This is a genomic window from Colwellia sp. Bg11-12 (assembly GCF_014076955.1).
Taxonomy (GTDB): domain Bacteria; phylum Pseudomonadota; class Gammaproteobacteria; order Enterobacterales; family Alteromonadaceae; genus Colwellia_A.
This window is the reverse complement of the sequence record NZ_JACGUZ010000071.1, coordinates 1-57,671: the sequence shown is the minus strand read 5'-3', so window position 1 is coordinate 57,671 and position 57,671 is coordinate 1. Positions and strand designations below refer to the sequence as shown.

55 protein-coding genes and 1 rRNA gene (1 of these 56 running past the window's edge) are annotated in these 57,671 nt (G+C 37.3%); 24 read left to right on the top strand and 32 right to left on the bottom strand.

Features of this window, described 5'->3' with window-relative positions; all coding sequences use genetic code 11:
- The 8 genes from H4J39_RS09120 to H4J39_RS09085 all read right to left on the bottom strand — a co-directional run.
- Positions 1 to 743 carry the 5' portion of a restriction endonuclease gene (locus H4J39_RS09120; RefSeq protein WP_182227589.1) on the bottom strand. Its footprint begins 184 nt before the window's first position, so the window shows 743 of its 927 coding nt (coding positions 1–743); it begins with the start codon at positions 741 to 743; the stop codon falls past the left edge of the window.
- Between the two features lie 126 nt (positions 744 to 869).
- Entirely contained in the window at positions 870 to 1,163 is a 294-nt protein-coding gene (locus tag H4J39_RS09115) for a hypothetical protein (RefSeq protein WP_182227587.1), read from the bottom strand.
- Positions 1,163 to 1,540, bottom strand: a complete 378-nt coding sequence (locus tag H4J39_RS09110) for a hypothetical protein (protein WP_182227585.1) — start codon at positions 1,538 to 1,540, stop codon at positions 1,163 to 1,165. The genes H4J39_RS09115 and H4J39_RS09110 overlap by 1 nt, the downstream gene beginning before the upstream one ends.
- A 995-nt stretch (positions 1,541 to 2,535) precedes the next feature.
- Complete coding sequence (locus H4J39_RS09105) at positions 2,536 to 3,171, bottom strand: PEP-CTERM sorting domain-containing protein (RefSeq protein WP_182227583.1); 636 nt, start codon at positions 3,169 to 3,171, stop codon at positions 2,536 to 2,538.
- Positions 3,172 to 3,788: 617 nt separating this feature from the next.
- On the bottom strand, positions 3,789 to 3,932 hold the full coding sequence (locus H4J39_RS09100) for a hypothetical protein (RefSeq protein ID WP_182227581.1): 144 nt from the start codon (positions 3,930 to 3,932) through the stop codon (positions 3,789 to 3,791).
- Between the two features lie 3 nt (positions 3,933 to 3,935).
- Complete coding sequence (locus H4J39_RS09095) at positions 3,936 to 4,907, bottom strand: hypothetical protein (RefSeq protein WP_182227579.1); 972 nt, start codon at positions 4,905 to 4,907, stop codon at positions 3,936 to 3,938.
- A 13-nt stretch (positions 4,908 to 4,920) separates the two neighbouring features.
- Positions 4,921 to 5,211 (bottom strand): hypothetical protein, encoded by a 291-nt coding sequence (locus H4J39_RS09090; RefSeq protein ID WP_182227577.1) that lies wholly within the window; start codon positions 5,209 to 5,211, stop codon positions 4,921 to 4,923.
- 219 nt (positions 5,212 to 5,430) lie between these two features.
- Entirely contained in the window at positions 5,431 to 8,124 is a 2,694-nt protein-coding gene (locus tag H4J39_RS09085; protein WP_182227575.1) for a CHASE domain-containing protein, read from the bottom strand.
- A 534-nt stretch (positions 8,125 to 8,658) separates the two neighbouring features.
- Here H4J39_RS09085 and H4J39_RS09080 point away from each other — a divergent pair.
- Positions 8,659 to 9,441 carry an ABC transporter substrate-binding protein gene (locus H4J39_RS09080; protein WP_182227573.1) on the top strand — a complete coding sequence of 261 codons (783 nt, stop codon included), beginning with the start codon at positions 8,659 to 8,661 and terminating at the stop codon, positions 9,439 to 9,441.
- Between the two features lie 61 nt (positions 9,442 to 9,502).
- Here H4J39_RS09080 and H4J39_RS09075 read toward each other — a convergent pair whose 3' ends face one another.
- On the bottom strand, positions 9,503 to 10,318 hold the full coding sequence (locus tag H4J39_RS09075) for an ABC transporter substrate-binding protein (protein WP_182227571.1): 816 nt from the start codon (positions 10,316 to 10,318) through the stop codon (positions 9,503 to 9,505).
- 352 nt (positions 10,319 to 10,670) lie between these two features.
- On the opposite strand from H4J39_RS09075, the gene zur reads away from it, so the two are divergent.
- The 4 genes from zur to H4J39_RS09055 all read left to right on the top strand — a co-directional run bounded on the left by zur (position 10,671) and on the right by H4J39_RS09055 (position 14,689).
- A complete protein-coding gene (gene zur, locus H4J39_RS09070) occupies positions 10,671 to 11,105 on the top strand; it encodes a zinc uptake transcriptional repressor Zur (RefSeq protein ID WP_182227569.1) in 435 nt (144 codons plus the stop codon).
- 165 nt (positions 11,106 to 11,270) lie between these two features.
- A complete protein-coding gene (locus H4J39_RS09065; protein WP_182227567.1) occupies positions 11,271 to 13,625 on the top strand; it encodes a M1 family metallopeptidase in 2,355 nt (784 codons plus the stop codon).
- Entirely contained in the window at positions 13,625 to 14,149 is a 525-nt protein-coding gene (locus H4J39_RS09060) for a DUF6702 family protein (protein ID WP_182227565.1), read from the top strand. The genes H4J39_RS09065 and H4J39_RS09060 overlap by 1 nt, the downstream gene beginning before the upstream one ends.
- Before the next feature lie 75 nt (positions 14,150 to 14,224).
- Positions 14,225 to 14,689: a chemotaxis protein CheX gene (locus H4J39_RS09055; RefSeq protein WP_182227563.1), complete on the top strand. Its 465-nt coding sequence runs from the start codon at positions 14,225 to 14,227 to the stop codon at positions 14,687 to 14,689.
- Between the two features lie 299 nt (positions 14,690 to 14,988).
- Here H4J39_RS09055 and alr read toward each other — a convergent pair whose 3' ends face one another.
- The 6 genes from alr to rpmE all read right to left on the bottom strand — a co-directional run bounded on the left by alr (position 14,989) and on the right by rpmE (position 20,206).
- Complete coding sequence (gene alr, locus H4J39_RS09050) at positions 14,989 to 16,155, bottom strand: alanine racemase (protein ID WP_182227561.1); 1,167 nt, start codon at positions 16,153 to 16,155, stop codon at positions 14,989 to 14,991.
- The gene (dnaB, locus tag H4J39_RS09045; protein WP_182177561.1) at positions 16,155 to 17,573 is read right to left on the bottom strand and encodes a replicative DNA helicase; all 1,419 of its coding nucleotides are present in this window, start codon (positions 17,571 to 17,573) and stop codon (positions 16,155 to 16,157) included. Before dnaB ends, alr begins: the two co-directional genes overlap by 1 nt.
- Before the next feature lie 138 nt (positions 17,574 to 17,711).
- Positions 17,712 to 18,659, bottom strand: coding sequence for a DUF4097 family beta strand repeat-containing protein (locus H4J39_RS09040; RefSeq protein WP_182227559.1), 948 nt, complete (start codon positions 18,657 to 18,659; stop codon positions 17,712 to 17,714).
- A gap of 24 nt (positions 18,660 to 18,683) precedes the next feature.
- Positions 18,684 to 19,220, bottom strand: coding sequence for a hypothetical protein (locus H4J39_RS09035; protein ID WP_182227557.1), 537 nt, complete (start codon positions 19,218 to 19,220; stop codon positions 18,684 to 18,686).
- Positions 19,217 to 19,783 carry a sigma-70 family RNA polymerase sigma factor gene (locus H4J39_RS09030; protein ID WP_182228410.1) on the bottom strand — a complete coding sequence of 189 codons (567 nt, stop codon included), beginning with the start codon at positions 19,781 to 19,783 and terminating at the stop codon, positions 19,217 to 19,219. The genes H4J39_RS09035 and H4J39_RS09030 overlap by 4 nt, the downstream gene beginning before the upstream one ends.
- 210 nt (positions 19,784 to 19,993) lie before the next feature.
- Positions 19,994 to 20,206: a 50S ribosomal protein L31 gene (rpmE, locus tag H4J39_RS09025; RefSeq protein ID WP_070374999.1), complete on the bottom strand. Its 213-nt coding sequence runs from the start codon at positions 20,204 to 20,206 to the stop codon at positions 19,994 to 19,996.
- Positions 20,207 to 20,461: 255 nt separating this feature from the next.
- On the opposite strand from rpmE, the gene priA reads away from it, so the two are divergent.
- The 5 genes from priA to H4J39_RS09000 all read left to right on the top strand — a co-directional run bounded on the left by priA (position 20,462) and on the right by H4J39_RS09000 (position 25,976).
- Positions 20,462 to 22,678, top strand: a complete 2,217-nt coding sequence (gene priA, locus H4J39_RS09020) for a primosomal protein N' (protein ID WP_182227555.1) — start codon at positions 20,462 to 20,464, stop codon at positions 22,676 to 22,678.
- Positions 22,679 to 22,836: 158 nt separating this feature from the next.
- Positions 22,837 to 23,391 carry an SPOR domain-containing protein gene (locus H4J39_RS09015; protein WP_182227553.1) on the top strand — a complete coding sequence of 185 codons (555 nt, stop codon included), beginning with the start codon at positions 22,837 to 22,839 and terminating at the stop codon, positions 23,389 to 23,391.
- A gap of 133 nt (positions 23,392 to 23,524) precedes the next feature.
- Positions 23,525 to 24,043: an ATP-dependent protease subunit HslV gene (gene hslV / locus H4J39_RS09010; RefSeq protein WP_182177571.1), complete on the top strand. Its 519-nt coding sequence runs from the start codon at positions 23,525 to 23,527 to the stop codon at positions 24,041 to 24,043.
- A 55-nt stretch (positions 24,044 to 24,098) separates the two neighbouring features.
- The gene (hslU, locus tag H4J39_RS09005; RefSeq protein WP_182227551.1) at positions 24,099 to 25,427 is read left to right on the top strand and encodes an ATP-dependent protease ATPase subunit HslU; all 1,329 of its coding nucleotides are present in this window, start codon (positions 24,099 to 24,101) and stop codon (positions 25,425 to 25,427) included.
- A gap of 183 nt (positions 25,428 to 25,610) precedes the next feature.
- Positions 25,611 to 25,976 carry a gamma-butyrobetaine hydroxylase-like domain-containing protein gene (locus H4J39_RS09000; protein WP_182227549.1) on the top strand — a complete coding sequence of 122 codons (366 nt, stop codon included), beginning with the start codon at positions 25,611 to 25,613 and terminating at the stop codon, positions 25,974 to 25,976.
- A gap of 135 nt (positions 25,977 to 26,111) precedes the next feature.
- Here the strand turns inward: H4J39_RS09000 and H4J39_RS08995 are convergent, their stop codons facing one another.
- Entirely contained in the window at positions 26,112 to 27,971 is a 1,860-nt protein-coding gene (locus tag H4J39_RS08995) for a methyl-accepting chemotaxis protein (protein ID WP_182227547.1), read from the bottom strand.
- A 102-nt stretch (positions 27,972 to 28,073) separates the two neighbouring features.
- Positions 28,074 to 30,077 (bottom strand): bifunctional diguanylate cyclase/phosphodiesterase, encoded by a 2,004-nt coding sequence (locus H4J39_RS08990; protein ID WP_182227545.1) that lies wholly within the window; start codon positions 30,075 to 30,077, stop codon positions 28,074 to 28,076.
- Positions 30,078 to 30,262: 185 nt separating this feature from the next.
- On the opposite strand from H4J39_RS08990, the gene rraA reads away from it, so the two are divergent.
- Positions 30,263 to 30,748 (top strand): ribonuclease E activity regulator RraA, encoded by a 486-nt coding sequence (gene rraA, locus H4J39_RS08985; RefSeq protein ID WP_182227543.1) that lies wholly within the window; start codon positions 30,263 to 30,265, stop codon positions 30,746 to 30,748.
- A 53-nt stretch (positions 30,749 to 30,801) separates the two neighbouring features.
- Here the strand turns inward: rraA and H4J39_RS08980 are convergent, their stop codons facing one another.
- A complete protein-coding gene (locus H4J39_RS08980) occupies positions 30,802 to 32,901 on the bottom strand; it encodes a GGDEF domain-containing phosphodiesterase (RefSeq protein WP_182227541.1) in 2,100 nt (699 codons plus the stop codon).
- A gap of 204 nt (positions 32,902 to 33,105) precedes the next feature.
- Positions 33,106 to 34,341 (bottom strand): imidazolonepropionase, encoded by a 1,236-nt coding sequence (hutI, locus tag H4J39_RS08975; protein WP_182227539.1) that lies wholly within the window; start codon positions 34,339 to 34,341, stop codon positions 33,106 to 33,108.
- Positions 34,342 to 34,577: 236 nt separating this feature from the next.
- Here hutI and hutC point away from each other — a divergent pair, with 236 nt between their 5' ends.
- The 6 genes from hutC to H4J39_RS08945 all read left to right on the top strand — a co-directional run bounded on the left by hutC (position 34,578) and on the right by H4J39_RS08945 (position 41,340).
- Positions 34,578 to 35,300, top strand: coding sequence for a histidine utilization repressor (gene hutC, locus H4J39_RS08970; RefSeq protein WP_182227537.1), 723 nt, complete (start codon positions 34,578 to 34,580; stop codon positions 35,298 to 35,300).
- 64 nt (positions 35,301 to 35,364) lie between these two features.
- Positions 35,365 to 37,047 (top strand): urocanate hydratase, encoded by a 1,683-nt coding sequence (gene hutU / locus H4J39_RS08965; RefSeq protein ID WP_182228408.1) that lies wholly within the window; start codon positions 35,365 to 35,367, stop codon positions 37,045 to 37,047.
- 89 nt (positions 37,048 to 37,136) lie between these two features.
- Entirely contained in the window at positions 37,137 to 38,681 is a 1,545-nt protein-coding gene (gene hutH / locus H4J39_RS08960; protein ID WP_220462168.1) for a histidine ammonia-lyase, read from the top strand.
- Positions 38,682 to 38,976: 295 nt separating this feature from the next.
- Positions 38,977 to 39,429 carry an NfeD family protein gene (locus tag H4J39_RS08955; RefSeq protein ID WP_182227535.1) on the top strand — a complete coding sequence of 151 codons (453 nt, stop codon included), beginning with the start codon at positions 38,977 to 38,979 and terminating at the stop codon, positions 39,427 to 39,429.
- A 46-nt stretch (positions 39,430 to 39,475) separates the two neighbouring features.
- Complete coding sequence (locus H4J39_RS08950; RefSeq protein ID WP_182177595.1) at positions 39,476 to 40,393, top strand: slipin family protein; 918 nt, start codon at positions 39,476 to 39,478, stop codon at positions 40,391 to 40,393.
- Positions 40,393 to 41,340 carry an SPFH domain-containing protein gene (locus tag H4J39_RS08945; protein WP_182227533.1) on the top strand — a complete coding sequence of 316 codons (948 nt, stop codon included), beginning with the start codon at positions 40,393 to 40,395 and terminating at the stop codon, positions 41,338 to 41,340. The genes H4J39_RS08950 and H4J39_RS08945 overlap by 1 nt, the downstream gene beginning before the upstream one ends.
- A gap of 103 nt (positions 41,341 to 41,443) precedes the next feature.
- Here H4J39_RS08945 and H4J39_RS08940 read toward each other — a convergent pair whose 3' ends face one another.
- Genes H4J39_RS08940 through H4J39_RS08925 form a run of 4 tightly spaced genes read right to left on the bottom strand, consistent with a single transcriptional unit; the run spans position 41,444 to position 43,997 of the window.
- Entirely contained in the window at positions 41,444 to 41,746 is a 303-nt protein-coding gene (locus H4J39_RS08940) for a hypothetical protein (protein WP_182227531.1), read from the bottom strand.
- Entirely contained in the window at positions 41,736 to 42,578 is an 843-nt protein-coding gene (locus H4J39_RS08935) for an NAD(P)H-binding protein (protein ID WP_182227529.1), read from the bottom strand. The genes H4J39_RS08940 and H4J39_RS08935 overlap by 11 nt, the downstream gene beginning before the upstream one ends.
- Positions 42,579 to 42,586: 8 nt before the next feature.
- A complete protein-coding gene (locus tag H4J39_RS08930) occupies positions 42,587 to 43,087 on the bottom strand; it encodes a nuclear transport factor 2 family protein (protein ID WP_182227527.1) in 501 nt (166 codons plus the stop codon).
- A 19-nt stretch (positions 43,088 to 43,106) separates the two neighbouring features.
- Entirely contained in the window at positions 43,107 to 43,997 is an 891-nt protein-coding gene (locus H4J39_RS08925) for a bifunctional GNAT family N-acetyltransferase/hotdog fold thioesterase (protein WP_182227525.1), read from the bottom strand.
- A gap of 49 nt (positions 43,998 to 44,046) precedes the next feature.
- On the opposite strand from H4J39_RS08925, the gene H4J39_RS08920 reads away from it, so the two are divergent.
- On the top strand, positions 44,047 to 44,799 hold the full coding sequence (locus tag H4J39_RS08920) for a spermidine synthase (protein ID WP_182227523.1): 753 nt from the start codon (positions 44,047 to 44,049) through the stop codon (positions 44,797 to 44,799).
- Positions 44,800 to 44,810: 11 nt separating this feature from the next.
- On the opposite strand, the gene dtd is transcribed toward H4J39_RS08920, so the two are convergent.
- The 3 genes from dtd to H4J39_RS08905 form a co-directional block, all read right to left on the bottom strand.
- A complete protein-coding gene (gene dtd, locus H4J39_RS08915; protein WP_182227521.1) occupies positions 44,811 to 45,248 on the bottom strand; it encodes a D-aminoacyl-tRNA deacylase in 438 nt (145 codons plus the stop codon).
- Entirely contained in the window at positions 45,245 to 46,213 is a 969-nt protein-coding gene (gene pip / locus H4J39_RS08910) for a prolyl aminopeptidase (protein ID WP_182227519.1), read from the bottom strand. Before pip ends, dtd begins: the two co-directional genes overlap by 4 nt.
- Positions 46,214 to 46,353: 140 nt before the next feature.
- Entirely contained in the window at positions 46,354 to 47,211 is an 858-nt protein-coding gene (locus tag H4J39_RS08905; RefSeq protein ID WP_182227517.1) for a virulence factor BrkB family protein, read from the bottom strand.
- Between the two features lie 100 nt (positions 47,212 to 47,311).
- Between H4J39_RS08905 and H4J39_RS08900 the strand changes: the two genes are divergently transcribed.
- Both H4J39_RS08900 and H4J39_RS08895 read left to right on the top strand, forming a co-directional pair.
- Positions 47,312 to 47,545 carry a hypothetical protein gene (locus H4J39_RS08900; RefSeq protein WP_182227515.1) on the top strand — a complete coding sequence of 78 codons (234 nt, stop codon included), beginning with the start codon at positions 47,312 to 47,314 and terminating at the stop codon, positions 47,543 to 47,545.
- An 8-nt stretch (positions 47,546 to 47,553) separates the two neighbouring features.
- Entirely contained in the window at positions 47,554 to 48,195 is a 642-nt protein-coding gene (locus tag H4J39_RS08895; RefSeq protein WP_220462167.1) for a DUF2959 domain-containing protein, read from the top strand.
- A 123-nt stretch (positions 48,196 to 48,318) separates the two neighbouring features.
- Here H4J39_RS08895 and H4J39_RS08890 read toward each other — a convergent pair whose 3' ends face one another.
- From H4J39_RS08890 to typA, 3 genes are all read right to left on the bottom strand, one after another.
- Positions 48,319 to 48,516: a hypothetical protein gene (locus H4J39_RS08890; protein ID WP_182227511.1), complete on the bottom strand. Its 198-nt coding sequence runs from the start codon at positions 48,514 to 48,516 to the stop codon at positions 48,319 to 48,321.
- 51 nt (positions 48,517 to 48,567) lie between these two features.
- Positions 48,568 to 48,750: a hypothetical protein gene (locus H4J39_RS08885; protein ID WP_182227509.1), complete on the bottom strand. Its 183-nt coding sequence runs from the start codon at positions 48,748 to 48,750 to the stop codon at positions 48,568 to 48,570.
- A gap of 311 nt (positions 48,751 to 49,061) precedes the next feature.
- A complete protein-coding gene (gene typA, locus H4J39_RS08880) occupies positions 49,062 to 50,876 on the bottom strand; it encodes a translational GTPase TypA (RefSeq protein ID WP_182227507.1) in 1,815 nt (604 codons plus the stop codon).
- 342 nt (positions 50,877 to 51,218) lie between these two features.
- On the opposite strand from typA, the gene glnA reads away from it, so the two are divergent.
- The 4 genes from glnA to glnG all read left to right on the top strand — a co-directional run bounded on the left by glnA (position 51,219) and on the right by glnG (position 55,827).
- A complete protein-coding gene (gene glnA / locus H4J39_RS08875; protein ID WP_182227505.1) occupies positions 51,219 to 52,625 on the top strand; it encodes a glutamate--ammonia ligase in 1,407 nt (468 codons plus the stop codon).
- A gap of 113 nt (positions 52,626 to 52,738) precedes the next feature.
- Positions 52,739 to 53,260, top strand: a complete 522-nt coding sequence (locus tag H4J39_RS08870; RefSeq protein WP_259368801.1) for a DUF4124 domain-containing protein — start codon at positions 52,739 to 52,741, stop codon at positions 53,258 to 53,260.
- A 76-nt stretch (positions 53,261 to 53,336) separates the two neighbouring features.
- Complete coding sequence (glnL, locus tag H4J39_RS08865; protein ID WP_182227503.1) at positions 53,337 to 54,431, top strand: nitrogen regulation protein NR(II); 1,095 nt, start codon at positions 53,337 to 53,339, stop codon at positions 54,429 to 54,431.
- Positions 54,421 to 55,827, top strand: coding sequence for a nitrogen regulation protein NR(I) (gene glnG / locus H4J39_RS08860; protein ID WP_182227501.1), 1,407 nt, complete (start codon positions 54,421 to 54,423; stop codon positions 55,825 to 55,827). Before glnL ends, glnG begins: the two co-directional genes overlap by 11 nt.
- Positions 55,828 to 55,846: 19 nt before the next feature.
- On the opposite strand, the gene H4J39_RS08855 is transcribed toward glnG, so the two are convergent.
- From H4J39_RS08855 to rrf, 3 genes are all read right to left on the bottom strand, one after another.
- A complete protein-coding gene (locus H4J39_RS08855) occupies positions 55,847 to 56,230 on the bottom strand; it encodes a MerC domain-containing protein (RefSeq protein ID WP_182227499.1) in 384 nt (127 codons plus the stop codon).
- 80 nt (positions 56,231 to 56,310) lie between these two features.
- A complete protein-coding gene (gene epmA / locus H4J39_RS08850) occupies positions 56,311 to 57,285 on the bottom strand; it encodes an elongation factor P--(R)-beta-lysine ligase (protein ID WP_182227497.1) in 975 nt (324 codons plus the stop codon).
- Between the two features lie 73 nt (positions 57,286 to 57,358).
- Positions 57,359 to 57,473 (bottom strand): 5S ribosomal RNA (rrf, locus tag H4J39_RS08845).
- Positions 57,474 to 57,671: the final 198 nt, after the last annotated feature.

Genomic DNA, 57,671 nt, shown 5'->3' with positions numbered 1-57,671 from the left:
AAGTTACGTGCTGAGCCAAGTCCGAGTAACTTGTGGTATTTTTTAGCTTCCACAATTACATCTTTACCTTGATGATTAACGATAAAGTCATATTCATTTGAATCTGACTTGTGGGGCACATTTAACTCTGATAGCGCATCACCAACCATTTTTTCATACTCATAAGCTGAAGCAGACATTGAACCGCCATGATGATTGATTATAATATCCCCAGATATAATATCTGCTTCTGTTTCTTTATCACTTTTCAATTTACCAGTGAGACTAGATGCCCCTATACCTGCGATAATCACCCCAAATGCAGAAAATAACCAAGGCATAATAAGTACCCAATCAAAGCCTTTTTTAACTGGTTTGCTAAGAGGCTTATAACTAGAGCTCAATTTATTTATTGAGGCTAAAAGCGATTCTCTTTTCTCAAGAGGAATGAATTTATTCCCCATGAATCGCTCTTGAACTTGGAGAAGAAGTTCTTCTGATGTATATCGGTAGGATATCCCTTGTTTCAGCTCTTTCCCGCGTATGAACATTTCTACATCTTCAATTGAAATTGATTTTTCATAGAAAATTAATTCTTGCACATCATCCATTAGACTTTCATGAATGACATTAACTTTCCCTGTAGTGATGTCTTTGACATAATCTGGGACGTACATCAAAGAGAAATAGAATGTTCCTCCAACCCCTAAGGCACCAAACAAATTCCATGCATTTTTAAACATCCATTTGAAAAAAGAATTCAAAAATTTACTCCTAACTTCGTTGTGCTTCTAACGCCCTGTTAAAGGGCTAAATATAGTTGGCTAAAATTAGCGAGGAACGAGCAAAAGCCAAATGTTTTTTGTCCGTTTAAGGAACTTGTTAGAAAATCACGGCCACCTACCTGATGATTTAGGTTTATTGATAAAATCCCAAACAGTATTATTTGCTAATCCGTCAGCGTAACTAGCATCAGTAACCAAGACAGTTAAATTTTGGGGGAAGCGAGTTGATAGAGCTATACTCACATCTTTAATTGTGTGCTCTGTAGCAACTAAAATCGCGTTCGGCATTACAGCATGCCAATTTTTTATAATAGGTTGTGTGTTGAGAAAATCTAATATCACCTGCCTTTCTATAACAGGGTATTTTGCTGAGGTAAACGAAATTAAATATACTTTCATTATTTTTCCTCCTTGGTATTAGGGAGGTTATTCCTTGGATTTACAATATTATCTAAAGAAGCTAAAGGAATCTCTATTGTTCCTGTTTTTTGTTGAATAATTTGAAGGGATTCATGTCTTATTTGATAATCTTCCGATTGTAATTTTTCTGCTTTAAACACAGCAAAATATGAAAAACCGATGCAAGTTACCAAAATAGGCGTTAGACCAGAAAAAACTAAGATTTCAAAAATAGGGCTGGAATCTCTCAAAAAATACGCACAAGCAAAGCATAAAGGTGTAGCGATCCCTGTCAACCATAGCATTGGGTTCAATGCACTTTTTACATGTAGTGATTTTGCAGCACTATTGGAAGATTGTCCCAGTTGTTCAAGCACGAATAACTCTCCTTGTGATTTCTAACAGCTCAATAGACGGGATAAAATCCTTTTTAATACAATTCATAAACCGCCTGATTTTTTAAATACAAGTAAAGTTAACTAAATAACATAAGTATATCAAGTATTTATTGGTTTATTGTAAGACTTTTAGGGAAAACGTGTTTTAAAATGGTTTTCTTCGATGAAATTTTGCAGAGCTGAGGTTACAAGGGAGCGCATGTTCAAATAATAATAGGAAGAGAAGTATCCCAAAAGGGCTATAATGGAGTATATAAACTTGAAGGTGTCCCTTTAGTGCTCCTATGCTCCTTATAGGTCATTAAAAATTAGAGAATCAGTCCAATCGAGCATGGGTGCAATGGAAAGTCGGTGATCGATGGGATTAGCTGAGTTTAGCGGTTTTACTGGGATTGACACAAAAACACCTTATAAATGAACGTATAAATTACAGTGAATGACCTCTAATTACCTTGTGTCTTGAAATACCACACTCCACATACCTGAATAATTAAGGTTAATCGTGACAGCTTTAAAAATTCAAAAACGTACAAAGGCAAACGGTGGTTTTATTATCACTTTAAAATCATGAAAAAAAACAACACGATTATACACTGAGAATCTAAAACATTCCGTAAAAAAGAAGGTAGCCATATGATTACCCTTTTATTGGGTGGATCATTGAGGATTACAAAGAAACAGCCTAAGCATTTTGACTTTACTTTTCGCTATAACTGAAGAAATATAAGCGTTGAATTTTAACGAGTAAACAATAGTTTAGGCGTCAAGGAGCAAGTAGATTGTTCGAACAAGGCTACTACATTAAAGAAGTAGCCTAAGTAACAGATCATAGAAATCTTAATATTCTATGGTAAGTTTATACGCAGTTATTTCCGCATAAGTTACATGAAAGCTTTAGTTAAACGCCTTACCAGAAACATAAAAACACTGACTATTATAGGCAGTGTTTTTATGAATTAGTATTAAAAATTAGATTAAGATTTATTCTTAAAACGACGTGATGCTAAGCCCATAATCCCTAATGCAAGAATTGCAAATGTTGATGGTTCAGGAACAGCAATATTTTGTTTTCTCATATTGACAATATTGATTTTACTTTCAACATTTACATGGTTTATCCCATCACGCATATGATATAAAAAATACCCATTATTAGGGCCTAGATCATTCAAGGAAAAATATGTACTATCCGAACTCATCTTATAATATGTAGTGCCTGCGCTGTCAGTATGAGCACGACTGTAATTACTGATAGTTACGTCTGACCCACTAAAATTCAGTGGAATATTTGCCTCAAACACGTCATATATGGAAGAAACATCAAATAGTGCATCTGAAAACATAGTGTAAGTATTACAAAAATAACCAGAAGGGCAACGGGCATCCCAAGTTTGCTCTATATTTCCAGTTGCATCACTATACTGATGCATAACTAAAGAATCACTATCATATACAACAGACCATGAAACAGTTTGACCGGCAGTAAAAGCGGTTGTGTCTGAGGAAGATATATCAGCTATCCAATTTTCGGTTATTAATCCCGCTTTCGTATACGTCGAAAAAAGCAGAGTGATAACAACAATTGCAGTATTTAAATATTTATTATTCATTTAAGTTCCTTTATTTATCCCTTTCCGCATTTTTTAGTTCGAAGTAAGGGAAATGATTAATTTTGCGTAACATTGCACAAAACGCACCAACCACAAAAAACATTTAAATTTCAATAAAATAGTAAACAAATTAAATTGACAGAAGTTATATGTGTAAAATAAATGGACATAAAAAGTAAGTAATCAATTGAATTATATAAGAATCATTAATTAACTATGGTTTCGTAATAAAAAGACTATGAAAGTAATGAACTTCATTAGAAACTATTTAGGGAACTTCAATAAGGTAGAAGTTAATTATCACAAACGAGAACTTTATCCCTAATAAGTAACTGACATAAATTATTGTTTATGGCTTAATAAGTATCGTTAATATATTTATAAATCTGACATTGTATTAAATAAAATTTAAATTATTTCTTAAGGGACAAAAAAGCATTTTTAGATAGATGACATATTTGAAATTAGTCGAGGATAATAACTTTACCCTCGTATCACTATCCAGAGGGATAAAAAAGTCACCAATAGGTGACTTAAATTAAAACGCTAAAATGAAGTAAAATAACATTATCCTGTTTTAGATCTACTTGAGTAATAGCTAGTATTTAACGCCTGACTTATTCTTTTTGCTTATAAATAATCCTACATTTACCTGCTTTATACTTAATAGGTTCACAGGAAACCACAACCCAAAACCCTGATTTTTCTAGATGTTCTTTCATCTCTTCTGCTCTCTCACACGGAACGACTTTGTCTGGCATACATTAACTCCCGGCTAAATTACACACTAAATTTTCATGGGTTTTCAACAATAAACTGTGATCATTGGTCGGATCTATACCACCGGCAATAGCTTCAGAATATAATTTCATTAACTTCAGTAAATCACCTGCCGATTTAGACGCAGAAAACTGCTTTAAAGAACTCACTAACATATCGTCTAAATCAGAAAATAGATTTGCAGCTATGCCATTATCAATAACACTTTTCCATTGTTCTTCGCTCAAGTTAAATGCGCATCGAATTATACCTGAATGATTTTCAACCTGTTTTGAAAAGTTTTTATCATAAGATCCTAAAGCACTTTCCGCGCTATTTTTAAAAGCATCTTTGATATATGGCTGAACGGCGAGTAATTTAGCGGCTTCACCTGTTGCAAAATATTGCCCATTTTCAAATTCATTTTCATCAATATCGGTTGTAATGGTTGTATCAATACTGGCAAGCACCGATGAGTATTTATCACTATTACCATCGGTGCCTTTGTGAATAGGAATATAAGAGGCTTCTTTTCTTTTATAGCCTAAGGTGAAGTTAGGAATTGAGTTTGAAAGGCCAAATTTAAAGCCAAGGGAAGTACTTGTACCAAAAATTAACGCTTTGCGACCTCCTACGAGTTCATCGTCAGAGCTTTGTTGATAACCAATAGCATCAGGGTTAATAACTAAAGTTGCTGCTTCACCGGTTGCATAAAGCTGCTTTATGGTTGGGCTTGTTATTTCACCACTTGTTTTCATGGAAGCAACAACTGGTGGTACCGCTCCATTTTCATAATTTGGTCCAAAGAACCCTTCAACACGGTCATATGCAAAAGACACGGTTCCTGGAGTACTGTCGACATCAATCACTGCTATCGTGGTTTTTGTTACGAAAACAGCACTATCTGTTGTGCTACACCCAGATAAAAAAAGACTAAAGCACAAAGTAAATAAAATATACTTATTACAAAATTCCATCTTAAAACTCCTTTTACTCTTCATTTTTAATAATAACAGCCACATCATTTTTTAAAATAGTGGTTGTTTCACTATAATATCCAATAGAAATCCCGTTATGTATTGGTGTATCTGAATACATAACCCCTACATTAGTAATTTTTACCTTGTCGCCTGCAACCAAGGTTTGATCTGCGGGTTTTTCAAGTGTCAGACTAACGAACCCAACAATTTTCTGATTACCGTCACTATCTTGGTAAGTTACTGCGCAAGAACTAACAAGGAGAAATAATAAGGGGATAAGCTGCTGAAGTTTAATCGGCATACTCTATGTTTTCTTACATAAATTAATGGTATCAATAACAGTAGAACAGCAATAACATTTTCGCAACATTTCAACTACACCTATTAACCAAGCTTGAAGGTGTCGCAACTTATAATGATAAATGAAATAGGAAGGTTTAGCAGAACGGCTATCTTCGGCTAAATATTTAAAGAGTTGGCTAAGAGCCCGTATTAGTTTTTATCGAATATAACTAATCATCTATTTACCTGATAAATACTTATTAAGTACATAGTACAAATCAGCTTGTTGAAATGGCTTGTGTATAAAGTCTTCAATACCAAGCTCAAGGGCTTTTTCTTTGTCTTCTTTGCCGACACTGGCACTTAATATGATAATAGGAATATCTTTGAGTTTATCGTTTTGTTTAATAAAATGTGATGCTGTAAACCCGTCCATAGTTGGCATTTGTAAATCCATTAATATTAACTTTGGCTTATTACTTTCAAGGTAAGTTAGCGCTTGCTGACCATCTCCAACCAAATCACAAGTTACTCCTAAAGAGAGTAATTGCTTTTGGGCGATAAGCTGATTTATTTTATTGTCTTCTACGACAAGAATATTTACACCTTCGTAACTCGGTTGGGGTGATGCAATGCCCCTATCGTTATTTTTTACTATGGGTTGTTCCGACTGAGGTAATTCTAACGTTACAGTAAATGTGCTGCCTTTTCCTGGTTGACTTATTAGGTTTATATCTCCTGCCATCAAAGCACATAATTGTTTCACAATTGATAAACCTAAGCCTGTACCACCATATGTTCTTGTGGTGGAAACCTCGGCTTGGGCAAAAGCATTAAAGATATGTATTTGCTGTTCTTCATCAATACCTATGCCTGTATCTTTAATTGTTAAGGTGAGTACTCTGGTATTTTGTGCAGTATTTTGGCAGCTACCGTCAATACTAATAGTACCTTGGTCAGTAAATTTAATCGCATTATTGAGTAAGTTTATCAATATTTGTTTAAACCTAAAGTCATCACCAGCGACCCATTGCTCAAAGTTTGAGGACAAATTTTTATTGATTGAAATTGACTTTTCTCCCGCCTTTTCATTCAACATTTCTATTACTGATATTGTTTCTATTGCAGGGCTAAACGATCTATTTTCAAGGTTTAACTCCCCCGCTTGCATTTTAGATATGTCTAAAACATCGTTAACAATATTAAGTAAAATATTTGATGAGTGGTTTATTTTAGATAAATAATCAATGGCATTTGCATCATTTGTTTCACGCTGAGCTATTTCGGTAAAGCCTATAATCGCATTTAAAGGCGTTCGATATTCATGACTAATATTTGCTAAAAATAGATTTTTTGCTTTATTCGCAATAACAAGTTCAGTATTACTTTTTAATAATTCCGCGGTGTTTTTTGCTACTTTTTTAGTAAGAGAATAATTAAAAGTGATGATAAAAAAAACAAACATCACACAGATAATACCAATAGTACAAACGATAAACATGATGCCAAGGTTGCTCCAATCTATCAGGCCTTGTTCAAATTTCTTCGTACTCGAAAATGATAATTGAGCTATTTTATCGAATAAAATTATCTCTACACTGTGTATAAACAACTGATTAGGATTATAACTTTCATGTGAAAAAACATTGTTTTCGCCATAACTTAATTGGTAAGTGAAGTTATTTTCATCAAGACTTTGATGCACACCAGCGAGTAAAAGATCTAATTCAAAAACGGCCTCAACTAAGCCTTTTAATAGAACAGTGTTAGTTTGAAACTCTTTTTTGTAAACTGGGTAATAAACAACAACACCGGTAAATTTATCTTTTTGCTGTACTAGCGACAATAGAGGTGTAATAACATGTTTTTTAAGGCTGATGGCTTTGTTGGCACTCGCACTTACAGGTGGGTGCGTCGAAACATCTAAACCCACTGCAGATTTATTTGCTTCAAGGGGCTCGATAAAAGTAATGGGAAAATATTGACTCTGATTAGGTGAGCGTTGAAACCCTTGCTCGGTAGATTTTTTGATATAGCTTTCAGTAATCCCCTCTTCTGACAATGCTAACTCAAATGCTATTCTGCTGCCAGAGCTTATTAACGGCACCCAAGCTAATGCTCTTAGGCTGATGTTTCGTTGTTCTATTGTATTCGTGAAGGCTTTAAATTCTGCCCGTGTAACATTCTCACTTGCTTGGAATAGTCCGCCTAATGCGGTTAAATGATGCTTTATACTCGATTGAATAACATTAACCTGCTCTATAAATGGTTGAGTCACATTAATAAATTCCTGCTCTTTTTCTAACTGTTTATTATAGCTCGATAAAATATAAATCAAGCTAATAACACTCAATACACAAAGGGTTGTTAAAATAGCGGCTGTTTGACGTTTTGCTTTTCTAACATAGATATTCTTTCCAAGAAATAGAATAACCGGGGTTAGAAAGATAATACTGATGAAGTCGCCAACCCATTTTGCTGCCCATATATAATAAAGAACTTCTCTGGGAATTTTTAGCCATACCCAAAGTGATATCATCACGATAGTACTCGTAATAAATGTTGATAAAGGCCCTGCTAAGATTAAAAACTTAATAATCTCACTAGGGATACGTGTTTTAAGGGGCAAAGTAATAAAGCGTAAAACTAATTGCTTACTAATAACTAATTGTAAAACGCTTACTAGAGATAAAATAATGATTAAATAGATTGAAAAAGAAGAGGTTGAATTTAGTTGATAAATACTGACCAGCGAGGATAACACCGAGCCTATTAAAATTGTACGCCCATATAAAAAATATAAGCCAAGCATCACGCCCGACACCGGCCAAATGAGACTGGCAAAGCCAAAGGGGATGGTAAACAGCGAACCAAACTTTACCAATGAGAAGTGAATGCAAAAAGCAATGACTACAAATAATATGTTTTTCAAATCAAGTCGCTCATCTAACTTCCCTGAATAATTGAATTATCTCTGTAATAATAATTTGTTCTTAAACTGAATTTTCTTAGCTATTGCGATTATCGTTGAGACATCATGGTTGGTTTTATTCTTGATATCAATAACAAAAAATCAAAAACAGTACAATCTACCCTGCTCTATTTGATTACCCATAATTGTTAAAAAATAACTAGATAAGGGTCAACAAATTATAGTTGGAGGTATCACTTTAGCTATTGCTTTGCTCATAAAAAGTAAATTACTGCTAAGGCCTTAGTTGAGGACTCCCCTTGTTGGCTTTACTTCTAACGACTAAAATCATTTAGCACTTAAGCCCGTTTTTATGTTTTAGTCATTACATGCATTAAATAAGTATTTACCTTTAAATTACGTTTTATCGCTCTTAACGTATAATTTGACAATAAAGTAATTTAATCAGCTAAATTAAAAGCGTCTTTCAGGTCCACACAACAAACGTTATGATTATCTGCTCAACATGACACTTAACTATTTATAAGGATAATGATGAAAGTATTACCCTTTACACTATTATGGATAATTGTTTTTACTACTAATTTATTTGCTGAGACCATTCGTATCACTAATGGTGAGTGGGAACCATTTCTATCTAATTACAGTTACCAATATGGTCTTGACTCTCATATAGTCACTGAAGCATTTAAGTTGGAAGGTATCGAGGTAGAGTGGGGGTTTTTCCCTTGGAAACGAGCTAATGAATATGCCAAAGAGGCAACCGATTGGGATGCTTCTTGTTGCTGGTGGCCTGACGATGAGACAAAGAAGGCGTTTTTAGTGAGTGATGCTATAACAGAAACGTCTTTTGTTTTTTATCACCTGAAAAGCTATGAATTTCATTGGCAATCAATGCAAGACTTAAAAGGAATGAAGATAGGAGGTACAACAACGTATGATTATGGTAAAGCGTTTATGAACGCTATTGCTAAAGAACACTTTACTGTTGATTTTACCTCAAAAGATGAATTCAATTATAAGAAATTATTGGCTGGGCGCATTCAAGTCTTCCCAAACGATCCTTCTGTTGGTGATGCTCAGATTAGAAACTACCTATCACCTGATGAAGCTAACCTTTTAACTTATAACCCGAAAGAATTTGGTCGCAGTACGCTTCATTTAATTATGAGTAAAGATCATAAGCGCAATCAATATTTTCTTGATAAATTTAATAGTGGTTTAAAAAAATTAAAAGCCAGTGGACGTTTTCAACAGATGTTGGAAGACTTGAAAGCAGGAAAGTATGATAAGAAAAAATATCTTTTTGAAGATTAAGGTGGCGCACCTCATGAAAAGAATAATTGCATCATCGCAACGCTATGTTTGCCTGTAATCATTATTTAGCTTGATTTACAACAAACCACTTAGCTTTTAACTTGTCTACTATGCCGTTTTCAATAATTTTTCGTTTACCCTGACTATAAACTTCGAGCAAATCAGAATGCTGTCCTCTGCCTTTCATTGAAACCACGTACTCTGAACTTGAACCGATGATCGGGGTTTTTATAAACTCTCCTTCCAGACCTTCTTTTTTTAAAACATAATCCCAGCTGTCTTTGTAACCAATAAAGCCATTTATATGTCCCTTTTGAAGCATTTGAAAGCCATTTGATATATTGCCTATTTGATATTTAATAACATCGCTAAGCGCATTCCAATTTTTTCCATAATTGAAGCCTCGTTTTTCGCCAATTATTTTTTCACTTAATGAATTAAAACCCTTCCATTTTAAAGAAGCATTTTTGTGTGAGTAAATGACATAGTCAACGGTATTAACGGGCTCTCTTGAATAATTATACTTTTTTAATCTTTCGTCTGATTTACTCATAGGAAAGAGTAGTTCGGCATGACCGAATTCAAGAATTTTTATGGCTCTACTCCAAGGAACGATCGTATATTTTATTGAATAGCCCATAGCATAGAAACTCTCTTGGAAAACTTCCCAACTGTAGCCCTTAACTAGATCAGTATTCTTTTGGGTCGATGAAACTCCTTCAACTGCTTTGCTACCATCGACAAAAACATAGGGGGCGTAATCGATCAAACTTACCACAGACACAACTTTATCTAAGCTAACCGTTAATTGAACATTGGCGCTCACCACACAGGTAGCCATTAATAGTATGGCTGTAAATATTCGTTTAAATCTCATCGGGCACTTCCCTTCACTTGAGAGACCTAACTCCTCTAAGAACACAATATTTTTAACAAAAACATTTGAGGGTAGAAGTAATACTTAGACCATAAATGTTTATTAATAAAGTGCTAAGGATAAAAATATAAAGCGATATAAAGATTCATATGACGTTTAAGTACTCGTATTCTTTGGCGAGATGTTCAATCAAAAAATGACGAGTAATGTTATAAAGTAAACGTTGAAAAGCACTTACAACTACTTTTCCTTAACATGCTAAGCAATTAACCATTCAAGCATATTACATCATTAAAACCTCTGTGTTAGACTGCTAAAAAATCATCCAATTAATGCAAGTACCTACGCCATAATGAATGCAGAAGAATTACTAAGCCAAGCAAAAGAGTCCTGCAAAAAGCGTGGCGCTCGATTTACGTTGGCTCGCGAGCAAGTATTTAAACTATTAACTAGACATAGCGGTGCTGTTGGCGCCTATGATCTTCTTGATGAGCTAAAGTTGATTGACCCAGCAGCGAAACCTGCCACTATCTACCGCGCCCTAGACTTCCTTAGCAAACAAGGATTTGTTCACAAAATAGAATCTCTCAACTCTTTTGTTATGTGCCATCACTTTAGTGAATGTAATCATCCTGTACAGTTATTAATTTGTGACACTTGCGGCCATGTTGAAGAGATTCAGTCCTCTAATTTAGACCTTGCTTTACGTTCAATGGCAGATGCAACCGGCTTTACGATTAGCCATCAAATTGTTGAAGCTCACGGCGCCTGCCAAACCTGTAGTTAAAGTAACTTTATCGAATTGTAATTAATACTTTACCCTCGGCCATTTGACCTATATATCGAGCGATTGGTCGCATAAAAACGACTTCCCCCCTTAACTTTTTGAGCCTATTCATGTTATAAATATGCGGTTAAGCGTGTATACATTATAATAATACTCAGGAAGCCTATGAAACATTCAATCAAATCAGCATTGCTTTGCTTATTTGTTGCTGCCAGTAGTGGTAGTGCGATAGCAAAGAATACGGTCGATACCGATAAATTTCGACAATTAGAAGAAATCTTACCAACACCCAATACTTACAGAACAGCATCAGGCGCGCCGGGACATCAATACTGGCAACAACAAGTTGATTACAAAATTAACATTCAACTTGATGATAAAACGCAAACATTAAAGGGTAGCGAAACAATTAGCTACACCAATAACTCTCCAGATACTTTAAAGTACTTATGGATACAGCTTGATCAAAATCGCTTAAAGCGCGACTCAGACAATCGCTTAACAAGCACTGCGCCTAATAAAAAAGTAACTTACAACGGCTTGCGTGGCGCCATTGAGTCAACTGAATTTGACGGTGGTAATAAAATCACCGCAGTTACCGCGTCGAACGGTAGCGCACTTGACTACACGATTAATGGCACGATGATGCGCATTGATTTACCTAAAGCATTAAAATCAGGTGACGATGTTGAATTCAACATCAGCTGGAACTACAACCTACACGAACAAAAAGTGCTGGGTGGCCGTTCAGGTTACGAATACTTTAAAGAAGATGACAACTACTTGTATGAACTTGCAGGCTGGTTTCCTCGTGCAGCAGCATACTATGACGTTATGGGCTGGCAAAACAAACAGTTTTTAGGTAACGGTGAGTTCACTTTAGAATTTGGTGACTACGACGTTAAAATTACGGTACCTGCTGACCATATTGTTGCCGCTACTGGTGAATTACAAAATGAAAGTAAAGTATTAACAAAGATACAACAAAAACGCTTAGAAAAAGCTAAAAAAGCGAAGAAACCTGTCTTAATTGTTACTGTTGAAGAAGCTCTTGAAAACGAAAAGTCTCGCTCAACAAAAACAAAAACCTGGCATTTTAAAGCGAAAAATGTGCGTGATTTTGCTTTCGCTTCAAGCCGTAAATTTATTTGGGACGCTCAAGGTTATAAAGAAGGCGGTACCGATACCATGGCGATGTCTTTTTACCCTAATGAAGGTAATCCATTATGGGAAAAATACTCGACTGAAGCTATTATCCATACTATGCAACAGTATAATAAGTATACTTTTGCTTACCCATACCCAGTATCAATTTCAGTAAATGGTCCGGTTGGCGGCATGGAATACCCGATGATAACGTTCAACGGCCCTCGCCCTACACTTGATAAAAAGACCGGTGAAAAAACTTACTCTCGTGGTACTAAATACGGCTTAGTTGGGGTAATTATCCACGAAGTGGGTCATAACTACTTTCCAATGATCGTTAACTCAGATGAACGTCAATGGACTTGGATGGATGAAGGTTTAAACACTTTCCTACAGTTTTTAGCACAGCAAGCATGGGAAGAAGGTTATCCTTCACGACGTGGACATGCTGCTGATATTACTAACTACATGAAAAGCACGAACCAGGTCCCCATTATGACTAACTCTGAATCAATTCTTCAGTTTGGTAATAATGCCTACGGTAAGCCTGCAACGGCATTAAATATTTTACGTGAAACGGTAATGGGCCGCGAATTATTTGATTTTGCCTTTAAAGAATATGCACAACGTTGGATGTTTAAACGTCCAACACCTTCAGACTTTTTCCGCACCATGGAAGATGCCTCAGCTATTGACCTAGATTGGTTCTGGCGCGGTTGGTTTTACACAACAGATCATGTTGACATCGCTTTAGGTAATATTCATTTATACCGTCCTAATAGCCAAAATCCTGATACAGAAGCTGCTTGGAAACGAGCATTAGAAAGTGAAAAGCCAACCTTTATTAGCGACCTGCGCGATAAAGGTCAATGGCTTAGAACCACTGACAAGCCAGAATTGTTAGACTTTTATAATGAACATGACAAATTTACGGCAACCAATAAAGCACGTAATACTTACAACAGCGCAAATAAAAAGTTAGAGCAATGGGAAAAAGACCTACTTGTTGATGAAAGAAATTTCTACATCGTTGATTTTGAAAATAAGGGTGGCTTGGTAATGCCTATTATTGTGCAATTAACTTTTGCAGATAAAACAACAGAACAAGTACATATTCCTGCAGAAATCTGGCGTAAAAATAGCAGTAATGTTTCTAAATTATTTATTACTGATAAAGAAATTACCGCTATTGCTATTGATCCAAACTGGGAAACGGCTGATGTAGATGTTAATAATAACTACTGGCCAGCACGCCCTATTAAGTCAAGCTTTGAGTTATATAAACGTAAGAAAAAAGATATGATGCGTGACTACAATGTAAAATTAAAGTCTGCCGATGATGAGAAAAAAGACAAGGAAGAAGAAGATAAATAATGGTAAAAAATTCATTATTTAAAAGCTTTGTTTTTTGTTTATTGTGTGGGGTTGCGCTTTCCAGCGCAGCCCACCGCTACTTCTTTGGATTAACTGACTTGTCAGTTAATCCAAGAACCCATAATATAGAAGTGATTCATCAACTAACGGCTCACGACATTGAAAACGCCATTGCTGAACAACAGCAAATACACTTTTCACCTGAGCACGCAGAATACGAACAGCTGATCCAAAACTATGTAGAAGCGCACTTCAAGCTTATTGACGTTCAAGATAATAAAAATCACGAAATAAAACTTAATTGGATTGGTTTAGAAATAGCTAAAGGTAACGTTTATATTTACCAAGAAGCTAATTTTGAAAAATTTTTATCTGGATTAGTGGTAAAAAATGATTTACTCGTCGATACTTACGCTAAACAGATAAATACTGTAAATTACAAAGACGAAACGATTATTGGCAGTTTAACTTTTTCGAAATCCGTTAAAACGGCTAAAATTGCGATAATAAAAAACAATAACTAGTAGGAACGATTTACATTTGCTAAATTAACATGCAAAATCAATTTACTAGTATAACTAAGCCCTTGGGAAACATTCATGAATGTAGAGTTTATCAACCCTTTCTTATCTTCAATGCTCAATGTAATGTCTACTATGGCACAAATGGAATTAGTACCAGAAAAACCTCGTTTGAAAAAAAATGAAGTTGCGATGGGTGATGTTTCAGGTTTAATTGGCATGGTGAGCGCGCAAACTAAAGGCTCACTATCTATTACTTTCGAAGGAAAGCTGGCACTTGCGACCATGAAAAAAATGGTCGGTGAAGGTCCTGACGAAGTTAATGAAGAAATTACTGATTTAGTCGGTGAAATTACTAATATGGTTACCGGCGGCGCTAAGCGCATGCTTAGTGAAAAAGGTTTTGAGTTTGACATGGCAACGCCTATGGTTGTTTCTGGCATAAATCATACCATTCACCATAAAGCTGATGGTCCTATAATTATTATTCCATTAAATTCTGAGTTTGGTAAAGCTTTCATTGAGTTCAGTTTCGACAAATAATGAAGTGCTAACTTTTCAGCGCCTTTGATTTAAAGACCCAAACCTCGTTTAGTCATAAACGAGGTTTTTTATTTTTATACGCTATAACACTATTTAGTCGTCTGATTTTACAAATGATAGCGCAAATATGGGCATTGCTGTATTACCTAATGGGTTGGTTGCCAGCATGGCTGTTTAATCGTTAGTCGACGTTAAAGCACTAACAAAACAAGAAATAACAAAAACACTCTATCTTCATTGCGACAGCAATAATATCGAAAAAAATGACTAAGCACTATTACCAGGTATAAGAAATGCCTTTACTGCACTGACAAGGTAATGTGTACTCGGCGAGTAATATTACATAAAAGCTCATAAGGAATTGTCGTCGCACATTGAGCTATTTCAGCAACCGATAATTGTTCTCCCCATAACGTCACCACATCGCCTACTTGCTCTTGTGAATTAATCCCTAAATCAACTGTTATCATGTCCATTGATACACGACCTACCAAGGGCACCCTGCGTCCATTCACTAGCACAGGGGTACCATTTTGGGCATGACGCGGATAACCGTCGCCATAGCCAATAGCAACAACACCAATAATGGTTTTTTCTTCACTTTTCCATGCATAGCCATAGCCAACAGACTCTCCTGCAGCTAATTCTCGTATAGCAATCAAGCTTGATTTCAATGTCATGACGGGTTGAAAATCACAGTTTTTATTTTTATTAATCAATGTCCTTGTTGAGATCCCCTCTGCTGTATCTTCAAGTGGCAAAGGAGAAACGCCATAAAGCAATAATCCTGGGCGGATCCATTGATAGTGACTCATTGGCCATGCACAAATACCCGCAGAATTTGCCAATGTTCGCTCTTCATCACAGCCCATTGTTACCTTTTCAAAGAGTGATATTTGCTCACTCGTCGCTTTACTGCTTTTATCATCTGCACAACCTAAATGACTCATCAGTACCATATTGTCTTGGACATTTTCAGAGTCTGATAATTGCTGATAAAAGTGCGTAAATTCTTCAGGGTTAATACCTAATCGATGCATACCCGTGTCGATTTTTAACCAGACTTTTAAAGGCGATAAAAGTTTAGCCGATAAAAGGGCATCAAGTTGTTGACGGTTATGAATAATCGTTTGTAAATTATTTGCCGCAAGTATCGTTAAGTCTTTTGCATTAAAGAACCCTTCTAGCAACACAATCGGTTGGGTGATACCAGAAGCTCGAAGTGCCAGCGCTTCATCAATTCTTGCAACCGCAATAGCGTCAGCAGTTATCGAAGAGTCACCATACTCATCTATTGTACCTTGCTCAGAAAATAATGCGTGAGCAATACGTTCTAAGCCATGGCCATAAGCATTTGCTTTTAGCACCGCCAGCACTTTTGATCTCGGTGCTAGCGACTTAAGTTGCGCTAAATTATATTTTAGCGCTGATAAATTAATGATTGCTGTCGCTGTTGTTAACGCCATTAATCTTCATCTAAAACATGTGGACCCGCATAATTGTCAAAGCGTGAAAATTGCCCTTGGAAAGTCAACGGCACACGACCAATCGGGCCATTACGTTGTTTACCAATGATTATTTCTGCCATACCTTTGAATTCTGAATCATCATGATAAACTTCGTCACGATAGATAAACATGATCAAATCAGCATCTTGCTCAATAGAGCCCGACTCACGAAGATCCGAGTTAATAGGACGTTTATCTGAACGTTGCTCCAAACTACGGTTAAGCTGAGAAAGCGCAACAACCGGCACTTGTAATTCTTTTGCTAATGCTTTTAATGACCGTGATATTTCAGCTATTTCTAGTGTTCGGTTATCAGCAAACTGTGGTGCACGCATCAACTGTAGATAATCGATCATGATCATACTTATACCACCGTGATCACGAGCAATTCGTCGCGCTCTAGAGCGAACGTCGGTAGGCGTTAAACCAGCGGCGTCATCAATGAACATTTTACCTTTATCAATAAGTAAACCCATCGTTGATGATAAACGCGCCCAATCTTCATCACCTAATTGTCCCGTACGAATTTTGGTTTGATCGATACGGCCTAAAGAGGCAAGCATTCTCATCATCAATTGCTCTGCGGGCATTTCTAAGCTGAAAATCAATGCAGGTTTATCTTCAGTCATCGCCGCATTTTCTGCAATGTTCATTGCAAATGTGGTTTTACCCATTGAAGGACGTGCGGCAACAATAATGAGGTCTGATTTTTGGAAACCAGCCGTCATTTTATCTAAATCAGAAAAACCACTAGAAACACCGGTAACACCATTATTAGGCGCTGAACAAAGCTGCTCAATACGGTCAACCGTTTTTTCTAATACCGAGGTAATGTTTTCTGGTCCTTCTGATTTATTAGCGCGCTGCTCGGCAATAGCGAATATTTTAGTTTCAGCAAAATCAAGAAGTTCAGCACTCGCACGTCCTTGAGGATCATAACCCGCTTCAGCAATTTCATTCGCTACGCTGATCATTTCACGCGTAACAGCACGCTCTCGCACAATATCGGCATAGGCGGTAATGTTAGCAGCACTGGGCGTATTCCTCATCATTTCTGCGAGGTAAGCAAAACCACCAGCGTCTTCGAGTCGTTGCTCGTTTTCTAACGCTTCAGATAAGGTAATTAAATCAACAGGGTTGCCTAATTCAATTAACGCAGCAATGGTTTCAAAAGTAATACGATGCGAACGACTGTAAAAATCTTGGGCAACAACACGTTCACCGACACGGTCCCAAGTCTCGTTATCAAGCAGTAAACCACCCAGTACAGATTGTTCAGCCTCAAGCGAATGAGGTGGAACTTTTAAAGCATTCATCTGGCTATCTTGAGAATACTTCTTATCTTTAAAAAATTTATTTGGCTTGCGCTCTGCCATTTATATACCCTAAAACACTATCGCAAATGCGAGATTAAAACTTTTCGTAGGTTAGCAGAATTTCCCTTGAAACAGAATAAAAAAACGAGCTAGGATCCCCCCTAACTCGTTCTATTTTAAATGCCTTAGCAATAAAGATTAATGGCTAACACTAATCGCACCACTTACTGTACTTGCACGTACATTGGCATTAGCACTACCGGTTTCAAATTGTAACTTTGAACTTGGGCCATACTTAGCTTTATTGGCTTTTTGACCGGTAATTTTATTAATAATATCACCGCCAGCGCTTGCAGATAAACGAAAGCTTGCTTGCACATTTTTCTGGAGTTTTAAGGCTAAGTCACCACTAATACTTGACATTTTCACCTCCCCCCCATCGTTTAACGATAAGCTTCCTGAAAAATCACCACTGACATTTGAAACCGTTAGTTCGTCAACCTCGTTCAGTGAGATTTGAATATCGCCACTGACATTCTCGATCTCAACTTCTTTTGCTGTCGATTGTGAATCAATTTCGCCACTGATCACACGCAAACTCAAGCGTCCGCTAGATTGACGATCTTTAATATTGCCACTAACCGTAGATAAACTCACTTTACCAGATAATTTTTTGCTGTCGATATCGCCACTCACTGAAATTAATTCAATGCGTTCGCTTAAATTAATTGCGTTAACGTTACCACTGACTGTTTTTCCTTCTGCACTGGCGTGTAAATTTTCAAAGCTAATATCACTCGAAATACCATCAAAGCTGACACGAATGTTTTTTGGCATGTGTATCGTTAATATCGAACCTTTATGATTACCCCAAAAGTTATTGTTATGCTTTTCAAGCTCAACTTTAATTTTTACACTTGAGCCTTGTTGCTTAAACAGCAGACCTTCTGCTTTATCTTCCAACTCTCCTTTAACCGTAATGGTATTTTTGTCCCAACCAATAACGGTGATCTTGCCGCGCAAATTTTCGATATTAACACTACTCACATCACTTAACGTTAATGACTTATCTATCTGCTCACCAGCAAAACTTGAACAAGCCACAGAAAATAACATCATGGGAATAACTTTTTGTAAAATACTCATAACTACCTCTATATATTACTATTTTTAAATACTTTGCCATTTAGGACTATACAATTGGCTTAATAAATCGAGTTCTTGTTCTTGTGTCCAGCGTAATAAATTCAATAAATCATTATTGCTAGGGTCTTCAATTAACGCTTTTTCAATGGTTGTTTGGGCGGAGCTGAGCTTACTTAACTCCTCTTGAATTTCTTTAGGTAATGCTGATATCTTAGGCTGACCAAAACTCACCAACATGGTTTGCTTTGTTTGCTTGAAGCTTTCTTGCATTGCCACAACTAAGCCCAACGGTGAATCGTTTTGCTGAACAATGTTTACTGGCTGATCTGAAGTTAGCGGTGAAAAAGAGACCCAAGTAACGAATACAGCGACCACTAACGATGCTGCCCATGCTGTGGGGATATAAACTTTTTTTACCGGTGACTCAGTCGACAATTTATCTTGTTCTCTAACAGCAATAGCACGCTCAATACCTGCCCATAAATCACGCTGTGGTGTCATTTCATCAGGTAATGCCGCTAATTCTTTTTGCAAATCTTGCTCTGACAATAATTTTTTCATCTCTCAACCCACTCTCTTAATAAACCTCTTGCTCTATGATATTGCGCCTTACTTGTGCCAACGGCCATATTCAACATTTTTGCAATTTCTTCATGGCGGTAACCTTCAATAGCAAATAATACAAAAACTAATCTTGCCCTTTCAGGTAATCGGGCTATCTGCTTATCTAATGTGGTTAAGCCAGTGTTGTCTTCCATTTCTACACCAATATCTTGGATGGTTTGATCTTCAATACTGAAGATACGTTGCAACCAATTTTTATGCTTACGTAAATGCCCTAGAACAATATTGTTGGTGACACTGTGCAACCAAGTTGAAAACTTACTTTCACCACGAAAATTCGTAATTTTTTGCCAGAGCTGCACAAAAACCTCTTGGCAAACATCCTCTGCACTCTCTTTATCAGCAAGCATACGCCAGCAAATGGCATAAACTTTACGGTGATATTTTTGGTAAAGCTGATAAAAAGCTTGTTGGTCACCTTGCTGCGCTAGACGGATCGTTGCTCGTTCTTCATCAAGTTCTGGTGAAGTAACGCTTGGCTGTTCAGCACGACTTTTAATGTCTATAACGTTCGGATTATCCAAAGGTTAACTCTCAATAATGATGTTGTTATAAACTAAGATACAGTATTTAAGAAAAGGGTTTAAAGAAAAGAGAAAAAATTTATCTTTTTTAATGACGGAAGAATCAATAAGTCTTTTAAATCGATTTTTAGACATAAAAAAAGCGCCTTGCGACGCTTTTTTACACATTTTGATTTTAGCGCAAAATTACTTGCTGCTAAGAGCACCAAAACGTTTGTTGAATTTATCAACACGACCACCGGTCTCAGCAGCTTTCTGCTTACCAGTGTAAAATGGGTGACAAGCTGAACATACGTCTAAGTGAATATCTTTTTTCGCTGTAGAACGCGTTACAATGATGTTACCGCAAGAACATGTTGCTTTGAACTCAACGTAATTAGGATGAATACCGTCTTTCATAGAAACCTCTGTATAAGGCCGTATCGCCACTTAGTCAGTCATTATTGCTGCTAAGCACCATACGAGTTAAAAATAATGGAGGCGAATTTTAAATCATCGCCACATGCTTAGCAATAGCCTAAGGACACTAATTGCTAAAAAATGAACAATTAATCAATAACGGGGATTAAAGTGGAACTTTGTATAAAATCGCACTTGGCATCTTAACAACAAGTCGGCAGAATAAGCGTAATTATAGTCAAAGAAGTGCTCTTTATGCAGGTTAGTTATATTCAAGTCGCTATTCCTGTTCCCATGCGTCAGTTATTTACTTATATCGTTCCTGCAAGCATCAATGGTGAAGATATTCAAACAGGTGCGCGTGTAATCGTGCCTTTTAGTCACCGACAAGTCATTGGTATCATCATAAGTACCAGCGCGACATCTAATATTGAAGACAAGAAACTTAAATCCATCATTAATTTAGTGAATGACAATTTTCGCCTTCCCCCTGCATTATTAAAATTTTTATTGCGCTGTGCCGATTATTATCATCATCCTGTTGGCGACGTATTACAACTTGCTCTGCCGGCTTTACTTCGACAAGTTGAACAACCAACTATTGATTTAGCCACTACATGGCATAGCCAGCCATTTGAACGGGTAAACGAAGAAACGGTTACGCTTGAGAAAATGACCAAACGAGCCCCAAAACAAGCTGAACTGTATGCTTTAATCAAAGCTCATCAGGGACTCACTTGGGCAGAAATTCGTACCTTAGGCTTTACAAAAGCGCAATTGAATACCCTTGAAAAGAAACAGCTCATTGAAGAAAAAGAACAAAAATCTGAATGCTTTGTTTATCACGAGGATGCTTTAGCCGAAGATGAAAAATTAACATTAACCGTTGAACAAGCGGTTATTGTTTCAGCGGTGAAAGCATCTTTTGATCAATTCTCTTGTCATCTGGTTGATGGCATAACAGGTAGTGGTAAAACTGAAGTTTATTTACAAGCTATGGAAAAAACCTTAGCGGCAAATAAACAAGTACTTGTACTCGTGCCTGAAATTGGCTTAACACCACAAATGCTCAGCCGCTTTGAACAGCGCTTTAATTTACCTATTTGTTTACACCATTCTGGACTAAATGATAAAGAACGCTTACAAACCTGGCTCGCCGCACAACGGGGTACTGCAGCAATAATCATTGGTACTCGTTCAGCGGTTTTCTCTCCGCTACATCACTTAGGCTTAATTATTGTCGATGAAGAGCACGATGGTTCTTTTAAACAACAAGACAGCTTTCGTTATCATGCACGCGATATTGCTATTTTACGAGCGGGTCAGTTAAATATTCCTATTGTGCTAGGTAGTGCCACCCCCAGTTTAGAGACATTACAAAATGCGTTATCCGGTAAATACCAATATCATCAATTAACCAAAAGACCGGGCCAAAGTACGCAATCTAAAATAACGCTTATTAATGTTGCTCAACAGCAAATGGAACATGGCTTATCAGGCACCTTGAAAAAAGCGATTGAAACAACCCTTAAGCGTGGTGAACAAGCATTAATATTTCTAAATCGTCGAGGCTATGCTCCTGCCATAAATTGCCAAGAATGTCATTGGATAGCAGATTGTCAGCGCTGTAATAAGCCTTATACATTGCACCAAGGGCAAAAATTACTCATTTGTCATCACTGTAGTAGCCAAAAACGTATCCCTTATCAGTGTCCAAGTTGCGGAAGTGTGCGTATTAAACCCATGGGACAAGGTACAGAGCAATTAGAAGAGCGAATCGGTGAACTATTCGAGAACTACAGTACGGTAAGAATTGATCGCGACAGTACCCGTAGAAAAGGAGAGCTGGCAAAGTTATTACAAGAGGTCAGTGATAAAAAACATCAGTTACTTATTGGCACGCAAATGCTAGCAAAAGGACATCATTTTCCAGATGTAACGCTCGTTGCGGTTTTAGACGTTGATGGCGCTTTATTTAGCTTTGATTTTCGTGCTGCTGAGCACATGGCACAATTGTTAGTACAAGTTGCTGGCCGTGCAGGCCGCGAGAGTAAACCAGGCCGGGTATTGGTACAAACCAACTTCCCAGAACATCCACTGTTACAAGATCTAGTGAATAACGGTTATCCGCATTTTGCCAAATATGCATTAACAGAGCGCAAACAAGCATTATTACCGCCGTTTAGCTATCAAGCCCTTTTTCGCGCTGAAGCTAATTACCCCTCTTATCCTGAAAAATTTCTGAGCGCATTAACGGATGCTACTTTTGATGGTTGTCAGTTTGCAGGCCCAGTGCCTGCTGCAATGGAAAAAAAAGCAGGAAAGTATCGCTACCATTTAATTATACAAGCTAAGTCACGTAAACAGCTTCACTTTGCCGTTTATCAGCTCATTCATACTATTGCTCAAAATGAATGGCAGAAAAAAGTGCGCTGGACAGTAGATATTGATCCACTTGATTTGAGCTGGTAATTACCTGCTGCTCCCGTTCACCATCGAGATAGCTAAGTAGCGTACTTTGAATCGCATGGCGGGATATTGCACTCTGTTACAATTTTCTATTTAAACTAGTGTTATTTCTTTACCAGTTGGTTAGAATTAGCCGATGTTTACCAGTATATTATTATTTCATGGCTCATCAAGATTACGTTTCCCGCGCTCAAAATAAAAAGAAAAGTCCTTATAAAAGTAAAGTGGCTCCTAAACCAACGTTCACTGTGAAATTTAAACTTATCTTGTTTCTCGCTATTTTATTAATTGGTGGCTTTAGCTACGGTTTATGGGCGATAAAAGATAATAAACCATCAACCTCCCCTGTAAAAGTAGTCAAAGAAGCTGCACGCGTTGTCAAAGAAAAAGCATTACCTGCGCCACCTAAAGAGATATGGGCTTATGTGGATAACCTCCAAAGTAAAGAAGTTGAAGTGGGTAAATATGAAGTTAAAGACAAAGGTCCCTATAAAATGCAATGTGCTTCATTTAGAACAATGAAACAAGCAGAGATATTAAAGGCGACGATTGCCTTTACCGGCTTAACGTCTCAAATAAGTGAGTCAAAAGGCAAAAACGGTATTTATTACAAAGTATTCTTAGGCCCTTATGAGCGAAAACGCGAAGCAGAAAAAGATAAACATAAGTTAAAAAGCAATAATGTGAATGGTTGTCAAATATGGCTTTGGAAATAAAACTAAACAGATTAATGAGCTATAAATTAGTTCGATTGACATAATAGCCACATTTATCTAGCTCCCTCCTTGAAAAAGTCATAATGAGCCTTATCTATTCTTCATAGATATAAATAAATATTTGAGGTTAATTGTGACGACTATTGTATGCGTAAGACGTAATGGCAAAGTAGCTATTGGTGGTGATGGACAAGTTTCACTTGGAAATACCGTAATGAAAGGCAACGCTCGTAAAGTTCGCCGTTTGTATAATGGTAAAGTACTTGCTGGTTTTGCTGGCGGCACTGCTGATGCTTTTACTTTGTTTGAGCGATTTGAGAGTAAACTTGAGCAGCATCAAGGACACTTAACTAAAGCCGCGGTGGAACTCGCTAAAGATTGGCGAAGTGATCGCGCATTGCGAAAATTAGAAGCCTTACTTGCTGTTGCCGACGAAACAGCTTCATTAATTATCACGGGTAATGGTGATGTTGTACAACCAGAGCACGACTTAATTGCTATTGGTAGTGGTGGCAATTTTGCTCAATCGGCAGCGACAGCGTTATTACAAAACACCGAACTAAGCGCTAAAGAAATTGTTGAGAAATCATTAACAATCGCTGGTGACATTTGTGTATTCACCAATCATCAGCATACGATTGACGAGCTATAAGGCTCCCTCTCGCCAAGTAAAATATAAAACAAGTAACAATGCTTAAGGAATTATCATGTCGAATATGACACCTCGTGAAATAGTCAGTGAATTAGACAGCCACATTATTGGTCAAAGTGACGCCAAACGTGCTGTTGCCATCGCCTTAAGAAATCGCTGGCGCAGAATGCAGTTAAATGAAGAATTACGTAATGAAGTTACCCCTAAAAACATTTTGATGATTGGCCCAACAGGTGTTGGTAAAACAGAAATCGCTCGTCGTTTAGCTAAGCTTGCCAACGCTCCTTTCATTAAAGTTGAAGCAACTAAATTTACCGAAGTAGGTTATGTGGGTAAAGAAGTTGAAACGATTATTCGCGATTTAGCGGATATGGCAATAAAGATGACCAAAGAGCAGGAAATGACTCGCGTAAAACATATCGCGGAAGAAGCTGCTGAAGAACGAATTTTAGATATATTACTGCCACCACCACGTGACGGATTTGGAGCGGAAGGTGCTACCGACAATAGTAGCACTCGCCAAGCTTTTCGTAAGAAGTTTCGTGAAGGTCAACTGGACGACAAAGAAATAGAATTAGATTTAGCCGCCAGCCAAATGGGCGTTGAAATTATGGCTCCTCCTGGCATGGAAGAAATGACTTCACAGCTGCAGAACATGTTTCAGGGTATGTCTAATGAAAAAACAAGTAAGCGTAAATTAAAAATTAAAGATGCTTTCAAAGCTTTGCAAGAAGAAGAAGCCGCAAAAATTGTTAACAATGAAGATATTAAAGAAAAAGCTATTTATTCTGTAGAACAAAATGGCATCGTTTTTATCGATGAAATTGACAAAATTTGTAAACGTGGCGATAGCACAGGTCCCGATGTTTCTCGCGAAGGTGTGCAACGAGATTTATTGCCACTTATTGAAGGCTCAACGGTAAGCACTAAGCATGGCATGATTAAAACTGATCATATTTTATTTATTGCTTCTGGCGCCTTTCAAATGGCAAAACCATCTGATTTAATTCCTGAATTGCAAGGTCGATTACCGATTCGTGTTGAACTGAAACCGTTAACAACCCATGATTTTGTTAGAATTTTAACCGAGCCCAGCGCATCATTAACCGAACAATATATCGCTTTATTGGCAACAGAAGGCGTGCACGTTTCATTTAATGAAGAGGGTATTCAAGCTATCGCAAGTGCAGCATGGCAAGTCAATGAAAGTACTGAAAACATCGGTGCTAGGCGCTTACATACTATGATGGAACGTTTGATTGAAGACTTATCATTTAATGCTGATAAACGCGCTGGCGAAACAATTATTATTGATGCGAAATATGTAGAATCTACTATTTCTGAACTTGTTAAAAATGAAGATTTAAGCCGTTTTATCCTATAGAAAATAAAGAGTTGGCTATATCTAAACGTATCTAAAATGAAGATTTAAGTCGTTTCATGCTATAGAAAACAAAGAGTAGGAGGTTACCTTCCTACTCTTATGCCCTACCAAACAAAATCTATGCTTGAAAGTACTTTAAAGGGTACTAGCATATAATCAAACCCATTATTAACGAGGGAATTAATGAATATTATTCAGTTTACGCTTAGTCGCCAGCAAAAAAAACTAACCCTTAATTTCGATAGCAATCATCATCTTAGTCTTGATTTTGAATACCTAAGAGTCTTCTCTCCAGGCGAAGCTAAACCTAAAAGTGGTGCTAAAACACCAGAAGTTTTTCATAAAAAAGAGGTACAATTAACACGTATTGAACCACTGGGTAAGTATGGCCATCGCTTAGTATTTGATGATAAACACAGTGCCATTTTTACTGATCAAACATTCAAGACATTGTTCGAAAATTATAACGTTAACTGGCAAGGCTATTGTGAAAGTTTAACCGGTAACCAAAATAGAGAAACATCGATTAGCTTTGTCGAAGTGAAGTAAACTGTTTATACCTGTTAACAATCGTATGCTCTTTTCGTGGGCATTATTAATTGTAACAGATATAAATAGATAACTTTTTAGGAGCATTTTCTCTCGAAAATACAACTAACTGTATATTCAAAAGAAAATTATAGTTTAAACTTTAAACTGACTCACCTCTTTGTTTAACACTGCCGCTTGCTGAGATAACTCTTCACTCATTTGTGCATTTTGATTAGATATTTGACCCGCTTGCTCAGCAACATCTCTTATTTCAACAACATGTTTATTAACTTCCGAGGCAACGGTACTTTGCTCTTGAATGGCAGAAGCAATAGCGGTATTCATTTCCATTATTGTTGAAACATCTTGTGTTATTTCTTCTAACATTTTACCGGCTGAACTTGCTTGGTCAGCACTATCTTTCCCTTGCGTTCGACAAATAGCCATATGTGAAACAATTTCTTTCGTTCGTCCTTGTAACGAACTAATGATTGTTTCAATTTCTTGAGTAGAATCTTGTGTACGGCTTGCTAATGTTCTAACTTCGTCCGCAACGACAGCAAAGCCTCGCCCTTGCTCACCCGCTCTTGCCGCTTCAATAGCCGCATTTAACGCGAGTAAGTTTGTTTGCTCAGCTATCCCGCGAATAACATCTAATACAGAGCCGATAGTGTCGCTATCTTTAGCTAGCTCATGAACTATGTTTTCTGATTCTCTTAATTTTTCAGAAAGCTCATCAATTTTTGCGATTGTTTGTGTTACACCTTCTTTACCACTAATCGCATTGTTATTGGTCGCTTCAGCTTTACTCGCTGCAGCATTAGTATTATTAGCAATTTCGTCAACTGTAGCCACCATTTCAGTCACCGCTGTTGCAACCATATCGGTTTGTTGAATTTGTGAGTCGACACCAGAATTAGCAAGATGAATATTTTTTGATAAACTATCAGTTGCCTCGTGCACTGTATCAACAGACAGATTCACTGCGGTGATTAAGTTTCTAAACTTACCGAGCATATCATTAAAGCTATTCGCCATTTCTCCGACTTCATCATTGCTATTTGTTGACACGCTCAGCGATAAATCTTGAGTATCTGAAACTCGCTTCATTGTCTCGTTTAGCTGATTTATACCAGATAGAATGCTACGACTAACAAATATAGCAAAACCGATCGCAATAATTAAAACCACAAAAAAGACACTATAAGCGACTAAATCAACAAACTTGGTGTGTGCTACAACTTCATTTTTACTCAATGTTACAAGTTTATCTAAAATATCATCAACTTGATGAACAGCCTTGCGCATATCACCTTTAACACCTTCCTTAGCAGTAAAACCAAGTCGTTTTTGACCCGCAACAAAATCTTTAAAAGCTTGTTGATACAAGGATAGGTTTTCTATTATTTGTACTTTTACATCCGCTGATAACTCACTTGAGTTAATATCTTCGACAAAAGTATCTGCCGCATTATTCCAGCGATCGACATATTTTTCATCAAGGCGCAACATAAAGTCTTTTTCGTTGCGTCTTAATTGCAGCATGTTACTCAGCAATTTATAATCATTAGTACCGATTGAATCTTCAACAACATGAACAGAAGATCTTAACAGCCCGTACAATCCGTCTTTTGGGGATAATCCTATTTCTTTTTGTGCGTCAACTAGCGTGGTAAAAAGCTCTTGATAATCACTGACTACTGAACGCAGCTGTTCTAATTCAGAAAGATCTCTGCCAATACTTTTATAAGCACTATCAAGTACTATTATATCTTTTAAAAGCGCGTTATATTGTTGATTAAATTGTTCAAAATATTTTAGTTCTTTCCTTGCTAAAAAATCCTTTTCATTGCGACGTAGTTGTAGAATGTCAGTTTCGATATTGCCAATTTCTCGAGCAATTTTAATATCACTCCCCAAAGAAGACATTGCAAAGTTAAGTAAGCCCAACATAAACAGCATAGATAAGACCAAAATTCCGGTGTTAGCAATAAGTTTGTGCTTTATTAGCATAAAGGAGTTCCTAGAAAAATTAATGAATAATTTTTAGTATAGCTAGGTTAGATAAATTAGTAATAATTTATCTAACCTTTTTCTGAATAAATTTATAAGGTGTTATGAGCGAGAAAAATATTTTTTCAATTCATTTTCAGGTATAGGTTTACTGATATAATATCCTTGTACAGCATCACAACCAATGTTACGTAATAAACGTAATTGTTCTTCAGTTTCAACACCTTCAGCTAAAACACGCTTACCTAGCCCGTGAGAAAGCTCGACCATCGACTTAACAATGGTTAAGTCTGAATCATTACTCGCCACTTCTTCAATAAAACTTCTATCAATTTTAATTTTGTCTATAGGTAATTTACGCAAATAGGCCAGCGAAGAATACCCAGTACCAAAGTCATCAATTGAAACGTTGATCCCCATATTTTGCAAAATAAAAATGGTATTCATCGCTGTTGCTATTTCTGTCATAACGACATTTTCTGTTATCTCTAAATCTAAACATCGAGGAGTAATTTGATACTTAAATAGCAGTGCTTGAATATTTTCAATCAATTGGGGATCTTGAAACTCCACCGCGGTAATATTAACCGCAATAGTCACTCGACGATGATACGTTTTTTGCAAACGTGCTATCGATTGACATGCACGCTCAAGCACATAACTGTCGAGATCGCTTAGCATGTTAAGAGATTCTATATCAGGCAAGAAACTTCCTGGTTGTAACAATCCTCGCTCTGGATGTTGCCACCGTACAAGCGCCTCGAAACCTTCTATTCTATTATTTAACAAGTTCAATTGAGGCTGGAAATATAAAACAAATTCATCTTTTTCCAATCCGTCACGAATTTCTTTTTCCATCGCCAGCAATCTTCGACCATGTGATTGCATACCCGATTTATATTTAACCGTTGCTATATTTTGGCTTTCGGCTTGCGCTAATGCTAGATTTGCTTTTTGTAATAAGTCTTCTGCTAATTGGGCATCCTGAGGATATAGGCAGTAGCCTACTGAACATTGTAATAACACTTTATGTTGTTTGATAAAATACGGGCGATTTATTAACCCATGTAAATGTTCTATTGCAGCACTTTGCTGTTGTTGATCTACATTATTAGTAACAAAAACAAAAGAGTCGCCACTTAAACGTCCAATCACTTTTGGCAAAAATATACTTTCATCTAACCGACTGGCTATTTCACCTAAAATTGCATCGCCAACTTTAAGGCCATAAGTATCATTTACAAACTTAAAACGTTTAATATCTAATAAAAAAACCGCTAAATTTTGTTGGTTACTTTCAGTTTCCTCTATAATTAAAGGCAGTTTTTCCATTACTTGCTGTCGATTTAGTGCCCCGGTCAATGAATCGTGCTTACCTAAATACTGCGCCTTATTCATCGCTGAAATAGCAATACTTCTCTCGGCGCCTTGCATCCAAATAAGCATCGAAAAAGCTAAGAGGGTAAAAGCGCCTATATCAAAATAAATGAGCACTTCCGCTAATGGTCGAAACCAATACTCGTTAATCAACATAATAGAAAGAAAGGAAAACAAGACATACCTTAAGCCCATAACAAGACTATAGATGATAAAAATATACGCTGAAAAATATTTTTTTGGGGAATTATAGAGATAAAAACAAGCTAAAAGTAAACTACAGCCCATCAAAAATGCGGGTAAGCTTTCTCGCAAGTAAAAACGGTTGTAAACTTCATTTTCATTAAAGCCATAAAGTAAGGTTGCTGTTATAGCAAGGCAGGTACTCAGTATAAAAGTGGTATACGTAATTTTTTTTGAAACAATTTTTTTCGATACGGCGCTATAAATACCGAGTAAAAGTGCGGCTAAATGAAAGTATAGGCTGAGTTGAATAAAGCACGTAAGAATAGTTTTCTCTAAAGCGACATCACTTACGTCAGTAAGTTGAGCTTCAATAGCCAGCAATAATTGATGAACACTTAATGAGCATAAACTTAGCATCCAGTATTTTACATACCGTCGCCCTAATCCACGATAATACATCAACAGCAGTGTTGCCAGTAATCCAAAGACTATCGCTTCAACAGAAAATAATAAACTGTGGTAAAAGTTTTTTTCACCCATCATGTTATATTCTCTATTAAGTTATGAGAATCTATTAAATATCCTTTTTTAAAGCAATACAAGTCAGTCACTATCATTATTTTCTTTTAAACTGTTATTTTACAACAAAATATATTTTAAAGAACGGTTGTACCTAAAAGACATCAAGCTATACTAAGCTTTCAATCATAGAAATTAAGAGAAAAACCATGGAATACAATACCTCAGAGCTTTGTAATATTTATGCCGACTTAATTGATGTTGTTGATCCTATCTTTTGTAATTTTGGTGGTCGTAGCTCTTTTGGTGGTCAAGTTATTACCATAAAGTGCTTTGAAAATAATGGCTTGATCCAACAAATTTTAGCAACAAATGGCCGTGGAAAAGTGCTGGTTATTGATGGTGGTGGCTCGACCCGCAGAGCACTTATTGATTTTACACTAGCAGAAGCCGCTACTGAGAATGCTTGGGAAGGCATTGTCTGTTATGGCAGTGTACGTGACGTTGATGCTATTGAAGAGCTAGACTTAGGTATTCAAGCCTTAGTGTCTATTCCTGTGGGTGCTAGCGATCAAGATATTGGCGAAAGTGACTTAGCAATTAACTTTGCGGGCGTGACATTTTTACCTGAAGATCACCTTTATGCTGACAATACCGGTATTATTTTATCGCCTGAGCCATTGGATATTGAATAATCGCCCGTTATTACGCTAAATACATCAACCGGAGCCTAATACTTACATTGGGCTCAGTTACTTGATTCACTCTCAGGATATTGTTCTAACCACCGCTTGATCCATATCTCAATTTCATCGAAAACAACTCCTCGACTTAAGTGTCGACCTTGCGCATGTTCTCCTCCCATAGCGATAAACACTTGTTCAACATGACTATTATTAATGGAAGTACCAACAAGTGGTAACTGCATTGCACGTGTTAAGTTAATCAGTGCATTTATAATCGCTTTATCTGAACCGACACTTTCAATACTATTATGACTATCATTTAAGAGATCACAGTTAATTTTTATTTGATAAATACTCAATTTTCTCAAATATCGTAATGACTCATAGCTACCAGAAAAGTCACCTATGGCTACCTTGATATCTAAAGATTTAAGCTGATCAATAATCGCTTTTACCCTTTGGCTAGCAGATAAAATTAACGCTTCTTTAAACTCGACAATTAAATACTTTGTTTCAACATTATACTTTTTTGCCTGTAAAACAATGTAGTCAATCAGGGCTGGCTCTAGGAGCTCTTTACTTACAAGCGAAATGGTTACTGGTTTTTTAAACCCTATTTTTTTCAACTGAATAATAGTCTTACATGCTTCAACAATCATCTGTTGTGTTAACCGATAGATGTCGCCGCTGTGTTCTGCAATATCAACAAACTGATCCAACTTCCAAGGTGTGACACCATCGTGGTACCAATGTACCTCCATTTGAAAGCCCAAGACTTTTCTATTTGCTAAGGCGACTTGGGGTTGCATGTACCAATGTAATTTTTCATTGGCTACATCTTGCTTTAATCGCTCCATACGCTGAAGCTGCTGATCGGTGTAAAGCGTACTATTATGATCAAAATAGCTGATAAGTTGTTGCGTTTGTTCTGAGACGAGCAAAGCGTCTTCGGCAAATGAAATGACCTCACTCAAATTATGGCTATACTGTCCAATGTAAGCCACACCAAAAGCTAACTCAAAATTAAGGGAAAAACTTTTAAAGCTCATCGCACTGGGCACAGCTGCAGTCAACTCTCGGCACAGCTGCTCAACTTTAGTATTGTCAGGGTAATTGTCTGCACTTAAATCGAGCACAACCAAAAAATGCAACCCTTGCAGTCGAGCTATTTTTATTGGCGACTGTGTATCTGAAAAATTAACCAATAAGTTATTTTCAACGACTTTTTTCTGTAAGCAATATGCTAACTGTAATAATAAAATATCAGAATTATGGTGCCCTAAAACAGTATTAACCGCTTGAAAGTTTATGGGTTTAAATACTATAGCAACAAACTGGCTCTTGGATTGTTGCTTAACAATGCAGTCAAGTTGCTCAAGTGCTTGTTGGTAACAGGGTAAATTTGTCGCTGGATCTAATGAATGTAAGGTCGATATTTTATCAGTTGTTTCATCGATGCCAGTAAGTTCTTTGCGAATGGCTTCTACTAAAGACCAACAACCATTAATCAAAGCGGCTAAATAAGAAATAACAATAGCTGACACCAGCCATGTCATATTAATAAGAGCATTTAACCAAGCAAAGATAATGAGCACAAAACCAAGGTGAATCAGCCACTGTATCGCTAACCTTAAGCTACTAGGTTCTTGTACTTTTTTTGATGAAATAACAGCCACACCTGCAGATAGAAGCACTATAACACTGGCAACCAGCCATGCTAAATAGCCATCAATTTTTGGAAGAAACCATAAACAAAAAACAAAAGATATCGCAGTTGCCACGACAATAAAATTGATTAAATAATTAATTTTTCCTGTCGGTGCTGAATATGTACTTCGTAACCAAAAATATAGCACTGAAGAGAAGACCATGGCCGATGAAAGTATCAGTTCACTTTGATGGTTCTTCGCATAAGCTAATGCATAAAGCATCAATAAAACACTGAGAGAAATTAAAATAGGATAACGAAGACGAATATTCTTAAGTGGCTTAACTAAGGCGATAATCAAGATCACAGGAAACGTTAACCCTAGAACAAAGGCAATATTAAATTCAGTAAAAGAAAAGGAGGCGGCTTGGGCAGTACTGGAAAATAAAAATAAACTCAGCGCTGAAAGCAACACTTCAAGTATTGAGAAGCGCCTAAAACTAAAATATTTCATATATAACCTTTAAGTAATGACAAAAATACTTATCACGCACTTCTTTAATTTATAATTTACATCGACTCTAGGGTAATTCGCTATATTAAAGTGCACAGGTATATATACCATGACTAAACAACATAGTGAATTTGTATCCTGTCTTTTATCAATAGACTAACGATGAAACCATAAGCGCCTTCATTACCAGCCTATTAATTTAAGTTAAATAACCTTATGCCCAGCAACGAATAATTCATCAAGGGGATTAACACCAAATTGATAGCAAAGCTCAGCGGGTTGTTCTATATTCCACATAGCTATATCCGCATCAAAATCGACAGCTAATTGTCCTTTGTTATTTGATAACCCAAGTGCTTTAGCACCATAACAAGTAACACCCGCTATTGCTTCTGCAGGTGTTAATCGAAAGAAGGTGCATGCCATATTAAGCATCAGTTGAATATTATGAATGGGTGATGAGCCAGGATTTGCATCGGTCGCTATGGCCATCGGTACTTGATGCTTTCTTAATAAATCCATTGGGGGTAATTGTGTTTCACGTAAAAAGTAGAAAGCGCCAGGTAATAGTACAGCGGTCATATCTGCAGCTTTCATAGCTTTAATACCAGCTTCATCTAAAAATTCGATATGATCAGATGAAAGCGCATTATATTTTGCCGCCAAGGCTGTCCCCCCTAAATTTGACAACTGTTCCGCGTGTACTTTTATCGGTAGTTGATGTTTTTGAGCCGCAGCAAAAACACGTTCAGTTTGCTCTAAACTAAAACCAATGCCTTCGCAAAAAACATCAACGGCATCAGCTAAGCTTTCTTTTACAATGAGTGGGATCATTTCATTACACACTAAGTCAATATATTCATCAGGTTTTTCTTTATATTCAACAGGTAATGCATGTGCGCCAAGGAAAGTGCGCTTTATAGTAACCGGCAGCTTTTCAGCTAACTGCCCAGCCACTTTGAGCATTTTAATTTCGTTCAACGTATCTAAGCCATAACCAGATTTAATTTCAATACTGGTCACACCTTGTTGATGTAATGTTGTTAATCGAGGTAATGCGCTGGCTAATAACTGACTTTCACTGGCTTTTCGGGTTGCAGATACGGTTGAGATTATGCCTCCGCCAGCATTAGCAATTTCTTGATAACTTTTACCTTGTAACCGCATTTCAAATTCATTAGCACGGTTACCGCCATAAACTAGATGCGTATGACAATCAACTAAGCCGGGTGTTAACCACTTACCTTTTCCATCAATAATTTGTAGCGATTTTTCATCATATTTGGGTAAATTAGTTTTCTCACCTAACCAAGCAATTTTACCTTCACTTATTGCTAAAGCTCCGTTTTTGATAGCACCGTAGCTATTAGCACCATCGGTCATGGTCGCTAGATTTACATTAATGAAGAGAGTTTGCCAAGCAGAAGAATTAATCGTCATATAAGATCCAAAAATTGATTTTAACGCTAAGCTTATAACCAGCATTTATATCGAGAGATAGCGGTACTATAAGCGTAGTGTCTGATTACTGATAAAACCACTTTACGCGATAGAGAATAGACAAGCAAGCTTGTATATACAAGTATTGACATGAGTCGAAATAAATGAGATTGTATATACAAGTTATAGCATCAAGACTCTTAACGGTCTTGTGAACAAGAACCTAGCGAATTAACATGACTCAAGTAAAAACAGCAAAATTTACCGTAATAAAGCAGCATATTTGCCAAAAGATTGAATCTGGCGAATGGCAGCAACATGCAAAAGTACCTTCTGAAAATGAACTCGCTGAACAATTTTCTGTGAGCCGTATGACAGCTCGACGCGCTTTACAAGAACTTACTGAACAAGGTCTGCTTATCCGTTCACAAGGCTCAGGTACTTTTGTTGCGACTTTTAAGTCACAATCTTCGTTATTAGAAATTCGTAATATCGCTGATGAAATTCAAAAACGAGGTCACCACCACCATGCGAAACAGCTTACCTTAAAAGCCGTTTCGGTTAACGAAGAAATCGCTATTTTACTTAACTTAAAAGCTAATTCAATCTCTAGTGAGTCGGTATTTTATTCTGAAGTGCTGCATTTTGAAAATGACCAGCCAATTCAACTTGAACAACGTTATGTAAACAGTGCTTTAGTCAAAAATTATTTAGCGCAAGACTTCACCCAAATAACACCTCACGAATATTTATCAAGTGAAGCACCATTAACTGAAGCAACACACGAAATTGAAGCTGTATTAGCAGACACCAATATTTGCCAATTACTCAATATAGAAGAATCAATGCCTTGCTTACAAGTGAAGCGTCGTACTTGGTCAAGTAAGGGGGTGGTCAGTTTAGCGACATTAACCTCTCCTGGTAATAAGTATCGTTTAGGCAGTCACTTAAAATTCTAAAGAAATAATCATCCTTTTTACAAACCATAGTTAGGAAAAAATCATGACTATCGAAAATACCTCAATAGACCCAAGATTAGATACAAGCCGAGTGATCAGAGCAGATCGCGGTAATAAAATCACCGCAAAAAGTTGGTTAACCGAAGCGGCTAAACGCATGCTAATGAACAACCTTGATCCTGAAGTTGCTGAGCACCCACAATCTTTAGTGGTCTACGGCGGTATTGGCCGTGCCGCACGTAATTGGGCTTGTTACGACAAAATTATTGAAGTATTAAATCGCTTAGAAGATGACGAAACGTTAATGGTGCAATCAGGCAAGCCAGTCGGTGTATTTAAAACCCACTCGAATGCGCCACGTGTTTTAATTGCAAACTCAAACCTAGTGCCAAACTGGGGTAATTGGGAGCACTTCAACGAGCTCGATAAGAAAGGTTTGATGATGTACGGTCAAATGACTGCGGGCTCTTGGATTTATATTGGCTCGCAAGGTATTGTGCAAGGAACTTATGAAACATTTGTTGCCATGGCTAATCAACACTTTGGTGGAAGTGCTAAAGGTAAGTGGGTACTTACTGGTGGCTTAGGCGGTATGGGTGGTGCACAACCCCTCGCAGCAACGATGGCTGGCTTTTCAGCATTAGTGGTTGAATGTGACGAAACTCGTATCGATTTTCGTATCAAAACTCGTTATGTAGACAAAAAAGCAAAAACCTTAGACGAAGCCCTATCCATAATAAATGAGGCATGTGCAAAAGGTGAAGCGATTTCAGTTGGCTTATTAGGTAATGCTGCTGATGTTTTCCCTGAATTAGTAAAGCGCGGCATCACCCCTGACGTAACCACAGATCAAACTTCAGCACATGACCCACTAAATGGTTACCTTCCTCAAGGTTGGACGATGGAATACGCTGCTGAAATGCGCTTGAAAGACGAAGCATTGGTAATAAAAGCGGCAAAAAAATCAATGGCGGTGCAAGTGCAAGCCATGCTTGATTTACAAAAGGCAGGCTCTGCAACAACTGATTATGGTAACAACATTCGCCAAATGGCTTTAGATGAAGGCGTAAAAAATGCGTTTGACTTCCCTGGCTTTGTACCCGCGTATGTTCGCCCCTTATTTTGTGAAGGTATCGGCCCTTTTCGCTGGGTAGCATTATCTGGTGACCCAGAAGATATCTACAAAACAGATGCGAAAGTAAAAGAATTAATTCCTGACAATCCACACCTGCACAATTGGTTAGATATGGCGCGCGAGCGTATCGACTTTCAAGGTTTACCAGCACGAATTTGTTGGGTCGGCTTAAAAGATAGAGCTCGTTTAGCATTAGCTTTTAACGAAATGGTTAAAACTGGCGAGTTATCAGCACCCGTTGTTATCGGTCGAGACCATTTAGATTCAGGTTCAGTTGCTTCACCGAATCGTGAAACTGAAAGTATGTTAGACGGTTCAGATGCTGTTTCTGATTGGCCATTACTTAATGCCCTGCTTTCAACATCGGGTGGTGCTACATGGGTGAGCATACATCACGGTGGCGGCGTTGGCATGGGCTTTAGCCAGCATTCAGGTGTTGTTATTGTTGCTGACGGAACTGACGAAGCAGCACAACGTATTGGCCGTGTTTTGTGGAACGACCCTGCAACAGGTGTTATGCGTCATGCCGATGCGGGTTACGATCTAGCTGTAGGTTGTGCAATAGAGCAAGGTCTTGACTTGCCTATGATTGAAGGTGCTAACGGTAAGTAACTTTTTCTTCGTGGCTTATTTTATAATTTAAAACAGCCACATAAAAGAAACCTAATTTAATAAATTGATTAAGTATTAACGAGAAAAATATGTCAGATATAAGTACATTGAACATTATGCCAGGGCAATTAACCCTAGCGCAATTACGTAACGTTGTTAAATATGAAGATATTCAATATAGCCTTGACGAAAGTGCCTTTGATGCAATTCATCAAAGTGCAGAAGCGGTGCAGCAAGTTATCCGTGAAAACCGTGTTGTTTATGGTATTAACACCGGTTTTGGCTTATTAGCTAGCACACGTATAAAGACAGAAGAGCTAGAATTATTGCAGCGCTCTATCGTGCTTTCTCACTCAGCAGGCTTTGGCGAGTACATGGAAGATGCCACAGTACGCTTAATGATGGTATTAAAAATCAATTCCTTGTCACGTGGCTTCTCAGGTATTCGTTTAAAAGTCATCCAAGCCTTAATTACTCTGCTTAATGCTGAAGTTTACCCTTGTGTACCCAAGAAAGGTTCGGTCGGCGCATCAGGCGATTTAGCGCCTCTTTCACATATGGTTTTACCGTTATTGGGTGAAGGTGAGATGTCGCACAACGGTGAGGTTATTTCAGCACTTGAAGGTTTAAAAATTGCAGGACTTGAACCCGTAACGCTAGCCGCTAAAGAAGGTCTAGCACTACTTAACGGTACGCAAGCATCAACTGCTTTTTCTTTAGAGGGTTTATTTCACGCAGAAGATTTATTTGCTGCCGCCGTAGTTATTGGTTCAATGTCTGTTGAAGCGGCATTAGGTTCACGTGCCCCTTTTGACGATCGTGTTCATCAAGTACGCGGTCAAATAGGGCAAATAGATGCAGCAACCGCTTATCGTTATGTTTTAGATACAAACTCTGAAATTGGTGGCTCTCATGTTGATTGTGAAAAAGTACAGGACCCTTATTCATTGCGTTGTCAGCCACAAGTGATGGGCGCATGTTTAACACAAATTCGCCAAGCCGCAGAAGTACTTCACATTGAAGCAAACGGCGTAACTGATAATCCACTGGTTTTTGCTAACGAAGGTGACTTTATCTCGGCAGGGAATTTCCACGCTGAACCTGTCGCTATGGCCGCTGATAATTTAGCACTTGCCATTGCTGAGATCGGTTCGTTGTCTGAACGTAGAATGGCGTTATTGATTGATGCTAACTTAAGTAAATTACCACCATTTTTAGTTGATAACGGCGGTGTTAACTCAGGTTTCATGATAGCTCAAGTAACTTCCGCTGCGTTAGCGTCTGAGAACAAGTCATTAGCTCACCCTGCTTCTGTTGATAGTTTACCCACTTCAGCTAACCAAGAAGATCACGTATCTATGGCATGTTTTGCTGGTCGTCGTTTAGCTGATATGGCAGAAAATACCAACGGTGTTTTAGCTGTAGAGTATTTAGCGGCAGCCCAAGGCTTAGATTTTAGAGCTCCCTTAAAAGGTTCGAACAACGTTGAATTAGCAAAAGCTATTTTACGCCAAGAAGTGAGTTTTTATGATAAAGACAGATACTTTGCACCCGACATTGCTGAAGCCTCTGACATTATTGCTGATGGTGAATTAAACCCGTTCATTCCTGCAGGCACACTACCGAGCTTTTAGTCTTTAACTGCAGCATAAAAATAACTAAAGCCCGTTAATTAACGTTAACGGGCTTTTTATGTTCAGGATGAACGGTATGCCGTAATCAAACGATGTGAAAGAACAGAAATGATTAAGGCTGTATAAATTAATTATTATATATTCTGGCTGCAAGCTTGACATAATATGTCGTATTTGCTAATTTTAGATTCACAAAGTAGATCATATATTTTACTTAATTATAATAATGCAACAACAGTATCTATATTTAATTAACCTGTTAATCTAATGATCTATTAATGACAAGGAGTTAGCGGTGGAGTACATTCTTTTCTTTGAAACCTGGATCGTTTTAGCCATTTTATTTGCTTGCGCTGAAATTTTTGTTCCTGGTGGCATACTATTAAATTTAGGCATCGCTTCATTGTTAGTCGCAATTGGCGTACAACAACAACTACTCGATACATGGACATTAACCTTAACGACTTGGTTTATACTGGCTTCATTTCTACTCTTTATTCTTTATTTTGTCACCGATCGCTTTTTTAGTGGTGAATATACTGTCGATAATATTTATGAAGAATTAGATATTTATGGCAAAGAAGTCACTGTTTTAGAAAAAATTGGCCCAGGTACACATGCTGGTCGCGTAAAGTTTCAAGGCACAACATGGACAGCCCTGGGCGATGGTTCAGAGCTAAGCAAAGGTAGCCACGCCAAAATCGTTTGTAAAGAAAATATCTCTCTCGTTGTTGAACCAATAAAGTAACAACAGCAAAAACCTAAAATGATAACTAAAAATATAGGAACTACCTATGCTAGCCACACTCACCTTTATATTTCTTGGATTACTCTTTATTGTCGTAAAGCTTGTACTTATTGTGCCGATGAAAGAAGTTTGTATTATCGAACGCTTAGGTAAATTTCGCGCAATAATGAGACCAGGATTACATTTTCTTATTCCTTTTATTGACCGCGTTGCTTACCGCCATGAAACAAGAGAGCAAGTCTTAGACATTCCGTCACAAAGCTGTATCTCGCGCGATAACATTCAAATTGAAGTTGACGGTTTAGTTTATATCCAAGTAATGGATGGCGCAAAAGCAAGCTACGGTATAGAAGATTATCGCCGTGCCTGTGTCAATTTAGCGCAAACCACTATGCGTAGTGAAATAGGCAAATTGAAACTGGGTCAAACTTTTTCAGAACGAGATACTCTTAACGAAACCATTGTCCGTGAAATAGACAAAGCGTCAGATCCTTGGGGCATAAAAATGTTGCGTTACGAGGTAAGAAATATCACCCCATCGGCAAATGTCATTCATACCCTTGAAAAGCAAATGGAAGCCGAGCGAAGAAAACGTGCAGAAATTACCTTAGCGGAAGCTGATAAAGAGTCGACGATCAATTTGTCTGAAGGAGAGCGCCAAGAGGCGATTAATATTTCAGAAGGCGATAAGCAGCGACAAATAAATGAAGCACACGGCTTCGCTAAAGAAATTGAAATATTAACACAAGCAACCGCTGAGGGTATGAATATGATCGCAAAAGCATCAATGACTCCTGGGGGCGATAAAGCAATAAAAATGCGCTTACTTGAGCAATTCATCAAGCAAACAGGCTCTATATTAAAAACGGCAGATGTTTCGATTATGCCTGCTGAAATGGCCAAGTTAGAAGGTTTCTTCGAAGGCATGGACAAAGTAACGCAAACCGTTCAAGGAGCGAAATAATGATAGAACAAACAATAAGTAATATTGGCGGTGACAGTAATCTTGATATCGTAATACTCGCCATTTGGGGCGCTATATTTCTCTTTTTAGCTTACAAATTTGTACAAGCTATTTGCTTAGTACCAACAAAGTCTGCCTATGTGGTTGAACGTTTAGGGAAATACCGTTGCACATTAGAAGCCGGTTTCCATATTTTATTGCCATTTATTGACCGTGTTGCTTTTATTCAAGACTTAAAAGAAGAAACAATCGACGTACCACCACAAGAATGTTTTTCAAAAGATGAAGTAAATGTTGAAGTTGACGGCGTAATTTACATTGAAGTGATTGATTCATTAAAAGCGAGCTACGGGATCACTGATTATCGCTTTGCGGCAATGCAATTAGCACAAACCACCACACGCTCTGTTATTGGCACCTTAGACTTAGACAGAACCTTTGAAGAGCGTGATATTATCAGCGCCAAAGTAGTCGAAGTATTAGATAAAGCGGGTGAAAGTTGGGGGATACGAGTACATCGCTATGAGATAAAAAATATTACCCCGCCTGATACTGTTAAAAATGCCATGGAATTACAGGTAAATGCAGAACGTGAGCGTCGAGCAATTTTAGCGAAAAGTTTGGGTGACAAAGCTAGCCGCATTAACCGTTCTGAAGGTTTAATGACAGAGATGATAAATATCTCAGAAGGCGAAAAGCAACGTCGTATTAATTCAGCAGAAGGTAAAGCTGCACAAATAATAGCTATCGCTCAGGCAACTGGAGATTCCATCACTAAAATCGCTATTGCTATTGAACAACCGGGCGGGCAACAAGCACTTGATTTACAATTAACTGAACAGTATCTCCAACAAATGCAAGGTCTTAGCCAGGCAAACAGGAAAGTTATTCTACCGGCGAACTTGCTTGACTTTAACCAGTGGTTATCAATATCTGGTATTAAATAAGTTAAAGGTGTAAAAATCACAAGAAAAAAAAGTAATAAAACACGTAGTGAAGGAATCTTTTAGCTACGTGTATTTTGTTGATAAAATAGTACAATATTTTGGCTTAAAAGAGGAAAAAGCCAATTAACGCCAACATAACAGCCGAACCAAAAACAAATACATTATTGCCCAAAGTTAATTTTTTTTCTGCTAAACGTAGCCGTATTTTAATTATCGCGATATAAAAAAGTGTTGCGGTTAAAGCTGTAACAAAATGAGTAAGTAACGTATTAAGTTCGCTATTATTTTGCCATAAAAACACAATGCCCCGCTTATTAACAAAGAACAGATTTAAGAGCGAAATATGCAACCATAAGACAAAAAACAACTGAGTCGTTTTGTTTTTCAACCAATCTTTAAACATCATATAGCCCTACTACTGACTTATATAACCAAACAATTAAATCATCATGAGTGAACTGGTAATTAAAACTATTACGAAGCTTGGCATCATTAATACGCTTGCCAAAACGCATTGACGTTTCAAACGAGAACTCTGGTGCAGGTAAGTTTAAGGCGTTAGCTGCCGCATGATAATAATGTTGTTTACTGGTTTCAGTGGCACTTACCGCATTATAAGTGCCACTAATGTCTTCATTAGCGATAATTTCCATAAGCACACCTACCGCATCATCTTGATGAATTAGATTAATAAAAGACTGAGGCTCAGCAAGCACTTTCTTTCCTTGAAGAAATCGGCCTGGATGACGTTCAGGGCCAACTAAGCCTGCTAAGCGTAATATTACTGATGTGCCTGAGAAAGAACGCACTGTTTGCTCTGCCGCATTAATAATAGCGACTTTATCTGCACTCATGTCCAAAACAGATTGTTCATCAACTAAACCAGACAAACCATTATAAACAGCCGTAGTGCTGAGCAGCACGATCTTTTTGACATTACCTAGTTCTGCCATTTCAACTAACTGAGCAACTTTTTCCGGGTAATCACTGCGACCTTGACGGAGCTGTGGCGTAATAGCAATAATCAGCGTCTCATGAGTAAATACACTCAACACCAAAGATTTAGGATCAAGTACTGGCAGACTTAATTGTTCAGCATTAATATTCTCTTCGCACAGCTTTTGCTTTTTTTCTTCGCTTTGTACCGTTACTGTCACACGGTATTGTTCAATCAGTAATTGCTTTGCTAAAGCGTGGCCTAACCAACCACAACCTATAATCGCAACACTTTTTAGCATGGAGACCCTTAATTTTTTGGCAAGGTTTGTTGTTGATGATGCTGCTTAATTTTATGCACAACGTCATCTGCAATAGCGTTTGGAACAGGTATAGAAAGATTATATTGTAAAATCCTCCATCCCTGTGGTGTTAGTCGAAGCACACCAGAACCTCGGCATTCACCGTAATTTTTGCTGTCGAGTAACTCATCAAAAAAAGCCAGTCTTTCACCTTTTATATCAGTTTGAATAAGTGTGATATTTCTTTGACGAGGCTTATATAACCAGCCTCGCCCTTGACTAAAATAAGGGGTTACGAATTCAATAAATTGTTTTTTGGTCCAGCGTTCTTCACCATCTGTTCCTAAAAAAACAGCTTGCTCATCAAGTAGGTTTAAATAGAGCTTTTGGTTAGCACTTGCTGCCGCTTGATGGAAAGTATCAAGCACTTTATTAATGTCGCTATTTGCAAATAAACTTAGACTAAAGAAGCAAAAACTTAATATACATACTATTTTTTTAATTATCATTTTAACCCCTAAAGTGTCGTTATTTCGACAATACAAAATATAAACCGTTAAAGGTTGCCGCGACATTTTCACCACTAAAGACTTGTACCTCAACAGATAATTTTATTTTATCATGGCTGAGTAAATCACCAACACAACCCGAAGTAAGCACCTCACCTGTCTTAGCAAAAGCAACTCCGGCTACAGGGTTATGATATCGAATTTTTGCATCCGCTAACACTATATTGCCCTTAAGGTTGTGTTGTTGAATCAATAAATGAACCCAACCCCACCCTGTTAATGTCGCAAGGGTGTAAATACTGCCTGCAAACATAGTGTTATGTAAATTTTTATTAAATACTTCATCACAAGTAATGACTAATTTTTGTTGATCATAATAGCTAATTGTCACCCCCATAGCTTTGCTCATCGGAATAGTATTAGTCCAAATATCTTGCAGGGCTATCGATAAGCTATTGTTATGTAAATAATGTGTCTGAAGCTTTTTTTCCATATTGAAATGTTTAATGTTATTAAACAATAAATGTGAAAATCCAATATTTTGGTAAGAGAGTTTTTCATAGAAATTAATAGCTTGTTCACGTGCTTTTAATGAGAGTTTCTTTATACCTAGGCTGATAGCAAACTGCTCCAGGGCCATGACTAATTGCTTGCCTAACCCTTTGCCCTGAAAGTCATCAGCAACCGCCATATAACGAATTTGTCCTTGCAACATTCCACTAAAGTGAAGGCGAGCCACCGCTATAATGTTACCTTCAGTGTTAAAGATAGCTCGATGAACCGCCTGTGTTTCTAGTTCGTCTCTTTCACTTCCTTTTTCTTGCTGTGATGGTTTTCGCAATATTTTCCAGCGTAGATGGTAGTATTGTTCAAACTCTTGCTGGCTTATGGGTGATCGACACTCAAACATTCGCTATGCTTACCTTTAATAATTAAAGAAATTCGTTCTATACGCTATTATGAAATTAGTTAAACATATCCAACAAGGTCACTTGAGTTACTTTACGCAAAATAATGATGCTATTTCAGTCAGTGAAAACCAGCATTATCGTTGGTTAGCTTTCGACAATGTCGTTCAAAGTATGATGCTCAAGCGCAAACCTTCACAACTGACCTTTCCTCATCAAATCAGCTTATTATCACCTTTACTTTTTTTTCGCCCTAAACGAGTGGTCGAATTTGGTCTAGGTGGTGGTAATTTAGCACGATTTTTATTACATCATTTACCTGATCTAACTTTAGATACTATTGAATATTCTCAAGAAGTTATTGAATGTTTCGAACGTTTTTTTAATCCACAAACAGCAAATGTTCATTTACATCATTGTTCTGCGCTCGATTGGCTTCATTATCATAAGAAAATAAAACCTGATTGGTTCATTTGTGATATTTATCAAAAAAATCAATCAATTCATGATTCTTTAATCTTAACTAAAAATATATTGAAAAAAGTAGGAGAGCAAGCAGTCTTATCACTTAACTTACCGAGTCCATCAAACGAAGAGATTAACTATTTTCTTTCGGAATTAAAAGTACTCGCTCCAAATAAACAGTTAGTTTACTTTCATATACCGCATTACTTAAATGTTATCATTCATTTATTACCCAACAACATGGTAAATCAGCCTGAAGACTTTTTAATAGACACCACTATTTTACCGACCAGAACCTTTAACCGTTGGCGTAAATATTGGCGACACGGTATGCAGTAGTTAACCTTACATTAGCACGTTAATGTAAATGTGACTGGGCCATCATTAACTAAAGCCACTTTCATATCAGCACCAAATTCGCCGGTAGGTACAACAAAACCTTGTTCCCGTAATTGTAGACAAAAGTATTGATATAATGGGATACTGATTTCTGGTTTCGCTGCATTAGTTAAGCTTGGACGCATTCCTGAACGCGTATCTGCTGCCAGTGTAAATTGTGAAACAACTAATATTTCACCATTGATTTGGCCGACACTAAGATTCATCTTTCCCGCATTATCTTCAAAGATGCGGTAACCGGCGACACGTTCTGCCAACCGCTTCGCTTTAGCTTCATTATCGTCGGATTCGATCGCAAGTAAAACTAAAATACCGTGCTCGATTTCCCCTATTACTTTTTGATTAACAGTAACACTTGCTTGTGAAACTCGTTGAATAACTGCGATCATAATGGTTGTTCAGCTAGAAAATTTGCCATAGTATCGCTTGCCCGGCAAAAAGCATCAATAGTTTGTCGCTCAAAACCACTATGGCCCGCAGCTGGTAAAATTTGTAATTGGGCATTATCCCAATGCTTAGTTAATAAATAGGCATAATGAAGCTGACAAACCATATCATAACGACCGTGAAGAATAATTGCAGGTATTGCCGTTAGCTTAACAATATTTTCAAGAATATAATTTTCTTTAATAAAACAATTTTTAGTAAAATAATGACTCGAAATCTTTGCCATACATAATGCTTGATGAGCATCTTCGACCTGCGCCATACCAATGTGATGATGTTCGATTGTTGATAACCTTAATTCCCATAATGCCCAGGCTTTGCTGGCAGAAATTACTGCGACCTCATTACTTGAGTGTAAGACTTGGTGATAACCTGCAAGTGGGAACTTTTGCAATTCACCAGGTAAATAATCAACAAATTCTTGATAGTATTCTGGAAAGAAACTTTGTGCTCCATACGACCCATAAAGCCATTGATATTCAGCTTCAGTGGCAAGAAATATGCCTCTTAAGATAAAACCTAAAACCTTTTCTGAATGCTCTATACCATAATTCAGTGCCAATGTTGTACCCCATGAGCCTCCACACACTAGCCACTTTTCAATATTTAGGTGCTTGCGAATTACTTCAATATCATTAACCAAATGTGCTGTCGTATTCTCTTTTATAGACGGAGAAGGCTTTGAGCGACCACAACCACGCTGATCAAATAAAATGATACGATATTGTTCAGGATCAAAATAACGTCGATGGTTCTTACTTGTGCCGCTACCAGGGCCACCGTGTAGGTATAACACCGGAATTCCTGTTGGGTTACCTGATTGCTCAAGATATATTTCATGCTGATCGCTAACAGGTAGAAACTCTTGTGCATACGTTGATAATTTAGGATATAAAGACCGTGACATTTATTTACTCTAGATTTTGCGCGCCATAGATATGATTATGGCGCAAAATAGTAAAAACTGTCAGTTTCAGTTACGCATAAATAAATTTAGTTTTCGCGTGCTATTCTCGGTGATAACTTGCTAATAAAGTAATGAATATTTTAACTTTGATCGTGTTCTTCTGGATTAAAATTCTCTAATGATACAGTAAATAAGGCGCCAATAAGAACAACTAGCCAAGATAAGTAAACCCATAAAAAAAGAATGGGAATACCCGCTAAAGCGCCGTAAATCCGTTCATAAGAAGGTAGTTGCGTTATATAAAAAGCAAAACCTTTTTTGGCGACTTCAAATAAAAGTGCCGCTAAAGTTGCCCCCAGTAAGGCGTGTTTAATCGGTACGACTTTATTGGGAACAACGGTATATAAAATAAGAAATGCACCGATTGAAGCAAAAACGGGTAAGGCTCTTAAGGCAATATTGGTGAGGCCAAAAATATCATAAGTCCCTATCGATATTAATGAAACGATATATGAGGTTGCCGCAATACTGCTTCCCATTAAAACAGGGCCTAATGTCAGTACCATCCAATACATAGAAAAAGCAGTAACAATTCGCCTTTTCGCTGTTACTCGCCAAATTTTATTGAGGCTCGTATCAATAGCTGAAATCAATAACAGCGCGAATAAAAATAAAAAAGTAATAGCAATAGCTGACATTTCTGATGCATTAGTCACGAAACCCGTAATATGCTCTTTAACCACATCACCTGCGGCAGGCATAAAATTTTGATAGACGAAGTTTTCAATGATGCCTTTTATCTCAGTAAAAATAGGAAAGGCAGTCATCACTGAAAGCATCACAACAATTAATGGTACGAGTGACATTAAGGTGACGTAAGATAAGTAGCCAGCGGTAATATGCACCTGCTCTTTTAATATTCTCTTTAGAAAAAACAATATAAAATGCCAAAAAGTCTGATTTTGGCGGTTGTTTTTAATCGTTTTAATCCAGTTCATTACAAATTAGTTATTATCTTATGGTGAACAATATATTATGATAATTACTAAGCAAGTGATAGTGATAATAATAGTAATCAAATTTAACTTAGGAGTGATCATGTCTAATCAGGGTTCAGGTGGTAATGTTTTAGCAGCAATATGTAGTTTTTTTATTGCGGGTTTAGGTCAATTAGTTCAAGGGAGAATCCTCGCAGCAATACTGTTTTTCTTGTTAACCTGGGTTAACTACACATTAGCAGCGACAGGTATATTATTCTTTATGGCGATTCCTGGCATTATTTTTCATCTTTGGGCAATTATTGATGCTGCACGCTACCGAGGTAGGAGTTAATGAGAGGCATGGCCATAAAAGTATCGTTATTTTTTCTTTTGCTTTCAATAGTAGGTTGTCAATCAGCCTACTATTCAGCAATGGAGAAAGTAGGTAAACATAAACGTGATATATTAATTGATCGTGTTGAAAGCGCGACAGAGTCGCAAGAGGAAGCAAAAGAGGAATTTAAAAACGCATTAGAGCAATTTTCCGCATTAGTAAATTTTGATGGCGGCGAGCTACAACAGCAATATGAAATGAGTAATAACCATTATCACACAAGTAAAGTTGCTGCTGATGATGTTACCGCTCGCATTAATGCTATTGAAGATGTTGCTGAAGCTTTATTTAATGAATGGCATGATGAATTAGATCAATTCACCAATCAATCACTAAAACGACAAAGCCAATCTCGCTATAGAGAAACCCAAAATCGCTATGCATCAGTCATTGAATCAATGTGGAATGCAGAAAGAAGAATGCAGCCTATTCTTAATGCACTTAAAGACAATATGCTTTATTTAAAACATAACCTTAATGCTCGAGCCATTGGTGAATTAAAAACCGAATATAAATTAATTGAGCAAGATGTCGAACGATTGATTAACGAGATGAATAGTTCAATTAACAAGTCACAAACATTCATAAAATCACTTAAGGCGACTTAATATAAGTTAAGACGCTGACTTAACAGTAACTTTATCACTAAATGAAGTTAATTATGAGTTGAGTAGTTGGTAACTTAGCAAATTAAGTTACCATCAATCTTATTTTTTGTTACTGCTCTTTGCTTAGGCAAGGTGAGTTAATGTTTTTACATTCGCTCTAGAGTGGGTCAAAACTGAATGAGACAGTGAATCATCTTGCTCTTGGTTTTGATTAATAGCAGCAAGTAAACTAGAGAGCTGTTTTATTTGACTGGGCCCAGCAATACCTTGTTCAAAAAGTTCGCTTAATCGTTGTAACATTTTTAGTTGCTCAGGGGACATCTTAGAATTCCTTTTCTCGTGTTAATAAATAAAAATAAACGGTGGCTTTAGTTATGAAGCAGTGGCATGTTGATATTGAGTGGATGCTTTTATGGGTAACCCTACTTCTCTGCCATCGTCGATGTACTCTTGATAAAGAACATTTAACTCTCTGCGCTCTATAAGGCTAGCGCAATCGGAAACTACTTTTTCAAATAAATCATTTAACCGCGTTAATTTCTTTTGCTCCATCATAAGTTTTCTCCCTTCACTCATACTTTAGAAATTAAATTTATATATTAAGCGTAACAGTAAAACAGATATTCACCAGTGAACTATGATGGATGATGTTGACGATAAAATTTCAATTTATTTGTCCCTAAAATTATTTTTCATTTAAAAACAATAAATTAATGAGTAAAAATAAACTTTAACTGCAGTTACTTATGCTATTTCCTATGTAAGCTTAAGACATCTCTTACAACATATGAAGTTTAGGCTTACTAAAATTTACTGACAAAAAAACCAGCCGAAGCTGGTTTTTATCAATCGTCTACATAAGAGGCTTATTTAGGACGAGTATCACGCTTACGTTCATTCTCTTTTAAAAGCTTTTTACGAATACGAATGCTTAGTGGTGTTACTTCCACTAGCTCATCGTTATCAATAAACTCAAGTGCTTGTTCAAGTGACATAACGATAGGTGGTGTTAACGTTTGTGCTTCATCAGTACCTGATGAACGAACGTTAGTTAACTGCTTACCTTTAAGAGCATTTACGGTTAAATCATTGTCACGGCTATGAATACCAATAACTTGACCTTCATAAATATCAACACCGTGTCCGATTAACATACGACCACGTGATTGCAAGTTGAATATTGCATTCGTTAATGCTTTACCTGTTGCATTGCCGATCATTACACCATTTTTACGCTGGCCAATATCGCCACCTTTATGAGGTCCGTATTCAAAAAATGTATGGTAGATTAAGCCAGAACCTGACGTTAATGTCATGAATTCAGTTTGGAAACCGATCAAACCACGACTTGGCATGATGAAGTCCATACGAATACGACCTGTTCCATCAGGTGCCATATCAGTTAATTCAGCTTTACGAACACCCATTCTTTCCATGATAGGTCCTTGATGTTGTTCTTCAACATCAATGGTTACGTTTTCGTAAGGTTCTTGTATTTGGCCGTCAATTTCACGAATAATAACTTCAGGACGTGATACCGCTAACTCAAAACCTTCACGGCGCATGTTTTCAATCAAAATGCCTAAGTGAAGCTCACCACGACCTGAAACTTTAAATTTATCAGCATCAGGAAGTTGCTCAACACGTAAAGCAACGTTGTGAATTAATTCTTTGTCTAAACGGTCTTTGATGTTACGTGAAGTAACAAACTTACCTTCTTTACCACAAAATGGTGAAGTGTTTACTTGGAAAGTCATATTGATAGTAGGTTCATCAACAGATAACGCTGGTAAGCCTTCAACTTCTGTTGGACAACAAACCGTATCTGATATTTTTAACTCGCCTAAACCAGTAATTGCAATAATATCACCAGCAAAACCTTCAGCAATATCAAGACGCTCTAAACCTAAGTAACCGAATACTTTACCAACTTTAGCGTTATGAACCTTGCCAGTTGCTAATTTAATCGTCACTTGTTGATTTGGTTTAACAGAACCACGAGTAATACGTCCAACACCAATTACACCCAAATAAGAGCTGTAATCAAGTTGAGATATTTGCATTTGAAATGGACCATCTGGATCCGCTGTTGGTGCAGGCACTTCTTTAAGGATAGTGTCAAATAAAGGAGTCATATCTGTGCCGGTTACGCCTTCTTCAAGCGAAGCCCAACCATTGATTGCTGAAGCGTAAACAACTTTAAAGTCAAGCTGTTCATCAGTAGCGCCAAGGTTGTCAAACAATTCAAAAACTTGGTCCATAACCCAATCAGGGCGAGAGCCAGGCTTATCAACTTTATTGATAACAAGAATTGGCTTTAAACCTTGAGCAAACGCTTTTTTCGTTACGAAACGCGTTTGTGGCATAGGGCCTTCTTGTGCATCAACAATAAGTAAAACCGAATCTACCATTGACATAACACGCTCTACTTCACCACCAAAATCAGCATGGCCAGGAGTATCTACGATGTTTACACGGTAACCGTTCCAGTTAATAGCCGTATTTTTAGCTAAGATTGTGATACCACGTTCTTTTTCGATATCATTCGAATCCATCGTACGCTCTTCAAGACCGCCGCGGGCATCAAGGGTACCTGATTGTTCTAATAATTTATCAACCAAAGTTGTTTTACCATGATCAACGTGGGCTATGATGGCAACATTACGTAATTTATCTAACACGGGTTTTACTCACTTCTTGCAAGACTTTTTCATCAAAAGAATATAGGGCTATAATTGGGCGCGAATTATACAGTAATGAATTCAACAAAGACAGCAACAAATATTTCAATGCTTATTAAAATCTCCATACACTAATTGTTACGCCCTGTTATACTCATAAGCACCAAAAGCCAGCAAGCGCACCACATTGAAGCAGTCAGTGCACGCTAATGGTGCATAGTGTTGTAGTTAGATAACTTAACACCTTATATACAAAGGCTTTTTCTGTTGGCATGAATTTCGCTTTATGCCATTCATGCAATATGCAAACGTATTTTATTTTAAAGACACTGGAGACTTTACATGTCACAAGCAGTATTAGATTTAATCAAAGACAACGACGTAAAATTTGTTGACCTACGTTTTACTGATTCAAAAGGTAAAGAGCAACACGTTTCAATTCCTCACCACCAAGTAAATGAAGATTTCTTCGAAGACGGCAAAATGTTTGATGGTTCTTCTATTGAAGGATGGAAGGGTATTAATGAATCTGACATGGTGATGATGCCTGACGCTGAATCAGCGGTTCTAGACCCTTTTACAGATGCAGTAACATTAAATATTCGTTGTGACATATTAGAGCCAAGTACAATGCAAGGTTACAGTCGTGACCCTCGTTCAGTCGCTAAACGCGCTGAAGAGTACTTACGTAGTACTGGTATTGCTGATACGGTATTAATTGGTCCTGAGCCAGAGTTCTTCTTATTTGATGATGTGCGTTTTAGCACTGATATGAGTGGCTCTTTCTATAAAATTGATGATAAAGAAGCAGCTTGGAATTCAGGTACTGAATACGAAGAAGGCAATATGGGTCATCGCCCAGGCGTTAAAGGCGGTTATTTTCCAACATCTCCTGTAGATTCTTCACAAGATATACGTTCAGCCATGTGTTTAGTTATGGAAGAAATGGGCTTAGTTGTCGAAGCACATCACCATGAAGTAGCAACGGCTGGTCAAAACGAAATTGCTTGTCGTTTCAATACTTTAGTAAAAAAAGCTGATGAAGTTCAAATTTACAAATATGTAGTACATAACGTTGCACATGCTTATGGTAAAACAGCGACTTTTATGCCAAAGCCTTTAGTAGGTGATAACGGTTCAGGTATGCACGTTCATCAATCTCTTGCGAAAGACGGTGTAAACTTATTCGCAGGCGATAAATACGGTGGTTTATCTGAGATGGCGCTTTATTATATTGGCGGCATTATCAAGCATGCTAAAGCATTGAATGCTTTTACTAACCCTGCAACTAACTCTTACAAACGTTTAGTGCCACACTTTGAAGCGCCGGTAATGCTTGCATATTCAGCACGTAACCGTTCTGCATCGATTCGTATTCCAATTGTCCCATCACCAAAAGCAATGCGTATTGAAGCTCGCTTCCCTGACCCAGCAGCAAACCCTTATTTAGCTTTCACTGCATTATTAATGGCTGGCCTTGATGGTATTAAAAACAAAATTCATCCTGGTGATGCAATGGATAAAGATTTATACGATTTACCTGCAGAAGAGGCAGCAGCTATCCCACAAGTAGCAACATCACTTGAAGATGCATTGCAAAGTTTAGAAGCCGATTATGAGTTCTTAACGGCGGGTGGTGTTATGGATAAAGACATGATTGATGCTTACATTGCTATTAAACGTGGTGAATCACAACGTGTAAACATGACAACTCATCCATTAGAGTTTGAATTGTATTACAGTGTTTAACCTACATTAAGTCATTAAATAATAAAAAAAGCTCACTTCGGTGAGCTTTTTTGTGGCAAAAAGGCCATTAGTTATATAAGTTTAAGATAGGCATTTTAAATTGAGCTAAATTTTTGCGCTATTCATTGTTGTTATTAATCTTAATCATCACATTACTCAGTAGTCATGTCTTTGCAGCTTCAACAAAAATTTATGTTTGGAGAAGTGACGATGGCGTTTTAGTTTTTTCTGACAGCCCTAAACCTGGCGCTGAAGAAGTTGAAATTAGCGAACCGAATATAAGCTATTCTGTTGATACCTCAATGCTTGATTTAACGCCAAAAGTTATAAAAAATGACTACCAAGTTGAAATAGAGCAACCTAAACAAAAGGCAACTATTAGGGACAATACTGGCTCAGTATATGTAGCGGGAACTATTAAACCTATATTTAAACAAGGCTTGAATATTCAATTACATTTGGACAGCAGTCCTTATGGACCCCCTCAGCCTCACTCTATGTTTGTACTGCGAAATATCGACCGTGGTGAACATATCATAAAAATGCAATTAATTAATGAAAAAGGCAAGGTAATTGCATCATCAAAATCTATAACGTTTTATATGCATAGAGCATCAGTTAATAACGCTAATTGATTAGCATTTAGTGCAACTTGCACCAAATATAATTGCATTGATATTTTTTCGCACTAAATGAGTGCAAAAGGTTTGTATGTCCAGTATCAGCACTAGAGATCAACAATTAAAACTTCATTACCAACAAAAACTGCCAAACCAAATGGTAACAGCACTTGTTGTGTTGGACAGTAAGTTAACGATCCAATATGTTAATCCTGCAGCTGAAGCCCTATTAATTAAGAGCTTCAACAAGTTATACAACTTACCAATTACCACGGTCTTCTATAATTCTCCGATTAAAAAAGAGCGTTTAGAGCAGCTTCTCACTTCTGGACAAGAGTTCAGTGATAGTGATGTCACTATTGAGTTTTTTGATCACAGCCGTATTACCGTAGAAATTACAGCCTCTTCTGTTGAATTTAGTAAACAGCCTCATATCATTTTAGAATTCAAACAAATTGACCAACAAAAAAAAATGAGCATAGAAGCCTTTCAACACCAACAGTGGGAGTCTTCTAGAGACTTGATACGAGGACTTGCTCATGAAATTAAGAATCCATTGGGTGGTCTTCGCGGTGCAGCACAGTTATTAAGTAAAGAACTAACGAAAGAACAACAAGAATATACTGAGATAATTATTGAACAAGCTGACCGCTTAACTAATTTAGTGGATAAGCTATTAGGACCCAATCAATTACCTCAGATGGCAGAGCAAAATATTCATATTGTTTTGGAAAAGGTCTATAAGTTAATTAATTTTAATAATCCTAAAAAGATTAAAATTATTCGGGATTATGACCCTTCAATTCCTGAGATTAGTTTTGACCAAGATAAATTACAGCAGGCTGTTTTAAATATTGTTAATAATGCCGTTCAAATTATTGATGAACATTGCAACATAACATTAAAAACAAGAGCTGCAAGTAATAAGACCATTAATGGCAGACGGATAAAGCTATGTGTTCAAATTAGCATTATTGATAATGGCCCAGGTATTCCAAAAAAAATTCAAGACACTTTGTTTTACCCTATGGTTTCTGCGCGAGATAATGGTACCGGATTAGGTTTATCTATTTCACAAACATTAGTGCAGCAACATAAAGGAAAGCTTTCCTGTTATAGCCGACCAGGCCATACCGAGTTCCTAATTTTACTACCTTTACAAGAAGAGAATAATAATGAATGTTGAGCAAGTTTGGATAGTAGATGATGACAGCTCTATTCGCTGGGTATTAGAAAAAGCTTTATCGGGAGCGAGTATTTCAGTCGCTTCTTTTGAGAAACCAGAAGATTTACTTATTGCACTTGAACATCAGCAACCTGAAGTTATTATTTCTGATATACGAATGCCTAATATCGACGGTATGACGCTACTAAGTCGTATTAGTGAACAATTCCCCAATCTCCCGGTAATAATAATGACAGCTCATTCAGATCTAGACAGTGCTGTAAATGCCTATCAAGGGGGAGCTTTTGAATATTTACCAAAACCATTCGACACTGACGAAGCCATTTCACTTACAAGACGAGCATTAACATATGCTCGAGAGCAAACAGCTAAACGTAAGCACTCAGTAGCCGTACCTGATCCTGTGGGCATAATTGGGGCAGCACCCGCTATGCAAGAGGTATTTCGAGCAATTGGACGGTTATCACGTTCGAGTATAAGTGTGCTAATTAATGGCGAGTCAGGCACAGGGAAAGAATTAGTTGCTCATGCTCTTCATATTCATAGTCCGCGTTCAGATGCTCCATTTATTCCCTTGAATATGGCTGCAATACCAAAAGACTTAATTGAATCTGAACTGTTTGGGCACGAAAAAGGCGCATTTACTGGCGCAAATGCGGTTCGTCAAGGTCGTTTTGAACAAGCACATAAAGGCACATTATTTTTAGATGAAATAGGCGATATGCCATTAGATATTCAAACCCGCTTATTACGTGTTTTGGCTGATGGCCAATTTTATCGCGTCGGTGGTCACTCACCTATCCAAGTTGATGTACGAATAATTGCAGCAACGCACCAAAATCTTGAAGTTCAAGTAAGTAACGGAGATTTCCGTGAAGATTTGTTTCACCGTTTAAATGTTATAAGAATACAATTACCCAGTTTGCGTGAACGAAAGGAAGATATTGAACAACTGATTAATCATTTTTTACATTTAGCTGCAAAAGAATTAGAAGTCGAACAAAAGACATTACAAAAATCGACGCTTAACTATTTACAGCAATGCGCGTGGCCTGGAAATGTTCGTCAACTTGAGAATATTTGCCGTTACTTGACGGTCATGGCGAGTGGTAAGGAAATTTTGTTAGATGATCTTCCAAGCGAGCTCACAGAAAAAACAACATTATCCAACACGACCACAGAAGTTTCATCTTGGCCGGTTGCTCTACAAAAATGGGTTGACGAAGAATTAGTAAAAGGTAACAGTAATATTATAGAGAGTGCGCTACCAGAATTTGAGAAAATATTGTTAGAGCGAGCACTCCATTTTACTCAAGGAAGGAAGCAAGAAGCCGCTAAAAAATTAGGATGGGGAAGAAATACGTTAACAAGGAAATTAAAAGAACTTAATATGTAAAATATAGGTGAAAGTATCGTTAGGTACTTTCACATGATTCATTTATACAACGTTTACAACTGTTACATAATTTCAAGTTAATTAAATGAGCGGCAACAATAAGACTAGCGCCCAACACAATAAAATAAGGTTGGATATCTTCAGAAAAGTCATGTTTTATCCAATAAATACCTACGCCTAAGAATAATAAGTAAAAAGGATATATTTTTCTATGGTACTTTTTAAAGCCCGAAAATAACGCTACAGTACCTAGTACAGCTGTCATCATTAGAAAAACATGTTCCCATGCGTGGTCAGCTAAAAAGCTTAATCCTAATAAAGGGAGTGCGGGTAGCAAAATGGGCAATAGAATACAATGAAGCGCACAAAGCGAAGTTGCGGTTATTCCAATTCGATCAAGCACTGTATACTTCCCTTAGATTCAAATAGTGAGTAGACTTAAAAGCGGATAATATCACAATTGATATAGTATCACAAAACTTTTTAAGCGTGGTCGATTGGAAATGAAATTATTTGATCAATAGCGCTTTTATCTAAGGCTATCATCATTAAACGATCAATACCCAGCGCAACACCTGCACATTGAGGTAAACCAAGTTGCAGTGCATCAACAAAGTTTTTATCTATCTCTTTAATCGTAAGCCCTAGGCGTTGACGTTTTTGATTATCCTGTTCAAACCTTTCAACTTGCGTATTCGCATCTGTTAATTCATTAAAGCCATTCGCTAACTCAATGCCCTTAAAGTAACATTCAAATCGCTGTGCAACTCGCACATCTTCGGTGCACTGCTTGGCTAATGAAGCTTGTGCTATTGGGAAGTTATAGACGAAGCATGGGCTATTTTTACCAATATTTACTTCAATTATTTCTGAAAAAATAAATTGCAATAATAAGTCGCAATCATTGGAATTGTATAACCAATCTTCAGCTTTATTATATAACTTAATGACATTATATAACTCAGTAAAACTTGCAGTTAATGGGTCCACACTCACAAATTTTATAAATAATTCTTGATAAGATATTTTTTCAGATTGTGAACATTTTAAGATGGTAGTCAGTAATTCGTCTACTTCTTTAATTAAGTCGTGTTGATCAAAACCTAAACGGTACCATTCTAGTATGGTGAATTCTGGGTTGTGATAACGACCAGAATCTTCATGTCTAAAAGCTTTACAAATTTGATAAATAGAACCGAAGCCTGAAGCAAGTAAACGCTTCATATGAAATTCTGGCGAAGTTTGTAAATACAGCAGTTGATATTTTTTTATATCGGTATTCTTTGAATAGTTATATTTAGTATTAAATGCTTCGAGAAAAGGGTCTGTTACCGTACCAACAGACAGAGATGGAGTCTCAACTTCAATAACATTTTTATGTTCAAAGAAGGCTCTTATCTGGCTAAGAATGGCTCCCCTTTGCTTTGCAACTTCCCAGTCCATATTAGTTTGCCACATAGATAAAATATAATTATTTTACAGAGTATATACGAAAAAACCCGTTACAAAGTAACGGGTTTTATAAATATGCGCCTAGCAATGTCCTACTCTCACATGGGAACTCCCACACTACCATCGGCGCTAACACGTTTCACTTCTGAGTTCGGAATGGGATCAGGTGGTGCCATGTTGCTATTGTCGCTAGACAAAAAACTTTAATATCAAAGATATAATTTAATTTATACTTATAAAAATATAAAGTAAATTAGAGCCTTGGAACAAAAAGCCCGACTCTTACGAATCGGGCTTCTCTTAATAGGCGCCTAGCAATGTCCTACTCTCACATGGGAACTCCCACACTACCATCGGCGCTACTGCGTTTCACTTCTGAGTTCGGAATGGGA

Coding starts and splice junctions, on each gene's coding strand:
- H4J39_RS09115 (WP_182227587.1), bottom strand. CDS start 1,163: ATGAAAGTATATTTAATTTCGTTTACCTCAGCAAAATACCCTGTTATA.
- H4J39_RS09105 (WP_182227583.1), bottom strand. CDS start 3,171: ATGAATAATAAATATTTAAATACTGCAATTGTTGTTATCACTCTGCTT.
- H4J39_RS09100 (WP_182227581.1), bottom strand. CDS start 3,932: ATGCCAGACAAAGTCGTTCCGTGTGAGAGAGCAGAAGAGATGAAAGAA.
- H4J39_RS09095 (WP_182227579.1), bottom strand. CDS start 4,907: ATGGAATTTTGTAATAAGTATATTTTATTTACTTTGTGCTTTAGTCTT.
- H4J39_RS09090 (WP_182227577.1), bottom strand. CDS start 5,211: ATGCCGATTAAACTTCAGCAGCTTATCCCCTTATTATTTCTCCTTGTT.
- H4J39_RS09080 (WP_182227573.1), top strand. CDS start 8,659: ATGAAAGTATTACCCTTTACACTATTATGGATAATTGTTTTTACTACT.
- H4J39_RS09075 (WP_182227571.1), bottom strand. CDS start 10,318: ATGAGATTTAAACGAATATTTACAGCCATACTATTAATGGCTACCTGT.
- zur (WP_182227569.1), top strand. CDS start 10,671: ATGAATGCAGAAGAATTACTAAGCCAAGCAAAAGAGTCCTGCAAAAAG.
- H4J39_RS09065 (WP_182227567.1), top strand. CDS start 11,271: ATGAAACATTCAATCAAATCAGCATTGCTTTGCTTATTTGTTGCTGCC.
- H4J39_RS09060 (WP_182227565.1), top strand. CDS start 13,625: ATGGTAAAAAATTCATTATTTAAAAGCTTTGTTTTTTGTTTATTGTGT.
- H4J39_RS09055 (WP_182227563.1), top strand. CDS start 14,225: ATGAATGTAGAGTTTATCAACCCTTTCTTATCTTCAATGCTCAATGTA.
- alr (WP_182227561.1), bottom strand. CDS start 16,155: ATGGCGTTAACAACAGCGACAGCAATCATTAATTTATCAGCGCTAAAA.
- dnaB (WP_182177561.1), bottom strand. CDS start 17,573: ATGGCAGAGCGCAAGCCAAATAAATTTTTTAAAGATAAGAAGTATTCT.
- H4J39_RS09040 (WP_182227559.1), bottom strand. CDS start 18,659: ATGAGTATTTTACAAAAAGTTATTCCCATGATGTTATTTTCTGTGGCT.
- H4J39_RS09035 (WP_182227557.1), bottom strand. CDS start 19,220: ATGAAAAAATTATTGTCAGAGCAAGATTTGCAAAAAGAATTAGCGGCA.
- rpmE (WP_070374999.1), bottom strand. CDS start 20,206: ATGAAAGACGGTATTCATCCTAATTACGTTGAGTTCAAAGCAACATGT.
- priA (WP_182227555.1), top strand. CDS start 20,462: ATGCAGGTTAGTTATATTCAAGTCGCTATTCCTGTTCCCATGCGTCAG.
- H4J39_RS09015 (WP_182227553.1), top strand. CDS start 22,837: ATGGCTCATCAAGATTACGTTTCCCGCGCTCAAAATAAAAAGAAAAGT.
- hslU (WP_182227551.1), top strand. CDS start 24,099: ATGTCGAATATGACACCTCGTGAAATAGTCAGTGAATTAGACAGCCAC.
- H4J39_RS09000 (WP_182227549.1), top strand. CDS start 25,611: ATGAATATTATTCAGTTTACGCTTAGTCGCCAGCAAAAAAAACTAACC.
- H4J39_RS08995 (WP_182227547.1), bottom strand. CDS start 27,971: ATGCTAATAAAGCACAAACTTATTGCTAACACCGGAATTTTGGTCTTA.
- H4J39_RS08990 (WP_182227545.1), bottom strand. CDS start 30,077: ATGATGGGTGAAAAAAACTTTTACCACAGTTTATTATTTTCTGTTGAA.
- rraA (WP_182227543.1), top strand. CDS start 30,263: ATGGAATACAATACCTCAGAGCTTTGTAATATTTATGCCGACTTAATT.
- H4J39_RS08980 (WP_182227541.1), bottom strand. CDS start 32,901: ATGAAATATTTTAGTTTTAGGCGCTTCTCAATACTTGAAGTGTTGCTT.
- hutI (WP_182227539.1), bottom strand. CDS start 34,341: ATGACGATTAATTCTTCTGCTTGGCAAACTCTCTTCATTAATGTAAAT.
- hutC (WP_182227537.1), top strand. CDS start 34,578: ATGACTCAAGTAAAAACAGCAAAATTTACCGTAATAAAGCAGCATATT.
- hutH (WP_220462168.1), top strand. CDS start 37,137: ATGTCAGATATAAGTACATTGAACATTATGCCAGGGCAATTAACCCTA.
- H4J39_RS08950 (WP_182177595.1), top strand. CDS start 39,476: ATGCTAGCCACACTCACCTTTATATTTCTTGGATTACTCTTTATTGTC.
- H4J39_RS08945 (WP_182227533.1), top strand. CDS start 40,393: ATGATAGAACAAACAATAAGTAATATTGGCGGTGACAGTAATCTTGAT.
- H4J39_RS08940 (WP_182227531.1), bottom strand. CDS start 41,746: ATGATGTTTAAAGATTGGTTGAAAAACAAAACGACTCAGTTGTTTTTT.
- H4J39_RS08935 (WP_182227529.1), bottom strand. CDS start 42,578: ATGCTAAAAAGTGTTGCGATTATAGGTTGTGGTTGGTTAGGCCACGCT.
- H4J39_RS08930 (WP_182227527.1), bottom strand. CDS start 43,087: ATGATAATTAAAAAAATAGTATGTATATTAAGTTTTTGCTTCTTTAGT.
- H4J39_RS08925 (WP_182227525.1), bottom strand. CDS start 43,997: ATGTTTGAGTGTCGATCACCCATAAGCCAGCAAGAGTTTGAACAATAC.
- H4J39_RS08920 (WP_182227523.1), top strand. CDS start 44,047: ATGAAATTAGTTAAACATATCCAACAAGGTCACTTGAGTTACTTTACG.
- dtd (WP_182227521.1), bottom strand. CDS start 45,248: ATGATCGCAGTTATTCAACGAGTTTCACAAGCAAGTGTTACTGTTAAT.
- pip (WP_182227519.1), bottom strand. CDS start 46,213: ATGTCACGGTCTTTATATCCTAAATTATCAACGTATGCACAAGAGTTT.
- H4J39_RS08905 (WP_182227517.1), bottom strand. CDS start 47,211: ATGAACTGGATTAAAACGATTAAAAACAACCGCCAAAATCAGACTTTT.
- H4J39_RS08900 (WP_182227515.1), top strand. CDS start 47,312: ATGTCTAATCAGGGTTCAGGTGGTAATGTTTTAGCAGCAATATGTAGT.
- H4J39_RS08895 (WP_220462167.1), top strand. CDS start 47,554: ATGGCCATAAAAGTATCGTTATTTTTTCTTTTGCTTTCAATAGTAGGT.
- H4J39_RS08890 (WP_182227511.1), bottom strand. CDS start 48,516: ATGTCCCCTGAGCAACTAAAAATGTTACAACGATTAAGCGAACTTTTT.
- H4J39_RS08885 (WP_182227509.1), bottom strand. CDS start 48,750: ATGATGGAGCAAAAGAAATTAACGCGGTTAAATGATTTATTTGAAAAA.
- glnA (WP_182227505.1), top strand. CDS start 51,219: ATGTCACAAGCAGTATTAGATTTAATCAAAGACAACGACGTAAAATTT.
- glnL (WP_182227503.1), top strand. CDS start 53,337: ATGTCCAGTATCAGCACTAGAGATCAACAATTAAAACTTCATTACCAA.
- glnG (WP_182227501.1), top strand. CDS start 54,421: ATGAATGTTGAGCAAGTTTGGATAGTAGATGATGACAGCTCTATTCGC.
- epmA (WP_182227497.1), bottom strand. CDS start 57,285: ATGTGGCAAACTAATATGGACTGGGAAGTTGCAAAGCAAAGGGGAGCC.